Origin of the sequence: Psychroflexus gondwanensis ACAM 44, assembly GCF_000355905.1 — a bacterium.
GTDB lineage: Bacteria > Bacteroidota > Bacteroidia > Flavobacteriales > Flavobacteriaceae > Psychroflexus > Psychroflexus gondwanensis.
The window spans coordinates 57672-115342 of the sequence record NZ_APLF01000008.1 but is presented as its reverse complement, the minus strand read 5'-3'; the positions used below and the strand labels follow the sequence as shown (position 1 = coordinate 115342).

Genomic DNA, 57671 nt, shown 5'->3' with positions numbered 1-57671 from the left:
GTCGGGAGTGAATGGATTTGTTATTAAACCCTCTGCGGGGTATTTTATCACAGATAAAACCTCTGTAGACTTGAATTTTTCCTACGCCACCTTAAACGATTTAAGAGTTGGTAATGTAGACTCCTACTACACCTCCTATGCGTTTACGCCTACCCTAAGAAACAACTTCGTTAATAAAAGCAAATTGAGAGTGTTTGCAGAATTTGGTGTAGGTCTGGGAACAATACAATATGATGCTGATAATAGCAATTTGAGGACGTCTCAACATGAAGCCTTAAGTGGGGGAATCTCTATTTTGAATATAGGCTTTGGCGGGAATTACTTTTTTAATGATCATTTCGGAATAGAGCTAATCATCCCTTACTTAAACACTAGAAATATAACCTCCAAAGAAACCAACACCTTGTATTCTGGCATTGGACCCACTCTTGGCTTCACCTATATGATTAGGTAAATCTTGAAAAAAAATTAGACTGTACTTTCATCGTAAACATAAAATCAACGCTTTAGCTTTACCTTAAAACATACAGTAGAATAGCTTGTGAGTTAGCAACACATAAACTCTACCCAATAGCAGGTATTGCGTATATGAACTCAGGACTTTATTTTTAAACTTTTAAAAATGATTTATAAAATTTAGCTTAGGCTTTCATTAAGTAAAAATTTCAATCGAAAATCATTCAAAATTGATAGTGTCCCAAAAAATTAATCAAACCAATAAAACAATTATGAAAAAACCAATTAACCTCATTTGCACTTTTTTTACTTTAGCCCTAGTCTTTAGTTGTAGTGATGATTCTGTGAGTGATGAATTTACAGATGCAAACGGAAATGCTTCAAAAAAATTGATAAAAACAATATCCACGACCTCTGCTCAAGACCCTCAAGAAAATAAAAATATTATATTATCCTATACTTCAGATGGTAAATTAAATACTATTTCTGATGGTTTTGAAACAAGTATTTTTGTTTATGACGAAGGCGAATTATCTAATATAACAGGAGGCGGTGATAATCTAAACACTGAAGATCTATATGAGTCTCCTTATGATGCTTTTGAAACTGGCTATGTTCTTATTTATGACGAGAATGACAATCCCAAAGAAATCGAGTTTTATGAAGAAGAATACGTCTACGAAACGGGAAACTTTATTACGAAAGTATACACTGCAGAAGTTTTTTATGATGACGCTCCAAATCCCTACTTTTTCACCTTAGAGGCTGGGGGCATTATAGAAGTCATGGACGATGTCCAGTTGAACTTCAGCATGAATCCACAGGTTCCCGAAATTGTAAAAGCTAGGTCACTTTTCCCTATGAATAATCCCTCTCAAATCGTCTACAAAAACGAGGAAGGGGAATTGATTTATACTATTAATATAAGTTATGTGTATGACAGTGAAAATTATCCAACATCAGCTACTGTAACTAACGTATCGATAGAGGACTCTGAAGAGAGCACCTATTCCGCAGTATTCGAATACGTTAATTAATACCTCCATATAATCTTATAAAGGCAATTCTGGCTTGAGCTATTTTCGAATTCTCCAAGTCAGTTTTTTTTCGGTAAAAAGTTTTCTAAAATCAGTTTGAGTTGAAAGCTGATTTGATATTGGGACATTACCAAATCAACTTTTGCTTTTAGGTGACTATTTATGATACCTTCAGGACTTTAAATTCATTGTCATACTTTTTTACCATAACTCAGATATAAAATTTATAAACTCATAAAAATCGTCACATCAAAGGTAGACACACCAAACCAATCGAAAAGAATAGACTAGATTAGTCTTTTGACCATTGCGTTATTAAAAAAATGGAGACCAGACACCATATAAACGGGGCCTAACCGAAAAGCCAGATGAGTAGGACAAATTAACAGCAGTATATAATGGGACTATTTTCTTCACTACTCGGTAATGCCGGCGCCGTTGACAAAGAACAATTGGCGAAAGAATATGAACAACTTCTTACAGAACATGAAGATATTGAAATCGGTTTTAAACTGGTTCGAGACACTTTTATTTTTACCAATAAACGCCTTATCCTCGTAGACAAACAAGGAATGACCGGTCGAAAAACTGAATATCTATCCATTACTTATAAGAGTATTTCACGATTTAGCATTGAAACGGCAGGCACTTTCGACTTAGAAGCGGAATTGAAAATTTGGATCTCTAGTGAAACTAGTCCCAGTATTCAAAAGAAGTTTAATAAAAGCGTTAACGTCTATGATGTCCAAAAGGTGCTAGCTAAGTATGTTTTGCAATAAAAACCATAAGCTCTGACCCTTCAGCTATTAATACTGAGACATTATTTCCTTAGCCTGAGTGTAATAATGCCCCCCAAAAAGATTGAGGTGCGCCAAAATATAATAGAGTTGCCAGAGTTTGATTCGCTTTTCCCAATCTGGTTTGAGTTGAAAAGCCTCATCGTAGGCACTAAATAATCGGTCGTCGAAACCTCCAAAGAGCTTCATCATGGCCAAATCCATTTCGCGAGGAGCATAAGCGACGGCAGGATCTATTAAACAAGGCTTATTCTGTGAATTAACCAGATAATTGCCAGACCACAAGTCTCCGTGAATAAGTGCTGGAGGCTCATTAGGGATCAACTCTTTTACCCTTTGATAAAAGGAATCAAGATTCTTAAACACATACCCTTTATCGAATGCTATTTTAAACTGAGGCATCAAACGCTGGTGGATATAGAATTGAGAAGCGGTTTCGAAATTGTCATTATATTGTGGCAAACTACCCAAATAGTTGTCTTCTTTAAAACCAAAGGTTTCGTGAGTAGTTTGATGTAGAGCCGCCATTGCTTGCCCAAAAAGCTCCCAAAATTTATGGCTAACTTTTCCAGATTCCCTATAGTCTAGTATAAGATAGGTGTTGGTTTCAAAGTCACCATAACCTAAAACCTCAGGAACATCTATGGCTCCTGTCTTCCTTAAAGCGTTTAGACCACTTACTTCCTTTTTAAACATTCCTGGAAATAGGTGAGCCTCATTTATTTTAGCGACGTACTTTTTATTCTGATCTTCTATAAGATAAACCTCATTTATATCCCCACCGCTCAAGGCTCTGATAGACTTGATGTTTAAGGAAAATCTCTCCTGCAAATGTTTTCTGAGATGTACGGTAAGCATAGGCTTAGTTAAGTTTGAGTCTTCGAAAATACAATCTAAGTCTATTCATAAAAATATAAATGAAAATAATATTTAAGACAGCCAACAACAACACCTTAGAAGTTGAGAGCTTCAAACAGCGGTTTTCAAAAAACACGATATTTTAGGGTAGAGAGTATCATTTTTTAATAAATTTAGGAGGCAAAAAATTATATTTTTTTATATATAAGTCCAAGGCGATCAATAAACATAGGCCATCTAGGGTCTTCTTTTACTCTATCAAAAAGAGGTTCTACATTTAAGTCTGTAATTCCAAAATCTTGATATTCAATTGCCTTTTCTAGCCATTCAAAAGTAGCATCACGGTCACCTCTCTGGGCGTAGGTTATCGCAATAGTATAGCTGTAATCTTTACTATATGTTGTAATAAGCTTTTCCAGAAATTCTTGAGATTTTTCTACATTTCCTAGACTATAATACGCCAGTGCTAGTGCATGGTAGCGGAGTGGCTCGCTGCTTTCCATCTCAGCATGCTTTAAGGCTTCTTTAAACCTCCCTAGTTGTAATAAGGTACAAGTAAGGAGCAAATGCGTGATATCTGCCTCTGGCGTTATTTTTAAAGCTTTACGAAGGGTTGTCTCCGACTCTGGATACATCCTAGCATAATAATAATTTATACCTAGAGCATAATAAGAGTACTCCGATAAGGGGTCCAGTGCTAAAATTTTTTCATGATAGGCCACCGCTTTTTTAGTCTCATTAAAAAGTAGCGCAACTTGAGCAGCACGATTGAGAACTGCGGTATTATTAGGTTCTAAGCTCAAGCCTTTATTTACATACTCTTGGGCTTTATCATAATCGCGTTCATAAGAAATTGCTATGGTACCCAGTATTTCATAGATAGTGGCGTAGAGACTATCTTGCTCGACTGCTTTTAGGGCACTTCCCTTTACAAGCGGATAGCCTTCCTCTACCGTTAAAATACCGTGATCTGTTAAAAAATGATAGACGGTACTCAATAAATCCCAGGCGGGTGCAAATGTAGGGTCTATTTCGAGCGATTTTAATAGGAGATCTTTAGCCTTTTTATCACCGTCTATACTAAAGGTCTTATTCATTTCGTAATTTGCCTCTAGGTAAAGACGGTAGGCTGCAGGATCTACCTTTTTTGCCTTTGGTATATTGTTGTCAGTTATACTTATTTCTAAACGTTCCGCGATATTCGAGCTTATCTCATTTTGAACCTCCAGTATATTTTCTAGCTGCTTATCCCAAGTTTCAGACCAAGTAGATTTATCTTTTTTTGCATCTATAAGTTGCACATTTATTCTTACAATGCTATCATACATGCGCACACTCCCTTCTAAAATATATTTCACGTTAAGCTTCTTCGCAATTGTAGGTATATCGATTGTTTTTCCTCTAAAAGAGAAGGCAGAAGTGCGAGAGGTTACCCTAATCCCTACAATCTTCGATAGTGTGTTTATAAGTTCTTCTGCGAGACCGTCTGCAAAGTAGGCCTGATTTTTTAAAATAGACATATCGTTGAAGGGCAGGACTGCAATACTATTCTCTTGCTCGACTTGGCTTGTAATTTCTTTTGTTTCATACTGTGTTGTAATTCTAAAACGATCTACAAAAAGTAAGATTACAGCAAGCATAAGAAAAATAACAATAAAAGTGTTGAGCCGTTTGTTTACGGTTTCATTTCGTTCAGGAGTGTATTGACTTTTTTGGCTAGAAGTGAGTTTTACACCCTCTGAAGTAATATCGTAAAGCCAAGAAAAAACAACCCAAAAAGGAAACAAAATAAGCAAGGTTACAAGCACCGCTTTTCCCAGCCAAATAGGGAGTTCTACGAGTGACCCTAAAACCGAAATAACCTGAAGTAATACCCAAGAAAAAACAACGTAGGATATAATGCCTTTGTGAACATTTCTTCTTTTTAATTCCTTCAAAAAACGAAAAATACTTTCCATTTTAAAGCTAGAGTATTTTATTAGAACTAAATATACACAATTATTACTTTGAACATACCCACCTTCTTTTGTGGAGCTATAATTCTAATTATTAGCTAGATAGGAAAATAACACATATGTATTCCTAAGCGTTATAAATAAATAACCCCTTTCAAACCCTTTTGGAAATTTAGTATTTATTAAAAAACTTATTTTGAAAAAATTACAATTCAATTGTTAATAGTTAATTTTCTGAATTAAAGATAGTTAATATTGAAAAGCTGCCGATTACTACTATTGCTAATGGTTTAATGGATTTTTCAAAGAAAAAAACAGGATGATCTTATACGAATACAGTAAATTTCAATAAAATATATTTCTAAAATAAACACTCATTTTTGTAAATAAATAAACTTTATTGTAATAAGAAAAAAAATTGCATTCAAGATTAATTTTTTAATATCGCCTAATATACTATACAGCTAGAAGTTCTTACATTCATATATTATGGAAACAATATCACCTTCTATCCTGTTTTTATTTGTTTTTGGCTTTTCATCTTGTAACGGTCTTAAAATTTTAAGACAATAAAAAATTTGCTAAGTTTATGCTATAAATAAAATGGAGATAACACAACAAGTTTTGTTATCTCCATTTTAGCAAAAATTGGCGGAAACCACTCAAACTATTTCTATGTTGAAAATAAAAATATTAAGTTTATCAATGCTTAAAAGGAATGAAAAAAATTAATTAAAAAACAAAAAGAATGAAAAAATTACACTTGATTATTTTAATAAGTATATCCACTTTAATCTTAAGTTGCGCTGCTAATCCTGCAAGAAACATAGCAAAAACAATGGATAAAGTATACATTGGAATGTCTATAAGTGAATTTAAAGAGAAAATTGAAAAAGAAGAACTTGTTGAAATGAATGTAAAAGTTACAATTTTCAAAAAAGTCATACAATCATATAATCATTATGCTTACGGTTTGCCACTTCTTGAAAGAACCGATATCAGATTTTTTTATTTCGAAAATAATAAATTGGTGAAAGTTGATGAAGGAGAAAGAGCTGTGGATTATAGAGTTAAAATTGATTAAATACCTTAATAATAATTGAAAATGGCAAAACTTGAATTGAGAGGATATCTTCCTCATGAGGACAAACCTGAGAAGTTTGAAAAATTCAGAAAAATTGCATCTGAAATTTATAATGAAATAGATGGTCATATTATTTTCTCTTGGGAAGAAAAATTTGAACAGTTTGACATCATTGAAAACAATACTAAAATAGATTATATTGATTTGAAAAATATGTTAGGAAATGATTCAAAATATTTAATTTAAAAAACATTTTCTAGTCAAGTAGGTAAAGAGGAATTTCACCCCCTAGACCTTTCACAGAAACGTACGTGAACCTCTCGATTCATAAGGTTCTTGTTATACAGTCGATTAAGTCTAAATAAATTTAGACCAGTTTGCACACCAATTCTCAATGATAGAAGAAATTTAGATAAGACTTTGTAATAAACCTAAGCCATTTTACGGCTTTGATTTTGCTTCCTTTGAAGCGTTTATCGTTGTTCAATATCCACCTGATCCTACTATTATCTAGTTAATAAAACACAGACTTTAGGCTCTTTCGACTTACCTTTACATAATACTGAATCCAACCACGAATCTTAGGGTTCAGTAGATTTGCTAAATCATGTATCCCACGTTGGGTTTTGTTATGGAAAACAAGTTTACGGAGTTCTCACGTGATTCGAACTTGACTTTCTGCTCATTTTACAAATAAACTAAAGGAAGCTTCCGCCCTTTTTCGATTTGAACCTTATCGGTTGAAAGCTGAATCCTAAGAAATCGAATTGCACGCGATACCATTTAGACTTCCTTATAAAAAAAAATAACTTTACTCCACTGATTCTTTAAAATAGAAAGCTTAAATATTTCTATTTATCACTCAACCAAAGCCTATGACAGAGCCTTCTGAAGACCTGGACGATTATCTAGACCACCATTATATCCACAGGAGTAATTGGTTGCGAGCAGCTGTTCTAGGAGCGAACGATGGGATTTTATCTACGGCGAGTCTCGCTATTGGTGTGGCTGCTGCTAGTGATTTGAGGGAGCCTATTCTTATCGCTACTTTAGCAGGATTGGTGGCTGGCGCCTTATCTATGGCTGCTGGAGAATACGTTTCAGTAAGTTCACAAACAGATGTTGAAAACGCAGACATCGAACGAGAAAAAATAGAATTGAAGGAGATGCCGGAGCTTGAATTGCAAAGGCTTGCCGATATTTATGAACAACGCGGCCTCTCTAAAGCCACTGCCCTAATCGTGGCCAAAGAACTCACAAAGAAAGACGCTTTGGCAGCACACGTTAGAGATGAATTGGGGATTAACGAGATTAGTCAAGCCAAACCCATTCAGGCCGCGATGGCGTCTGGCGCTGCCTTTACTATTGGCGGAGCGCTTCCATTTTTAGTGACCCTCTCCTCCTCTGTGGACCTTGATGACATCGACCTCGCAAAATCAAATCCGCTTGTTTTGGATTTTATAGAAAAGCCGCTCAATAAAGCTAAGCTTGTTAAACTATTTGGCTGATGGGAAGCGAACTGCTCCTACTTTTTTTCCAAGCACCTCAAGCTTATCAACATTAACACATTCTAAAAACGTTAGATATGGCAGACTATTCGCCCTTGCTCCATAGCGCTGCTTACGCAAATCGCTTCAACAAATCTTTATGCTTATTTTCAAGAGCTCTGCTTAGAGCTAAGCGCTGAACTCATGCAGCTCCTGGTGGCTGAACATAATTACTGAATCTCAAAAAGACAAACATTAGACAACTATAAATTTATTAAAGGTGACCGGAATTAGGTTGCTTTAAATGCCGAATCGGACCTGCAATCCCAAAAACAAACGCGTTTTCATTTTATACAATAATAAATCATAGAAAACAAATTTATTCGTTTAAAAGCACATTTAATTGGTTAATATGCTTTTATTTACGAATTAATTCATAATAAAAGTGCATATTAGACTTATGTTGTAACTGAACTGGATGAACTTAAAAAAATAATATCGTGAAAAGTCTTTATCTTATGTGTCCTTCAGTTGCTATTTGCTTTACTTCTAAAGCCGAAGACTAAGGAAGAACCGACACCCTAAGTGCTGGCAATTTCGTTTAGGTTGCAGGACCAAAATGAACCTATCCCAGCAAAATAAATGTTAAGACGACTTATAAAACAGCTTAAAACATAAATCAAATACACTAACTTATGACACATAACTATTTTAAAAAAACAGGCATTTTCTTATTGATGTGTTTGCTAACAAGCAGCATCGCAATATCACAAGTAGGTATAGGAACTGAAACTCCAGATGATTCATCTATTCTGGATATGCAATCCACTTCAGCTGGACTGCTTATTCCTAGGATGACCGATACAGAAAGGGATGGCATCTTAGAGCCCGCAGAAGGATTACAGGTTTATAATACCACCAACAAAACCTTAGATATTTACATCGATGGGGTTTGGAACTCTTTTTTATCCCAAAAAAGTGCTAACGCTAACAGATCTAACCTTGTGACTGTTTACGCCGTTGACGACCTACCAACTCCTGCTGCTGGCGCTATCACATTAGACGCCACCAAAATGTATGTTTTTTCTGGTATGGTTGACATTGGTTCCAATCACATCATAATGAATGGCGCGGGCCTTAGGGGCACCGATCCACAAAAGGATGGTGTCATGTCATCGGCTAGTGGGGGTGTTCTTAGAAGTACAGCCACCAATATATTTATGCAGAATTTCACCGTAATTCCTACTGCTGGTTCAGCCTATGATTTTTCGGGTACTGCTGCAAACTTTTGTAATATTTTTTCTGGTTGTTCTGTAATTGGGGGTAGTGTTGGGCAGATTTCAGGATTTAATGCGATTACCATTATCCAAAACTATTGGAACGTCACAGATGGTGTAAAAGTCACTGGCAACGTGGGTAAATTCACGTCTTCTTATAATTTTATTGTGGGTATTAGCAGCGGTGCTGGTGTAGAATTTTTAGCAGGACTCACCGCTAATGATATTGATATGGCAAACAATTACTTTATTTATGCAGGACAAACAGGTATTAATGTCAATGCTAGCGCAACAATAGATAGGGGCATATTAACTTCAAATATGTTTAGAGATGTCACAACACCCTTATCTGGAATAGACTCTTACACTCCTGGATGGAGCATGAAACAAAACACAAACATCCCTGATTCCCGTGCTTACGGTTATATCTATATGAACGGGAATACGACGAGCACAGCTACTTCCCCAGATGATAGCTACGTAAAAGTCAATGGCACCACCTCTTCTACAAAGCTGTTAAAATTTACGTCTCCTGTGTCTAATCAACTTAAATATATAGGAAAGGAACCCATAGTTGCATCTGTTTATATTGTAGTTTCTGGCAAAGCCCCTGCCAATAGTGCTAATTTTACAATGACACTTTCAAAGGGAGGCAACACGTTTGCTGGTCCCATCATCAGTACGGGCGCATTGACTAATAATCAGGCGTTTACATTGATTTTAGAGCGGGAAGTTGATATGGTAACAAACGAGTATGTCGAAGCAGTTATCAAAACTACTACAGGTGACTCGCCACTGGTAATTAGCGAATTGCAATTTAGAGTTAGAGATTAAAGTAATGTAGCGGTTATAATGGAGCTCTATCGAACTGAAATGGATTTAGCACATCAAACCGATAATGTTTTGAATGTGGAACTATCCTTGGTTTTGTTTGCTCCTTCTCTGGCTTTTTGTGCGGCCGTTTCTAAATTGCCATCTTCACTGAGCACTTCAAACGCCGGTTGCATGGCGTCTACCATAGTGCGCTGGCCCTCACGTGCGCCACCAATCTCTTTCATTTTCTCCAAGCCATCGAGTAAAGCTTTACCCAGATGTTTCTCCTTTTTATAGGAGTTACCTGCTCGAGTAAACAAAATGGAAAGTAAAACACCACTAGAGCCCCCTATTTCTCGAGCTAAAATACGGCCAATCGTAATAAAGAGTTCACCGGTATCAGCCAAGGGCAATTTAGCCTTAAGCTTCTTGAGCTTTTTTGCAGCTGCAGCAAACGTAGAGCCGGCATCGCCATCTCCTACTTTTTCATCTATAGCATTGAGCTCTTTTTCTGCCGAAATTAACTCCTCGACAATGGCATCAAAGACTCGATCAAAGCGCTCGTTTGTTGACGCATCAAAGGGAAGCATATCAGGGAGTTTTGGGCTCTGTAGAGGTTCTTTCTTGCCATACTCTCTTATAAACCAAGCGGCTGGATCTGAGGTGGAGGTTAAGGCTTCTTCAATTTCCTTATCTAAAGTCACTACTGAAATAGAAAAACCTTTCATGTTGAGCGAGGTCATAAGTGATGCAGGACCAACTAGAAACTTTACTTTTTCAGCCAAATCAGACTTATGAAATGAGGCTAGGAGTATGTTCATTTCAATGGGTGTCACACTGCCCAGATTATTGAGTAGCAACGCGTATTCCTTTCCTTTTTTTGGCAAGTATTTTTTTAAAGTGTTTAGAGCTTTTTGCATCAATGCATCTGCCATTTTCATGTCAATAGTTTCTACTCCAGGTTCTCCGTGTATTCCCAATCCAAGTTCCGCTTCTGATTTACTCAATCGAGATTTCTCTGGGTTTTGAAACTTCTGGCCCTCTTCTAATGATAGGCCAATAGAGTAGGTTTGTCCAGCCACTTTACGAGCCAAAGCTGCAACTTCATCCAAGGTTTTTCCTTTTTCAGCTAGATGGCCGGCTGTTTTGTGTACAAATAAGGTACCTGCGAGGCCGCGTTGCTCGACGGCTTCACCTAAAGAAATGTCGTCACCAACGATGACCGTTTCTACTTGATATCCTATGTCTTGAGCCTGCTCTGCTGCAAGGCCGAAGTTGAGGCGGTCACCGGTGTAATTTTTGATAATGAGTAAACAACCTGCTTTACCTGTAGTTGCTACAATTGCTGAGAGCACCGCATCTACAGATGGGGAAGCAAAAATATCACCACAAACAGCCGCAGTAAGCATGCCTTTGCCCACGAAACCAGCGTGTGCCGGTTCATGACCAGAACCGCCACCAGATATTACGGAAACTTTATCCTTATTAATAGTACTACGTAACACCACCCGTATTTCGGGGAAATTATCCAGTCGGGTCAATTTGGGGTCTGTAAGCATTCCCTCTATCCCGTCATTTACTACATCTTTTGGATCGTTGATAAAAAATTTCATTCTTTGAATTTAGTATTGAAGCTACCTAAACGTCAAAGATTATCTTTAAACAAAACGTTAAAATTTGCCTTTAGACTTCGTGTTCAGGAGCTCAGCCTTTAAAATAAAATAGGAAACCCTTTCTAAGTATTGTTTTACCAATAACAGATGTCATACAGAAATTTTTATGTTGATTTAAACCGATAGACTTATTTCATTCACAAAAAGGGTCTTGCAGATTTTATCTTCATAAATTCCTTTAGGTTTGCTGCATTGGTTACATAACTTCATTGCGGGGAAATGTGGAGGTTATTCTTTGCGTTTAAGACGTTATAAAAGCCAATTCAAATCAATGTAGTGGCTTTTATATATAATTCTGAATTTGGATGACATCATACCTGGCATGCCGCCGCCCATTCCTCCAGGCATTTTTCAGCCCCACCTGAGTGTTCTTAAGGAAGGTCAAACAAGGCACATTCCGTAGTAGGACTTATTCCAGCAACAGAAGCCGCGTTTTTAAGTGCGATTCTAGTTACTTTTTTAGGATCATTTACCCCTGATTTATTACACAGACATGGCTATTGATAATACAAGTACTACAACCCCTTTACACTACACCGCTAGCAACAGAGAAGGAGAACCTACAAAATGGTGGTGTATCGACTATTGAAATTATAAACGCCGATGCAGTAAAGAGGAATGCGTGCGATGATATCATCATTGATTTCAATAAGTTTCCTCTTGGCACTGTAGATCTAATAAATGCAGGATCGCTTTCTCTTTCAATTCACAAAACTCCTATGTCATTTAACCCAACAAGCCTTGTATTAGTGGAAGACTCCTGTACAAGTTTATCGCTTCAAAGTCAAAAAGAGTCCGCTATTAAACTTTATCCTATTCCAGCTTCAACTTATATTTATATTGACCAAGCAGATAACTCAACCCTTACACTATTAGATATAACAGGAAAATTGGCACTAGTAACCAACAATTACCAAAATAATGAAGGAATTTTCATTGGAAATCTAGAAAACGAAATTTATTTTATAAACGTTGAAACCTCTGAAAAGGCTTTGAAAAATTTCAAACTCATCAAAAAATGATCTTTCAGTCTTTAGTTTTTTCAACCTATAAGATGAACTACCAATAGATTAACATCTAAAAATCATAGAGTGCTATATTAATTTAATTTTAAACACTAAATATTTCATAATTTTTTAATATATTCAATGATTATTAATATTTAAAATGTGAGATATGAAATTAAAACTACTCTTTATTTGTTATTTGCTATTCACCATTCCTGCACATAGCCAATTGTTTCAAAAAAACATCGAATCACCACAAGGCCATCTTATCAATGCTAATTTAGCTGAAGTTAACGATGGGACAAATGATATTGTTATCGCCAGTAACAGGCTTTCTACCGCTTCCCCAGAACCTTTATTAAAACGCTTACAAGAAGATGGGACTATGGTCTGGTCTAAGACGTATGAAGATCCTGGCTTAACAAATGCACGAATCTTTGATATCACAAATTATTTTGATCTAATTTTTGTAACTGGATCTGTTGAAGTAAATGGAGATAAGTATGTTTTGGTCGCGAAAATTGAAGCCTCAACCGGGAATTTACTAGCTTCTAACTATTATTCTATAATTTCTCCATCATTTAATGCTACTGGGTTTAAAGTCATTATATCTGAATCTGATGCCACAGGAGATACGAATCCAAATCCAGGTTTAGTAATCACTGGGTTTGTTAGTAATTGCCTCATTATTGACCCAAGTTGTAGTTTCAATATTGGTTTTGCTTTGCGTACAGATTTAAATCTGAATCCTATATGGGCTTCTGAAATTGGCTCTCCAGTTTCAGGTCCACTTAATTACGACTTTGCCAATGGTATAGTTGAGACTAGTGACGGTTTTGTAATAACAGGAAGCACGACTGGACAAGGCAACAGCAATATACAAGCTGGCGTTTTGATTCATAAGATAAATTTCCTTGGAGTCGAAGAATGGGATAGTAGTTACATCTTTGGAAATTCAAGAGATGTAAGTGTAGATGCATATTATGACTCTACTACCGATGAAGTTTTCGTTTTGAATAATTACTCATCCATGCATCACTTTGGGGTGACTGTGGTTGATAACGCACTAGGAACTATTGATCCTAATAAGTCATGGTTTGTCAATGAAGTAAATGTCCAGTTAGATTTCTACGGATTTTCTCTTTTGGAATCCTTATCAACTCCCGATAATTTAATCGTTTACGGTTATCGCAGAGAATATTTCAATGGAAATAACACCGATCAATCTAATGTTATTGTATACGAATTTGAGAAAGCAACCGGAAATCAGGTTGGAACAAGTTATCAATATCTGTCGCCTTATCAAGAACCCCAATCAGATGTATATAACTTTTGGAACGGTCAACTTCCTTTAATTTATTATCCAGACATGGCTATTGATAATACCACAACAACACCTTTACACTTCACCGTTGGCTACAGACAAGGTGAACCTGCAAATGGTGGTTTATCGAATATTGAAATTATAAATGTCGATGCACTAAAGAGAAATGCGTGTGATGATATCATCATTGATTTCAATAGGTTTCCTCTTGGCACTGTAGATCTAATAGGAGCATCATCGCTAGGATCTATTTCAATAAACGAAACTCTTATGTCATTTAACCCGACAAACCTTGTTTTAGTGGAAGACTCCTGTACAAGTTTATCGCTTCAAAGTCAAGAAGAGACCGCTATTAAACTTTATCCTAATCCAGCTTCAGCTTATATTTATATTGACCAAGCAGATAACGTAACCGTTAGACTATTGGATATAACAGGAAAATTAGTATTGGAAACCAATAATTACCAAAATAATGAAGAAATTTTCATTGGAAATCTAGAAAACGGAATTTATTTTATAAATGTTGAAACCTCTGAAAAAGCTTCGAAAAATTTCAAACTCATCAAAAAATGATCTTTCAGTCTGTAATTTTTTTCAATCTATAAGATTAACTCGTAATAGATTGACACCTAAAAATCATAGAGTGTTTATAACCACCTTCTTTACGAAGGTGGTTATTTGTGTTTTCAAATATACAGTCATACGCGTATTAAAACATCCTAGATCGTCTTTGTTTGATATCCCAAAATCGACTCTAGACAAGTCGCTAACTAATAATGTTAACCAGCACCTCTAATCTAACATATCAGCGAGGTCTCTACCCACTAAACTCCCAATAGCGACGCCCATACCACCAAGTCTCACTCCGCAAAACACGCGTATTTTTGACATCACAAATTATTTTGATCTAATTTTTGTAATTGGATCTGTTGAAGTAAATGGAATAAAGTATGTTTTAATCGCGAAAATTGAAGCCTTGGCCCGGAATTTACTAGCTTCTAATTATTATTCTGTAATTTCTCCATCATTTAATGCTACCGGGTTTAAAGTCATTACATCTGAATCTGATACCACAGGAAATCCGAATCCAGGTTTAGTGATCACTAGGTTTACTATTAGTTGCAACACTGTTTTTGATTAAAACCATCTGTTTTTAGAGCAAAACAGGTAGTTTTAATAATTTTAAAGAAATTTCTACGAGGTTTAAAATTTAGACTTGGATTGAGATTTATATCCTACGTTCGCATAAATCTTGTTTCAATTTATGGTACTATTTCGAAAGATTATGTTTTGCGAAAATTCAATTGGCTCCAAATCATTCGCTATGAATTATTATCTTAAGAAGCTGCGATTTTGAAATTTTACTTACACCAAATTAAATTTATAATGTCGTATAAATAAATTGAATTATACTACGACGTAACTTAGCACAGGTTTTTTGATTGATCGAAGTTAAAAATAATTAGCATAACCTTAGTTACGGTAATTATTTTTGATAAAAAGCAAGCGAAAAAGAAACGATTTATTGCGACATTATCGGTTTAAATTGGTATTGTAGGGTGGTCGAGATTATAAGGCTTTAACCACACGTTCAAAAACACGTGCCACTGCTTCTGCTCCAGGATCAAGAACACCTTTTAAGTCTTTTTCACTTAGATAAGAAGATCTACCAAAATCGGTTTGTGTAATATCCTTGGTTTTGTTTGCTCCTTCTCGGGCTTTTTGGGCGGCTGTTTCTAAATTGCCATCTTCACTGAGCACTTCAAACGCCGGTTGCATAGCGTCTACCATAGTACGCTGGCCCTCACGTGCACCACCAATCTCTTTCATTTTCTCCAAGCCCTCCAGTAAAGCTTTACCCAGATGTTTCTTCTTTTTATAGGAGTTACCTGCTCGGGTAAACAAAATGGAAAGTAAAACACCACTAGAGCCCCCTATTTCTCGAGCTAAAATACGGCCAATCGTAATAAAGAGTTCACCGGTATCAGCCAAGGGCAATTTAGCCTTAAGCTTCTTGAGCTTTTTTGCAGCTGCAGCAAACGTAGAGCCGGCATCGCCATCCCCTACTTTTTCATCTATAGCGTTGAGCTCTTTTTCTGCAGAAATCAACTCCTCGACAATAGCATCAAGGACTCGATCAAAGCGCTCGTTTGTTGATGCACCAAAGGGAAGCATATCAGGGAGTTTTGGGCTCTGTAGAGGTTCTTTCTTGCCATACTCTCTTATAAACCAAGCGGCTGGATCTGAGGTGGAGGTTAAGGCTTCTTCAATTTCCTTATCTAAAGTCACTACTGAAATAGAAAAACCTTTCATGTTGAGCGAGGTCATAAGTGATGCAGGACCAATTAGAAACTTTACTTTTTCAGCCAAATCAGACTTATGAAATGAGGCTAGGAGTATGTTCATTTCAATGGGTGTCACACTGCCCAGATTATTGAGTAGCAACGCGTATTCCTTTCCTTTTTTTGGCAAGTATTTTTTTAAAGTGTTTAGAGCTTTTTGCATCAATGCATCTGCCATTTTCATGTCAATAGTTTCTACTCCAGGTTCTCCGTGTATTCCCAATCCAAGTTCCGCTTCTGATTTACTCAATCGAGATTTCTCTGGGTTTTGAAACTTCTGGCCCTCTTCTAATGATAGGCCAATAGAGTAGGTTTGTCCAGCCACTTTACGAGCCAAAGCTGCAACTTCATCCAAGGTTTTTCCTTTTTCAGCTAGATGGCCGGCTGTTTTGTGTACAAATAAGGTCCCTGCGAGTCCGCGTTGCTCGACGGCTTCACCTAAAGAAATGTCGTCACCAACGATGACCGTTTCTACTTGATATCCTATGTCTTGGGCCTGCTCTGCTGCGAGGCCGAAGTTGAGGCGGTCACCGGTGTAATTTTTGATAATGAGTAAGCAACCGGCTTTACCTGTAGTTGCTACAATTGCTGAGAGCACAGCATCTACAGATGGGGAAGCAAAAATATCACCACAAATAGCCGCAGTAAGCATGCCTTTGCCCACGAAACCAGCGTGTGCCGGTTCATGACCAGAACCGCCACCAGATATTACGGAAACTTTATCCTTATTAATAGTACTGCGTAACACTACCCGTATTTCGGGGAAATTATCCAGTCGGGTCAATTTGGGGTCTGTAAGCATTCCCTCTATCCCGTCATTTACTACATCTTTTGGATCGTTGATAAAAAATTTCATTCTTTGAATTTAGTATTGAAGCTACCTAAACGTCAAAGATTATCTTTAAACAAAACGTTAAAATTTGCCTTTAGGCTTCGTGTTCAGGAGCTCAGCCTTTAAAATAAAATAGGAAACCCTTTCTAAGTATTGTTTTACTAATAACAGATGTCATACAGGATTTTTATGTTGATTTAAACCGATAGACTTATTTCATTCACAAGAAGGGTCTTGCAGATTTTATCTTCACAAATTCCTTTAGGCTTGCTGCATTGGATACATAACTTCATTACAGGGGAAATGTGGAGGTTATTCTTTGCGTTTAAGACGTTATAAAAGCCAATTCAAATCAATGTAGTGGCTTTTATATATAATTCTGAATTTGAATGACATCATACCTGGCATGCCCCCGCCCATTCCTCCAGGCATTTGGCAGCCCCACCTGCGTTTTCTTCAGGAAAGTCAAACAAGGCACATTCCGTAGTAGGACTTATTCCAGCAACAGAAGCCGCGTTTTGAAATGCGATTCTAGTTACTTTTTTAAGATCATTTACCCCTGATTAATTATACAGACATAGCTATTGATAATACAAGTACTACCACCCCCTCACACTACACCTTTAGCTACAGAGAAGGAGAACCAACAAAATGGTGGTGTATCGACTATTAAAATTATAAATACCGATGCAGTAAAGAGGAATGCGTGCGATGATATCATCATTGATTTCAATAAGTTTCCTCTTGGTACTGAAGCTCTAATAGGAGCCTCTTCGCTGGGATCTATTTCAATAACTGAAACTGCTATGTCATTTAACCCGACTAGCCTTGTTTTAGTGAAAGACTCCTTTAGTTCAAGTTTATCGCTTCAAAGTCAAAAAGAGTCTCCTATTAAACTTTATCCTATTCCAGCTTCAACTTATATTTATATTGACCAAGCAGATAACGCAACCCTTAGACTATTGGATATAACGAGGAAATTGGTATTGGAAACCAATAATTACCAAAATAATGAAGCAATTTTTATTGGAAATCTAGAAAACGGAATTTATTTTATAAACGTTGAAACCTCTGAAAAGGCTTTGAAAAATTTCAAACTCATCAAAAAATAATCTTTCAGTCTTTAGTTTTTTCAACCTATAAGATGAACTACCAATAGATTAACATCTAAAAATCATAGAGTGCTTATAACAAATTTCTTTACTAAGGTGGTTTTTTGTGTATTCAAATTTACAGTCACACACGTAGTAAAACATCCTAGATCCTCTTTGTTTAATATCTTAAAATTGACTCTAGACAAGTCGCTAATTAATAATGTTAACCAGCACTTCTAATCTATCATATCAGCGAGGTCTTTACCCACCAGACTTCCTATAGCGACTCCCATACCACCAAGTCTCACTCCACAAAACACACGAGGACCAAGTTGCTTAAGGATAGGTTTTTTCTGGGTGTGAACGCCAAGTATGCCACTCCAGCGGTATTCTATTTCAAAATTAACACCGGGGATTATGGTTTGCTTAAGCAGTGTTTCCAAAGCCTCTTGCACAAGAGGTGTAGAATTCAACTCAGTTGTCGTTTCTCCTTTAAGATCCAAGTGCCTACCTCCACCTAAAAGAATACGTTGGTCTATATTTCTGAAATAATAATAACCCTCTTCCAAATGAAACGTCCCTTTAATTTGAAGATCTTTAATGGGTTTAGTAACAAGCACCTGGTTCCTTGCAGGTTGAACGTTGGAAATTCCTAAGGCAGAAGCAAAGCCGTTCGTAGCTATGAGTAAGTTCGCAGACGAAAACGCGAAAGCATTAGTCTCAATTTTTACAGAATTTTGATCTTCAGAGTAGGTCTCAACGTCTACCTGATTCAAAATCTTGATGCCGAGGGTCTGAACTTTTTGAAGCAAAGCTTCCATCATCTTGCCCGTATCGATCTGCCCTTCAAACTGATTGAACCCACAACGGTCTCGAACCTTTTGAAATCCAAAATCATGGGTTTTAAAACTAAACACGTCGGCCTCAAAAATAGGCTTTAGCCATCTATTGATTTCAGGCATTTTCGACTGGCACTTCTCAAAGAGATTGCCTTCTTCAGGGAATAGCTCATAACCCCCTAGAGCTTGATAATCTAAACCAGAGTCACCTATAGTACTTCTCAAAAGGCATAGGCCATCTACGCGCTTTTTAACCAGATTAACCACTTCCTCTTCAGTATGAGAATTTAAATCGGACAGGAGCTCACTTAGACTTCCAAAACAGGCAAAGCCAGCATTTTTGGTACTCGCTCCTTGAGGGAGCATTCCTTTTTCTAAAATAAGAATCTTAGCTTTAGGAAATCGTCGCTTGAGTTGTAAAGCGCAGTTCAATCCTACAATACCACTTCCCACAACGGTGTAGTCTACATTGGTAAGCCAAGATTTATATTCCCAGTAAGATAAATTCATATCACAAATAAAACTCTTTTCAAGCAATCACTGCCTAAAAAGAGTTCTAATTGTATTGAAATCAAATTGTATTTACTCGATAATGATTTTTTTGGTCATGGATCTAGAGCCGTCACCCACTTCTAAGAGGTAAACTCCCGACGCAAGATTTTGCAAATCTAAGGTTTGATTAAACTGCCCAGAAGTCTCATAGTTTTTCTGAACAAGAGCACGTCCTCGAATATCAAATACCTTTAGCTGGACTGATGTACTCGTTGCAGTACCAAATTGAATAGTAAATTCTCCTTGACTTGGGTTGGGATAAACCGAAAAGTCTTCTAGAGCAAAAGAGTCCTGGTTCAAAGTGGTTTTTACGTTAATGGTATAATCTTCTACTTCAGCATCGTGCCCGTTTTCGCAAGGAAGTGGAAAGTCATTTGCTCCACCTGGGGTGTATTTTGTAGTGACCCGCATAGTTGTATTTCCTAAAACTGCATTGGAAGGAACGGAGAAAGGTAAAGGAGAGTCTGAAGTGGGTTGATTTAACAAATTGAAGGAAGTCCCTAAATCATATCGCTCGCCTGCATCATCAAAACTACAGTTTTGATTCCAGTCTATCCATACATAGGTAATGATTTGGACATTACCGTCACTATTAGCATTCACAGTAAGTTCATAGTCAGAATTTATATTCAAATCTGTAATAATATCTGTAAAATCGCTGTAGCCAGAAGGCTTACCCGTATTCAGATTGCTTAGAATATCCGTTTCTCCATCATTAATAATAACCCCCGTTGTACTGGTTTCGTATGCAGTATTGGCTACTGATACGCAAGCTCCATTAAGAATGTTAAGATTTACGCTCACAGAATTTGTAATAGAAGCTGATGTGGCTATAACGTCGATGGTATAATTTGCTGGATTAAGTTCTAAAAGGTTAGACACTTCTAATGTAAACGTTCCATCTGCATTCAAACTGCCTGGGGTAAAATTATAAATAGCTTGATTAGGTCCACTAGCCGTAAACGTAGTTGTTTCTGAAAATCCATTGGAAGTAATGAACTCAAACTCGAAACTAGCAAAATCAAAATTACAAATACTTTGATCTCCGTTTATAGCATTAATATTAAAATCTGCAGTAGTATCGACGTTAAAAGCATCTGATACTGAATAAAAAATATGATCTACAGCTTCTACCAGTATTCTAGCCTCAGTTGTATTTGCAATAGTTGGTAATGTGATTTCTGCAGATCCTGAATTAGGAACCTCCTCTGCTAAAAGAGTAGAGAAATCTATTCCATCTTCTGAAAAATAAATGGTAACGGTCTCGCAACTGATTGGAGCTATATTAGTTTCTCCAACCGTCCAATTAACAGTTTGGGTAGACCCTGGCGCCCATGTCGGCGGGGTCTGAACTTCGAATGGTGTTGTGTCTACTACACTAATAACCACCTCATCGGAACTTGTATTCCCCCCTAGTATAGAATTATCTCTTACTGTTAATAAGAAATCCATAGTCCTAGCGACCGAAGGTACAACCTCCCAAGTGGAAGATAGAGAACCCGATAGCACAGTACTAAAGTTTGGCATAAATCGATCTGGTGATGTTGTTGGTAATAAGGAACGGAAAGCGGGCCCTACCGTTGAAGTAGATTGAGGAGGCATTTGGGCTGGAGTAGCATCACTTTGTTCCCAGGTATAAGTCAAAACATCATCTGTATTCTCATCGGTTGCCAAGCCCTTCAAAATAAAGGCTGTAGATTTTGGAATAAAATAATTTGGACCAGCATCGGCGACGGGAGCTACATTTCCTGAGGGAGTTTTTTCACCACAATTACTTGAATTTCCTTGAGAAATATTTATCCACATTTCTTTAAGGTTATCACCGTTGAAATAGTCGTCACTATTGTTTTGAACATTAGGGGCACAAATACCAGCATATCCCATAATAGTGGAAGCACTTCCTGGTTCTACAGAAACAGAGGATCGATTGCAATTATTATTTTGAGTATGATTTCCACCATATTGATGTCCCATTTCATGGGCAACATAATCTACATCAAAAGTATCACCTACGGGCGACGATTGTCCTGTAACTCCACCAGCTTTATTATTTGTACAAGGTGAATTTAAAAATGCAACTCCACCCCCACCAGTGCCAAACACGTGACCAATATCATAATTCTCTGTTCCTATGTTATCATCACAAACTTGTTGGTTTTGACCAAGCATAGCAGAAACATTATTGTTGGTGTAAGGATCGGAATTAGGGTCTGGACCAAGAAAAATAATACTTTCATTTGGAACCATGACCATCGTTAAACCCAAATCTCGTTCATAAAGCCCATTCACACGAGTCATTGTTGTATTCATAGCTGCCATCACATCACTAAGAGTGCCACCGTGAAATAGAGAATATTCTACCGTACACGCTAAAGCCAATCTATAGGTTCTTAATTGACCATCATCTGAATTCTTTAACGTATTATACTCTTCATCCGACATAGTAGACTCAGACATTAGAGATTCTGTATGACATTTGAAATCATCTTCCACCGGATCTGAAGCTGAGTTGACATAACTGATGTAAGTCCCCAAATTTTTAGAGTAAGGCTCTATAAAAACAGTTTTTTTATCGGATAATACCATAGAACTTAACCCCTTTTCCTCAGATAAACTAAACCGAAGCATTGCCGAAGGATTATCAATTCCTTGGCCTACAAAAGATCTGGTCATAGGGAACTGAGATTGAAGCTCTGGTGTCATCACCGAAGCTTCCATAACCCGAAAATATTCTAATTCCCCTTCAGCATTTGGAAATCCAAGTATGGTGGTCGATTTTTTGGTAGATCCACGTTTGGGTATATTTTCTAAACTTACTTTAAGACCTTGAACGTCTAGTTTCAAAAAACTACTTATCTCAGGAATTGCTTTTGTAAAAATCACCTCTTGAGGACTAGGTGTTCCTTTTTCTGAAGAACTCCAAAAGGGCACCCCCTCTTGAGAAAATCCAAAATTTGAAATTAATGCCGCAAAAACGACAAATAGTATTTTTTTTAAGTTAAATTGTTTCATGATTTGTTTAGATTTTTCATTCGCATTATCAAAAAGAAGCAAGTAAACATAATAGATATTAAATTAATATTAATGAACGTAAGATATTTATTTTTAATAGCAATTGGTACTCTACTAGCCTGTCAATCTCAAAAAAACCTGAATACTCAGGATAAGAAGAAGGAGACCTTATCTAACTATTGCCCCGAGGACGGGAACTGTACTTTCGAAGTTTTAACCAACTCAAGCTTAAGCCTACTTACAGATGGTATTGGTCAACTCTATCCAGAGGTTAAAAAAGGAAACAAAACAGTACTGAAATTTGAATACAAGCGCAGTGTGGATCCTCGCATTGCAGATGGCGGATATACTGAAATTGTCTACGCCGAAATTGACCCTAAAACTGATAACCTAAGCTTAAGCGATGAGCAACTCACCTCCGCTAATGTTGTATTTGGACGTTTATGCTATTGCAAGGGTCAAGCTGGTTATTTTCGAATTGACCAAGGATCTTTGGTGATTTCGACCGCTAAGGATCGATCTAAAACCTATGCGTTTACCTTTACTACAGATAAAGTCCCTCAACGCCTCACTCATTTTTTTGTGACACAATAGTTGATTTATAAAACGGACCTGAATTATATATATAAGGTATACATGCTAATTTAATTAAAACAAAACCATATCATTTTTTCTTTGGAGTTGGGTTTCAAATTTAAACTCATTTTTAAATCACGATCAAATCCTTCAGTTATCATCCTTCTCCAGACGTCACATAAAACTAACTCAAACTTAAAGCTGAACATCTCAAAAGCATTGAGCCTTTACGAGTCAAAGTCAGAAGAAATTAAAGATTGTAACCTATAGAAAACAAAAGTATTCTTGGTAATATAAAAGTTCTTGAATCTGAGATAATATAGGAGGTGAAGGTATTTTGATTTTTGAATTGGACGTCAAACACATTTTGGGCTTCTACTTTAAAACTCCAAGCACTGCTTTCTTTTTGATAAAGTAATGAGGCATTAGCGATTTCGTAGGAGTTGCGTTGATCTAAAGTTTGATTTTGATAAGTGTATGACGTAAAATCTGCCGAAACAATAAATCCCGATAAAAAGTCGTAATCAAAATTAATAAAGGGCTCGGTGGTGACAAAATTTGTGGTATTATCACTAAGGGTAAAGTTCCCAAAACTTTGTCTCCACCCTATTTCTATAACAGGAAAATCATCGTAAAGTGTCTTTGCAGATAGGGTGTAAGAGGTGTTTTGGTTTCGATTTTCAAAAGGAATGTCGTTGACGAATTGTAAGAACGTTGTATTGGTATAACGCAAGCCTGTTCTGAAATTAATTTGACTAATCTTTTTGCTCACATTCCCACTTAAGCCCCAAGTTTCTGACGAATTATCCACAAGAAAAGGAGTGACAACTTGATTGATACCCTCGTAGTTGACGTTATTCACAATACCTTCTATTTGTTTGGAATAGTTTGCAGAGGCGTAAATTCCAAAACCTCGATAACCTCTGGATTTTGTGAAACGCAAATTTAAATCGTGCCTTAGCGTGTTCTCTAAAGTCGTATTCCCGCTAAACACGCTGTTATAACTTTGTAAATAAAACCGACTTGCAAATTGAGAAGCGTCCGAAAAAGAGGATTTTAACTCGTAATTGAATTGTAAACTCTTACTCCTAGTCATTTCTGCTTTGGCGGTTATATTTGGCAAAACCACCACTCTGTCTTTAACCGACGTATTTTCCTGATTGGGATTCCAGCTGTAATAATGGATAAATGCTCCTTGATCGAACGTAAAAATCCCCGTTCTAAATTTATAGAATACCCCAGCAAAGGCGTCATTCAATCTAAATTGGAAATCATTATTGAATCCTGCTTCCCCAAAATTATTTTGAGTACCATCATCGAGTTCTTGAGCATCATCAGTGAAAAAAGTCTGATTTAAATTGACATTTCCGATGGTAGAATAGATATGATTATTTCTGTTAAGTACCCAATAGTGTTTAAAAATAGACTTGATCTGGTTTTTCTCGGTTTGTTTGAACTGGTTGATTCTTATACTTGGCTCATCCATAATAGGAATGAGTCCTGCCAAGATATCATCGTTGGTTTGCCACAGGGTTCTGGGCGTTAACTTATCGTAGGTATAATCTACAACTCCAGAAAAAGAATGTTCTCTAGATAGTTTTCTATGCCATTCCACCGTTTGATTAAAAAAGGTCTGCTCACCAAACCGATCGTTTAAAAAAGCATTGGAAACCGTGTCTACTCGAGAATTGATGGTATTGGTATAACTATCATCTGCACTTTTAAATTGAGACTTAAAATGCCACTGGTCGGTATAATTGGGGATATAGACCGCGCTGATGCTTCCCATGGCCAGTTCGTTATTGGTAGCTGTAGCTATAGATCTATCTTCTGTAAACAAATTGTACTCGTTGGTAGACTCTACCAGTGTACTTTCTTTGGTTTTTGAAAAGATTCCATAACCCGTAATGTTCAATTTATTATTCACTTCTTGAGTGAAATTGATAGCACCAAATCTTCGATCGCTTTCGATGACGTCTTCTTTCTCCAAAAAATCTGAAAAATCGTCGTAAGAATCTTCAAAGGTGGTCGTTCCCTTATCGAATATAGAATTCATCCCTTCTTGAAATCTAAAGTATTGGTCGTAGGTAAATACCCGTTCTCGGACATTATTAAGATTCCCTATGGCATTCAACGTGGTTTTGGGACTGTAATAAAACAGATTACTATGGGCATTATAAAACTCATCGTTACCCAAACCGGCTTCTATATCTCCAAAGACAAAGTCTTTTTTATCGTCTTCCAGTTTGATATTTATGGCCATGTCTTCGCTTTCTTGGAAGTCTTTGAGCATGGCAATTTCATTGTAATTATCCAGCACCACCACTTGTTTCACGGCATCGGCGGGAATGTTATCTACTGCCAACTTGGTGCCTCCACCAAAGAATTTTTTGTTTTCTACCAGCATGTGGGTCACTTTTTTCCCGTTAACGGTAATACCACCGTTCTTATCCACTTCCATCCCTGGTAGCTTCTTAAGAATGTCTTTGAGCTTACGCTCTTCGCCAGTGGTAAGTTGGTTTACGTTATACAAAATCGTGTCTTTTTTAACAACCATCGGCATGTCTAGCACCACTTCCTCAAGGCCTTCTGCACTTTCTTTTAATATAATATTTTGGGTCTTATCCCTGTCTAGTTGTATATCAAAACTTTTTTTGGCAAAGCCCAAATAATTCGCCGTCACTGTATAGGGTATAGATTTTAGATCTAAGCGATACCGACCTTTGTCATCGGTAATGGCGAACTTTATTTGTTGCAGAGAATCTTTGGGCTCGGCAAGAATATTAGCATTGGCCAGAGGCTTATTAAGACTGTCTGTTACCTTACCTGTTAAGGAGTTTTGGGTAAAACCAACCGTTTGGAATAACACTAAAAAAGAAAATAATACGTATAATCTAAAAGACATAAATTGAAATAAAGGTGAAATTACCAGTTAGTTTTTATACATTTTCTCCCTATCAGACATTATCTCCTCAATACGCTTATGAGACTCCTTCTCTGAGACTAATTTATCAATATCATCCACTCTCTTAATTTCTAAATCTTTCTCCTTTATATTTAAGTTGATCTTTATCGCCGTTAAGGTGAATTCTTTATAATCAATCTGAAGGATTAATCCAGGAAGCCCATTGTAATTCTTTGGACCAAAACTTATTGGGATGTCTGGCGCAAACCAAGCAATAATCTTGTTATAAAGAAAGTACCCATTCCTGCTGTAAATCTTTTCTGTAGTTTTAGCCTGTCGGCAAGTGTACTTACCAATTTTTTTAGTTTTGTTTGTAATTTCCCATTCTAGGGGTATTTTATCAATATTACCTAGAACGCTACTCACCTGTATCGTTTTATTAAGGGTTTTATTAACATAGTAAGGCGAACTACCTGCCCTACTCCCCATTAAATCTATGTTTTTCTCGAGAGTTGGTTCCTTGTAGTAATAAGATTCATCTTTTTTAAAACTGAGCACAAATTCATCTGGGTGTGCATTTTCCATGGCATAAATGATATCTTTTTTATAAGACATACTGATTTTTTCTTTTTTGATAGCTGCTACAGCACTATCCACGAACGTCTGTTTCACTACCCCTTTATAGGTTATTTTACCGTTAATATCTTGTGATTGGCTATTAAAACCAATGAATAGGAGAACTAAAAGAATGCTGGAATTTATTGTGTGTTTAGTCATGAGCTTTATTTTTTTAAGATTTCTGTTCATTATTACCTCTTATCGTAATCTTTCATTTTAATATTAATTAAAATAATCTTTGCTGTCATTCTAAGTAATTATTTTGAGAATGTTCATAGATAAGAGCAAAGATTAAAGGTTTTTAATTATAAGCTTTGGATTGGCTGTTCTCCAGCACATCCTCCCCTAACCATACATCTATCAAATCCACCAAAATCTCCTGGAGGATAGTCTATTGCATGTGGCATGAGTCTGTGAACATGAAAACATTAAAGCATTATCCACTTCATCTATTGCATTTGTAGTACCAGCAGTAGATGCCGTTCCTAATGCAAATAAAAATACAGTTCCTAAAAGGAACTTTTTAATAATTTCATAATTTTAAATTTTTTGAACCCAACCTAGAGTTCGATTAAACATTTGTTTTAAAATGAATACGTACAAATCCAATTTGTTTTATACGTATCCAAAACAGTACTGCTAGAGTTGCAACTCTATGTCATTAATAAATCAAAATTGGAAGAATTATTAATTACACAACGAACGTAAAAAAAAACGCAACAGCTGAGTGTAAGATGTTAAAAATTTACGTTTAACTTTTGTTTATGTTGTTTATACTTCACTAATATTGCTTATTTACTTATCCTCATAAAAAATTTATCTTTTACTATAATCTTTCATCATTTCCTCAATACGCCTATAAGACTCCTTCTCTGATATAACCTTATCCTTTTTATCTATTCTTTTAATTTTTACATCATCAGATGGATTCAAATTTATCTTTATCGCCGTTAAGGTGTATTCTCTATCCTCAATCTGAAGGATTAATCCAGGAAGTCCGTTATAATTCTTTGGACCAAAACTTATTGGGATGTCTGGTGTAAACCAAGCAACAACGTCTTTATAAAAAAAATACCCCTGCCTACTGTAGAGTTTTTCAGTTGTTTTGGCTTGGCGGCAAGTATAGTTACCTATTTTTTTAGTTTTGCCAGTTATTTCCCACTCCACGGGCTTAAAGTTAATGTTCCCTAAGGGTCTACTCATTTGAATGATCATATCCTTCGAGCTGTTGGTATAATAAGGTGTAGTACCTGCACGACTTCCCATTAAGTAATTTTGATCTTCAAGATTTGGTTTTTTATAATAATAGGATTCGTCGTTTTTAAAGTTTAGTAAAAATTCTTCAACCTTTGCATTTTCCATAGCTTTGATTACATCTTGTTTGACAGACATTGGTCTATCTTTTTTCTTATAAGCAACTAAAAAGCTATCCACGAATTTTTCATTTACTATTCCTTTATAAGTGATACTGCCACTCTGGTCTTGAGATTGACTATTAGAGCTAATTAATATTAGAACTAAAAGAATGCTGAAATGTATTGTATGTTTAGTCATGGCCTTTGTTTTTAAGATTTTTTTGTACATTACTAACTCTTATCGTAATCTTTCATCATATCTGCAATCCTTTCATTCATTTCTTTTTGTGAAATCACTTTTTCATCTTTATCGACTCGTTTTATTTTTAATTTCTTTTCATCTGGATTAAGATTGATTTTGGTGGCTGTAATCGTAAATTCTTTTCTTTTAACCTCGAGCACCAATCCTGGAAGACCACTATAATTTTTAGGACCAAATCTTACCGGAATTTCTGGAGCAAACCAGGCGATGACATCTCTATCGTAAAAATGCCCTTGTCGGCTATATAGTGTTTCTGTGGTGGTTGCTTTATAACACTTAAAATCCCCTATCATTTTACTATTATTGGTAATCATCCAGTCTAAAGGCTGGTGAGCAACAAAATTGAATATTCGACTATCTTCGATAATTAAACTAGAATTAGTATTTTGGTAATAAGAGTCAAGTCCTGCTTTACTTCCTATGTTGTAACTGGCATCCTGACGAAGCGAAGGATCGTGAAAGTAGTAAGATTCATCCTCATTGAAATGCAACTCATAATAATCTGATTCTGCATTCTTATAATGATTTATTACCTGTTGCTTAATATTCATAGCAAGGTCTTCTTTTTCCTTGATCCCTTCAATAAATTCTTTTTTATGCTTTAAGTTCATTTCAGCGGTGTAATTGATAATTCCAGATTGAACTTGAGAGAATGATACAGCGCTAAACATAAGCACTACTCCTAAAATAGTCTTCATACCTATAGGTTTTTAATGTAGATTATCAAACCTAGTTAAAAAGAACGACAATTAACTATAACGTTAGTTAATATAAAAAATGCAGTGGATTTAAAATCCTAGATAAAGCCTTTAGATTTTATCTCACTCTGGACGACAGCTTAAGTTTGCCGAAAGTTTAAACTGGATATCTCAACTGGTCTAAACATGCAGTGTCAAAATCAGAAGAAATTATAACAGCTATTACTTCGAAAAACCCAATTGCTTAGCAAAAGCATTGAAAATGAAATCCCAAGTCAATAAAACTTTAGGCTGTTGCTCTTAAAACAAAAACTTCACGCTAACTAAAATCTGAGAAGGCCTTAAAAGGTAGGTGCTTTGCACGTAGGAAAAATCTGTGTTGGAAACCCGCACAAATTCATCGGTATTGAGGACGTTGTTCCAACTGGCATTTAGGTCTATTCCTACTTCTTCGAAGGTATATTGATAGTTGAAATTCAGAAAATAATTATTGCGGTTTTCCTCAGAAATATTATTAAAATAGTATTCTGTATCCAAATTGAAATATTGATTATCTGCTACATAAAAAAATAGGTCTAACTCGTGCTGCTGAGTTCTTATTTCATCGAAATCCCTATCTTCAAAACGCGTTTGTAAAAAACTGAAATTACCTGAGTAACTCGCACTTAACCAGTCGGTCACTTCGGACTCTAGATCTAGATTAAAACTTAAATTTTGATTTTCTACATCGGCTAAATTACCATTTAGTATTTGCTCACGATTGGAAATCGTAAAATTACTTCCTAGACTTAAAGTCGTCTTTAATTCTCTAAAATATTTACTGGTTTTGACGTTGATTCTATGAGAGTTTGAAAAATTATCCTGCCCTATCGCTTCGAAAATCGTGGCGGCATTGAGTCCGATTTGATTGCTGTACAGCAAATTGCGCTTTGTCTGATTAAAAGAATAGGAAAGATTCGCAAAAATGGATTTTAATGGATTCCTAAACCGAAGTCGCCAGAAGTAATTCTGACTGAAGTTTTCTGGTAAAGGCGAATTATAACGCTGAAGATTTCGATAATTGTTAAAAATAAATCCAAAATACAATTGTTGCATGTCGCCAAAATCATTGCTGAGATTGGCAGAAATACTGGTTTCCCAAAAGGCTGAAATTTTGTTTCTCACGTACAAATTGGGTTCAAACGTGACGCGACTGAGGTTTTGATTTTCTTGTAATGAAGTATCCTGAATATCAAAACTTCTTAGATTAATGGGCGTGGTCAACCTCACATTCCAATCTCCTTTTTTGTAAACAAATTTGCTGGTGGCATAAAAGCGAGTGCTTAAAAAATCAAGCTTGTTTTGAAAATCACCTCCCAAGGTTTCTGTTCTATCCGCATCAAGAATAGTTAACTGACTACCTAAAGACTGATTCTTGACAGAAACACCTACTTCTGGCGACACTGTTATGCCTTTAATTCGCTTTGTAAATCCCGCCGTATTATCACTAAAAAAAGTATTGGTTTCTACGGTTTGTTGCAGTTCCTGGTATGCTTCGCCGTCATTTAATGAGGCTTCAAACTGGCCAGGGCTCACATTCAGGCTTTGGTTGGCTTCGGTATACCCCGTGTTGGACCTAAAGGTGACCACCTGCTTTCCTACAGGCTGCAAAAACCTCAATTTGTTACGAATCACAGAAAACGGATTGGAGAGCTGTTGCTGCACCTGAGTGTTCCCTGTGTTGATCGCTCCGCGTTGAGAATCCCAAAACCCATTTATCTCTAATTCGTTTTTTAAATAATTGTCACTTGTGTTTCGCTCCAAAATAAACTTGGATTGCAGTGTACTCCTAAATAAATCGTTGTTGGTGTTTTCCGTCAAATCGATAGTATCGGTAGGAGTGAAAAAACGGGTTTGGGTATTTCCGATTTGTTGTTGGGCGTCATTAAGGTAAGAAATGTTGGTTTTTAGATCCACATCTTTTTTAAGCCGAATCAAATAATTAGCCGAACCCAAATGCACATTATTATCCAACCAGCGTTCTTGTGAAAAAGGCGGTTCTGCAAGTTGCCTGATGGAGAGCCAATCGGTTTTGGAGGTGTTGAACTCTTCTCGACCAAAATCAGCGATAGAAAAATCCCTGATTTCTCTGGACACATCGCTCCCAGTGTTATTAGCTTGGTAAGTCACAATCGCTTGATTCTTTTTGGTAAACAGCATAGGTGTGATTTTAGCTTTCCACAGCAAAGGCGAAAATCCAGAACCGAGTTCGGCATTGCCGCTTACAGTCACTTCCTTTTTAAGTTTGATATTGAGCGAAGCGCGCTCAGAAAATTCCAGACTGTCCAACATTTTGATGGGTTGGTGATTTTCCAGAATTTGGACTTGCGACACATCTTTGGCAGCAATATTATTATTGGCCAAATTGTAGCGGCCTTCCAATAAATCCAAACCTTCTATATAGTATTTTTCAATCGGCTCACCTTGATACTTAATCTGGCCGCCTGGCATGACTTCTATGCCTGGCATTTTCTTGAGCACATCGGCAATAACTCTGTCTTTCTGGTCTGAAAATGCTGAGACCGAATAATTGAGGGTGTCGCCTCTTTGTTCTATTTCTTTAGACTTTACCAGGACTTCCTTGAGTTCTTCTGAAGATGGCGACAGCTGGATATCGAGCTGTTGGTCTTTATTCTGAATGTGTTGCTGCCAGGTTGTATAACTTATATACGACACCTTCAGAAAAAGGGAATCTAACTCTGAATCCAGTTGGACTTTAAACTCACCACTACCACTACTAATGCTATAAGCCAAAATAGTTCCTGTAGAATCTTTACTGACCATCACCGTTGCCCCACTTAGAACTTGATCATTTTCATCAAGCACTTTTCCTGTAAGATGGGATTGGGCATAGCCTGAAAAGGCAACTAAAGCTAACGCATAAAGACAGACTTTACTCAAATTATTCTAGTTCTATAGGGTTATTCCTTTTTCTAAATTTCTGTCTTACTTTAGCTTTATATTTATCATCAATGATAAAACCTGATTGAGCGATTCTTTCTATGACATTATTTTTAAAATCTTCACGCTTATCAAAAAAAACTGCTTTAGTTGTAAAAAATAGATTTTTTTTAGGCTCAAGTTTTGAGTAGGTTAGATCAATTTTTGATTTAGCTATGAGTTCAAAAACATAATGATTTTTTGAATCTGAAATTTTAATTATAAGACCAGGAAGGCCGCTAAATTTATAGGGGCCGTCAGAAATAGGTATTTCATTGGAGAACCAAGCTTCATAATCTCTACCTCCATAAGAGGTAGTTGCTTTTTGGCATTTTAAACCATTTATAGTCTGAGTATCGGAAGTTATTTTCCATTTAATATTCCCTTTATCTTCAAGGTATTTAAAATTATCTGTTATAATTTTATCGTATACTATAATGCTGTCTTTGGAGTTTTTCTTTAATATTTTAGAATGAAATTGTGTTTTGGGAAATCTTGAGATATCCGCCATACTTAATTCGTCAGTCGGATCATTTTCAATTGCGAGTAACAATGAATCTTTTAAATATCCATTTTTACTCTGAAAAATAGAGACATTCTCATTTGTTAACAAATACATTTCTTCGCTTTGCTTATTATATGTAATTGTAGAATCTGATTGATATGTAAGTAAATAGGTAAACTTATGGTTTAATTCATACTTTGTCTGAGCTTCAATATTAATTGAAATTATTAGTACAAATACTAAAATAAATTTTTTAGACATAATAAGAAATATTTATTAAAAAGGAAAAACCTGCCTGTTAGGCAGGTTTAATTTAAATTAATTTATAGGACAAATTTCTTCGTCAGCTTCTATAATTTTTGCAATGATTTCTTCAGTAGTATCTCCACAAGTTAAAGCTGTTACTCCAAAAGAAAAAGTTGTACGAACACAGGCACGTTTTTCAACTTCTAAGTCTTTGTTTTCATTATTTGCAGTAACTATAGATACAGAACCTAAAGCCAATAAAAATACAGTTCCTAAAAAGGAATTTTTTAATAATTTCATAATTTTAAATTTTTTGAACTCAACCTAGAGTTCGATTAAACATTTGTTTTAAAAATGAATACGTACAAATCCAATTTGTTTTATACGTATCCAAAACAGTACTGCTAGAGTTGCAAGTCTATGTCATTAATAAATCAAAATTGGAAAGATTATTAAATTACAAAACGAACTTAAAAAAAAAACGCAACAGTAGAGTGTAAGATGTTAAAAATTTAAGTTTAACTTTTGTTTATAGTGTTATTAGTTCATTATTATTGCTAATAAAATGTCGATTTTATTTTTGATCTAATTCTATGGGGTTGTTTTGTTTTTTATATTTCTCTTTTATTCTTCGTTTATCTTGAGGAGTTAAGTCGAATGGTATGCGCGATATAGGATCATCAAAAAAATCCTGTTTAGTTTGGTGTAATTGTTTCTTTGTAGTTTTTATATAATTTTTGTTATTGTCAAAATTAATAATTTCTTTCTCTCCTTTTAATTCCATAAAAGAAATCAATTGAAAGTTATAATGATTTTCCAAGTCACTTATTTGTACAATTAAACCTGGCAAACCTTCAAATTTGTAAGGCCCTTGTGGAATAGGTATTTCTTCGGTAAACCAAGCCACATATTTACGTCCTGCAAATTCAGTAACTGCTTTTTGGACTTTAAAATCATTTATAACTTTTTTATCTTTATTAACCTGCCAAATATATGGTGAAATATTTTCAGAATATAAAAATACATCACCACCTATCCTGTCTGAAACCTTGATTTGATTGTTCTCATAATCTTTAAAAATAATTTCATAGAATTTAGTCTTTGGAGTTTTTCTCTTTGACATATTTATATGCGAACCATTAAAATTTTTTGCCATTTTTACTATCATGGAGTCTCTAACCCATTTATTGACACTTATAAATTTTGATTTCTCATCTCCTATAAACAGATAAAAATCTTCAGTAGATTTATCTTTAATATCTGTAGAGTCTGGGCTATACTCTAGCCTGTAGGTGACTTCATAATTAGCTGTAAAAGTGTTGTTGTTTTGACTCTCTGCTTGGAAATTTGCAAAACTGAGTACTAATAAAATAATAAGCTTTTTCATTGGTCCGAATTTTATTTTAATTCTATGGGGTTGTTTTGTTTATCAAACTTTTCCTGAATTTTTCGTTTTTTTTGAGGACTCAAACCTAAGGATATACCTTTTTCATTTAATCTTACGAAATAATTAGCATAATAATCACGTTTGGCCTTATAAAACTCTTGTTTTGATGTTTTAATATAGTTTATGTTTATATCTAAATCTTCAATTTGTTTATCGCCATTAACTTCCTTAAAAGAAATCAATTGATAGTTATAATGGTTTTCGGTATCACTTATTTGAACAATCAAGCCAGGTAAACCTTCAAATTTATAAGGGCCCTGTGGTATAGCTATCTCTTCTGTAAACCAAGCTATAAATTCTCGACCTCCAAATTTGGTAACTGCTTTCTGTACTTTAAAATCATTAATGACTTTTTTATCTTGTTTTATCTCCCAAGTGTAAGGTTGAATAACTTCAGAATATAAGAATTCATCACTACCTATTCGATCCACAATCTTAAGTTTATTATTTTTATAATCTTTAAAAATAATTTCATTAAACTTAGTCTTAGGCATATTTTTATTTGCAAAGTTTATGGAACCATTAAAATTTTCTTCCATTTTAGTTACTATAGAATCTCTAATTCGTTGATTCTTGCTTATAAATTTTGATTTATTATCTCCTATAAACAAATGAAAATCTTCAGTAGATTTATCTTTAATATCTGTAGAGTCTGGGCTATACTCTAGCCTGTAGGTGACTTCATAATTAGCTGTAAAAGTGTTGTTGTTTTGACTCTCTGCTTGGAAATTTGCAAAACTGAGTACTAATAAAATAATAAGCTTTTTCATTGGTCCGAATTTTATTTTAATTCTATGGGGTTGTTTTGTTTTTTTAACTCCTTACGGTGTTCTTTCATCATCTTCTCTTTTTGTCCCAACCCCGATTTAAAGCTAATGGTCATTCCTGATCGTCCCAGTGCTGCAATGGGATCAACATTATATTCTTCTTTGATTTCCCTGAACTTGTTTTTATCGACTTCTAGGTAGTCTTCGTCGCTTTCAGTATCAAAAATCGGCTCCTTTAAACTTTTAAATCCGGTTAACTTGAATACATAATATTCTTTTTCATCAGCTATTTTTATAATTAATCCCGGCAGGCCGTTAAATTTGTAGGGTCCGTCGGGAATTGGGATTTCCGAAGTAAACCAGGCCGTATAATTCCTACCTGCATAGCTTGTTTTTGCTTTTTGTACCGCAAAACCAGATATGTCTTTTGTTTCGGGCAAAATATTCCATTCTATGCTCGATAGATCCTCAGAATATTCATAATAATCTTTTACTATTTCTTCCTGAAAATTTATTTCTCTATCAGCTAATTTTTTATTTATGTAATATTTGAATTTTGTTTCAGAAATTTTGGATCTCATCTCACTAAAACTTTGTGGAGTTCGTTCGCGTTCTTTATAAACCCTTTGTATTGAATCTTCTATATGATGCCCTTGGCTGGAAAATCTGGAATATCCCGCTCCGGTAAAAAGTAGCATTGTTTCATTTTGAATAGATTCCGCATTAGTTGAATCTATTTGCCAAGTCAATTCGTAAGTGGCTTTGTATTTAAATTTATCTGTTAACTCCTGAGCAGTTGAGATTGAAAAAGAAAAAATAAATAAACAGAAAAAAGCTGTGGACAAGCTAGGGAATATCTTCATACCTATAGGTTTTGATGTATATTTTCAAACTTAATTAAAAAGAACGAAAATCAACTATAACGTTAGTTAATATTAAAAATGTAGTGGATTTACAATCCTAGATAAAGCCTTTAGATTTTATCTCACTCTGGACGACACCTCAAGTTTGCCGAAAGTTTAAACTGGATTTCTCAAATGCTCTAAACATACAGTGTCAAAATCAGAAGAAATTATAACAACTATTAACTCAAAAAAGCCAATTGCTTAGCAAAAGCAGTGAAAATGAAATCCCAAGTCAATAAAAAAACTATTTTTGTGTTTTTAAATTATAGCTATGTCCTTAAAGAAAGCCTCTCTTCTTATCCTACTCATTTTATTGGTAGATCAAGTATCCAAAATATATATAAAGACCCACTTTATGCTGGGGCAAGAAATTGATGTTTTAGGCTGGTTTCGTATCCTTTTTGTCGAAAATGAAGGGATGGCTTGGGGAGCTAAAATCCCTGGCTCTTACGGTAAAGTCATCCTTACTTCGTTTAGAATTGTAGCAGTTGGCTTGATTAGCTATTGGTTGTGGGATTCTATAAGAAAAAAATCGCCGAGAATTTTAATTATTTCAGTTTCTTTAATCCTTGCTGGTGCGTTTGGAAATATCATCGATTCTGTGTTTTATGGTGTAATTTTCGATAGTAGCTTAGGACAAATCGCCACCCTTTTTGCTGATGAACCTTACGGCGAATTGCTAAAAGGTAAAGTGGTCGATATGCTTTACTTCCCTATGTATAGCGACATATTGCCCAGCTGGGTTCCCCTTTGGGGAGGTGAGCATTTTGTCTTCTTTGCGCCAGTCTTCAATATCGCCGATACGGCCATTAGCACTGGATTTGGACTTTTGGTGGTGTTCAACAAAAAAGCTTTCCCAAAAGACAAGTAGTCTATAGATTTTGAGATTCTATTTTCAATAATAGTTTGTAGGCTTCTAGCTTCTCATCTGGCTTAATTGGATAGGGTTCTATATTTTTAAGATACACCTTATGAGATTCTGTAGAAAGGATTTCCCTGTGGAAACCCAGTGCAGGAATGCTTATTCGATGCTGCTCGGTTTCTGTCCCATCGTTAATTTCTATGACAATATTGGCTTCACCAGGCCAGACACAGGTCACTTGTTTTGGACAACGCCCATCGCTTTCTACTGCGGCAAACGTTAAGGTATAAGCACCCACCTCGACATGATCCAGAAGTTTAACCTTGGTCAAAATCTCTGGTACTTCTATTTTTTTTTCAGTTTCTGTGGTATTTTTTTCTGAATTTTGAGCGTTTAGACTGCAGGTTATAGACAGAACACCTAGAAGGAACAGATACAATTTCATAAGTCGTGTGGGGTTAGCGTTTCTAAAACCTAAATATAAGTCAAAAAATTTAGCCTAAACCTACATCTAAAGTCATCATAACTACAAATCCTCCTATAAACCCGAGGGTGGCCAAATCTATATTCCGAGCTTGTTGGGACTCGGGGACGACTTCTTCTATCACCACAAAAATCATAGCTCCAGCTGCAAAACAGAGCGCATAAGGCAAAATAGGTTCAAAAGTCAAAACTGCCCAAGCCCCAATGACCGCGGCCACAGGCTCTACGATGGCAGATAAATGACCGTAATTAAAACTTTTCCAACGCGATAACCCAAGTCCGCGCAATGGCATAGCCACCGCAAAGCCTTCAGGAAAGTTTTGCAAACCAATACCAATGGCCAAAGCCACAGCGCCACCAATACTGGCACCTTCTATTCCTGCTGCAGCACCTCCAAACAAGACACCAACAGCAAGCCCTTCTGGGATATTGTGTAAGGTAATCGCAAGAGTCAATAAAACGGATTTATGCCATTTGGTTTTTACGCCCTCTTTTCTGTCTTCCTTAAAATTTATGTGTAAGTGCGGCAATACTTTATCCAATCCAAAAATAAAAAGAGCACCAAGTACAAAGCCTACCACCGCGGGAATCACTTTTACAAATCCCTCGCCATCGCTCATTTCTATACCTGGCGCTAAAAGACTCCAGAAACTCGCAGCGACCATAACTCCCCCAGTAAATCCCAACATAGTATCGAATAACTTACGATTCATAGACTTAAAGAAAAATACCAAGGAAGCCCCCAATCCGGTCACCAACCACGTAAAAGTGGTGGCAATTAAGGCAGCAGTAACAGGGTCTATGGATTCAAAATAAGCAATGAGTTCTTTCATACTATTGTTTTATAAAAATGTTGACAGTCACCATAGGTGAAATTCTTAAGGTTTTTCCCCCTGTCTGGATTAACATGGATTCATCAAATTCTTCTTTATCTAAAACCTCAATGGTTTTCCCTAAAGCAATATTGTTTTTATCTAGATATTTCAAAAATTCGGTGGAGGTATCTTTTACACCTACCAAAGTGCCACGTTCCCCTTTAGATAGGTTGGAGAGTAAAGTTTTATTGGCCACGTGAAAATTGCCTTTAGCATCTGGTATGGGATCGCCGTGTGGATCTCTTTTGGGAAACTCTAGGAACTTATCGAGTTCGGTAATCAGTTTATCCGATTTGATGTGCTCTAGCTGTTCTGCGACTTCATGGACCTCATCCCAAGAAAAACTGAGCTTATCGACTAGAAACACTTCCCACAGTCTGTGCTTCCTTACAATCTGTAAAGCGGTTTTTCGTCCAGTATCCGACAAATACACTCCTTGGTATTTTTTGTAAATAACCAGATCTTTTTCGGAGAGTTTCTTCACCATATCGGTCACCGAAGAGGCTTTGGTTTGCATTTCTTCAGCAATCGCATTCGTACTTACTCCAGACTTGGAGGTCTTTTGTAAATGCAGAATGGCCTTCAGGTAATTTTCTTCGGATAAGGAAAACATAATTTGATTTTAAGCTAGACAAAAGTATGATTTTTATTTTATTCTATAAAATATTTAGTTTAATAAACTTTTTATTTTTAGTTTTGTCTAAAAATAAATTACATAGACATGAAATTTAAACTTTTAGCACTAATATCTTTTATCTCTTCGGCTTTGTTTTCACAATCGGGATCTATAGAAGGTCAAATTATTTTTGAAGACAAGGCCGGGCTCTCAGCAACGGTAATCCTACAGGAACTGCAGAAGAATACCATTACTGATAAGGAGAATTCATTTACTTTTAAAAATATTGAAGAGGGTGTCTATACCTTAATGGTGAATTCATTGGGATATACTTCCCTTACCCAGCAAATAAAAGTCACCGCCAATCAAACTAAAAGACTTACTATCCGGTTGAGTCCAGAAAATATGCAATTGGAGGAGGTCGTCATCATAGATCGCCAAACGGGATTAAATTCAAAAACACCCTACAACTTTACCGCTGTCCGCATGGATAGGATTGATAGTAAAAGTAGCCCCGCAGGAGTAATGGGAGTTCTCCGAGAAGTTCCTGGAGTCTATGGAGCAGAATTTGGCCACGGTATTGTAAAACCCTTTATCCGAGGTTTAGGATTTAGCCGTGTAGCAACGATTTATCAAGGTAACAAATTGGAAAACCAACAGTGGGGAGCAGATCACGGCCTCGGTGTGAACGACTTGGGGGTAGAAAGCATTGATGTGATAAAAGGTCCAGCTTCGGTACTTTACGGTTCAGGGGCTTTAGGAGGAGTGATCCTCTTAAAAGAAGATGAGTTTTATAAAGATTCCAAAACCCTCTCGGGAAATGTTGGCTCCACTTTCAACTCGGTGTCCAATGGATTTAGGAGTTATGCTTCTGTAGGAAAAAGCTTCAATAATAACCTCTTTTTTGGAACTGATTTAGCCTATGAAAACCATGCCGACTACAAGTCTGGTGATGGCGACATTATTGGTAACAGCAGATTCAATATGAGTACCGCCAGATTTCATATAGGTATTGATAAAGAGAAGTTCGACAATAAACTATCGGTCACTTATAACAAACAAAACTTGGGAATTATTGGAGATGACGAGCTTATAAACTCAAATGCTACTACTCGTAATGATCGCGACATGCAATTGCCCTTCCAAGAAGTGACTGATGTCTTGGTGTCCTATAACCAGCGGATAGATCATGGCAAAATAGAGTCGGTTCTACACGTGTCTCATCATATAAACGATAGAAAAGAAATTGAAACAGATGTCGATTTAGTTGATTTGGGTCTCAACCAAAACAATACGTTTTATAACGCAAGAATCAACTTCGATACGGGTAATGTTACCCATAATCTAGGTTTACAGGGGAATTTCCTTCAAAATGAAAATCAGGAGAATGTCTTAGAAATTCTTATTCCCAATGCCAATTATGCTGAAAATGGAGCTTATTACATGATGAACTGGGATTATAAAAGTTACTTTGTACAAGCGGCCTTGAGGTACGATTATAGACAAGTTAAAGCAGATGCCAGCAATGATCAGTTTATAGACGCGGGATTTGTGCTTCCTGGCAATCCTGAAAGCAGAACTTTAAAATCAAATTTTAGTGGTTTAACAGGATCTCTAGGGGTAACTAAAACCTTGAGCTCCACACAAAAATTAAAGGCGAATTTCTCCTCTGGTTTTCGATCTCCAGATTTGGCCGAGCTTTACTCTTTTGGGCAACACCCAGGCACCAATCGCTTCGAAATTGGGAATGCCAACTTTGAGCGTGAACAGAGTTTTCAGGTCGATTTTAATTATGCCTTGGTCTTGGATAGATTTCGGTTGGACTGGTCGGTGTTTGGAAGTCGGGTAGATAACTATATTTTCTTTTCAGATACGGGAGACGTCCGTCAAGATTCTGGATTGCAAATTTGGGAATACCAGCAAGTAGGAGCGGAACTCTATGGAAGTGAGCTCAATTTGCAATACATAGCTTTAAAAAACAGACAGCTTAAATTCAATTTAGGAGCAGCTTTTGTTCGCGGAAACAACAAAGATTTCGATGAGCCACTAACCTTTATCCCTCCAGATAATATCAATTTTGAGGCGGAATATAGTTTTGGCCAACTTCAACACACCTCTCTTTTTTCTAAACTAAGAGGAATTGCAACCCAAGACCGACCTGGTTTTAATGAAGAGGAAACTCCAGGATATTCGCTAGTGGATATTGGAGTGAGGAGAACGTTTAACCTTGGTGAGGCGAATAAATTGGAAGCTTCTGTAGCTTTTCAGAATCTATTCAACGAGACTTATGTCGATCATTTATCGATCTTGAGAGCTTTTAATATTCCAAGTCCAGGTCGAAATCTCATGCTGAACCTAAGGTATAACTTTTAAAACTGCTTTTTTTATTTTGTTAGGCAAGACGCTTATCTATTATTTAGAAATAAGTTTCGTGACAGAAGGACAAAACCTCGTTTATTTGTCAGCCTGAACCTGCCTGAGATCATTCCTCAGGCAGGTTTATTTCAGAGTTTGTCTAAGGTTAACAAAAGACCTTGAGTTTCCTCTGTAGCAATATTCTAAACAATCCCGAGACTTCGGGGCGGCAACACAAAACATCCAGCTAAAAAAACCAGAAAAAGATTAAATATCGTCGTAATCTACCACCACTTTCGCCGAGGTAGGTTGAGACTGGCAAGTAAGCACAAGGCCTTCTTCTATCTCTTCATCGGTTAAGATTTGATTTTTTCTCATCTCCACAGTCCCTTCTTTGATTTTGGCCACACAAGAACTACAAATTCCACCTTGGCAAGAATACGGTGCATCGATATTCTGTGCTAATACCGCATCCAGAATCAAATCACTTTGATCCATAGATAGCTCAAATTCTTCATCGTCTACGATAACGGTAATTACGCTTTTACCATCGGTAGCAGCCTCCACATTTCCTTCGGATTTTGAGAAGAACAGTTCGTGCTTGATCTGTTCCCCTTTTACACCAGTAGCTTTTAAAGTCTCTTCTATAGTTTCAATCATAGCTTCTGGACCACAGAGGTAAAATTCTGAAAACTCGAAACCATCGTATTTATTTTTGATGACATAATTGACGGTGGATTTTTCTATTCTACCAAACTGAGCCTTATCTTCCTGAGTTTTACTATAAATAAATTCAGTAAAAAAGCGCTTTGGAAATTCTTTCTGAAGACTAAGGAGTTCTTGTATAAAAATGGTCTGCTCTGGAGATTTGTTTCCGTACACCAGTACGAATCTTGCAGAATCCGACTTAGATAGTACCGTTTGAATCATAGACATAACGGGCGTAATCCCACTTCCTGCCGCAAAAGCTGCAAACGTCTTGTGATCTAGCTGTTGAGGCAGTAGAAATTTTCCTTCAGCAGGGTGAACCTGTATGGGATCTCCAACCTTTAGTTGAGAATTCGCATAATTGGAAAATTTACCATCCGGAATGGCTTTCACTACAATCCCTAAATCCTTTCCCTCTTCAGAAGAAATTGAATACGATCGTCTTATTTCTTCTCCGTTAATATTGGTTTCTAAGGTGAGATATTGTCCTGCTTTAAATTGAAATTCTGAAGTTAATTCAGAAGGAACGTCAAACAGAATATGTACCGCTTTATCGGTTTGTCTACTGATTTCTTTTATAGATAGTTGGTTAAAATGTGTCATTAATTTTTATTTTGGGGTTAAAAATACAACCTCATAGAAATTAGGTCTAACAATGAACAATATTTTAATGTGGATTTAAGTTTTATGATAGAAATCCAGTTTTTAAAATTAAATTTGAAATACATAATACATATACTTTTATGACCCACAAATCTTTGATTCCCCTGTTTGCCATTCTTTTATCTTGTCTTCTCTCTTCAGCACAAGGTGCTAAAGAGAAGGTCACCAAAAAATGGACTACTGAAAAGGTTGAATTCCACAAAATTACGGGAGATTCTCTAGAACTCATTCTTGAGGATTATCAAAGAAATATGGAATTGGATTCGCTTTGGAGAACTCATTTGGTAAACCAGAGTTACTCTAAGCGAATGGAAATGGTCATTAAGGATAGTCTAGCATCCAATGAAGTTATAAAAGAACTTCCCACAGAACTTCTTAAAGAAAGACTAGCCGCTTTGAATGCTAAAACACCATTCAACATAGAATACAATGAAAGCTTAGAAAGTGTTATCGGTTATTTTTTAAAACGAGAAAAGGAAGGCACAGAGCGACTAATGGGATTGAGCAAATTTTACTTTCCTATGTTCGAGGCCACTTTAGATAAGTACGATGTGCCTTTGGAAATGAAGTATTTGGCGCTGGTAGAATCTGCCTTAAATCCTAGAGCAAAATCGAGAGTAGGAGCTACTGGGTTATGGCAGTTTATGTACAGTACAGGCAAAATGTATGATCTAGATGTAAGTAGTTACGTCGATGAGCGAATGGATCCTGTGGCTTCTACCGAGGCTGCTGCACAATACCTTAAACGCTTATATCTGATGTTTAACGATTGGGACTTGGCGCTAGCGGCTTACAATTCTGGTCCTGGAAATGTGTCTAAAGCGATACGACGCAGTGGCGGCGAAACCAACTATTGGAAATTGAGACGTTATTTGCCCAGAGAAACCGCTGGTTATGTTCCTTCTTTCCAGGCAATGCTCTACATGTATGAATATGCGGAGGAACATGGCTTCAAACCTGAGCGACCTAAAACCACCTATTACGGAACAGATACGATTAGGGTTAAAAAAATGATCACTCTAGACCAAATTGCTGAAGTAACTCAAACAGAAAAGGAGTTTATAGAATTTCTTAACCCTAGCTACAAGTTAGGAATTGTTCCTTTTGAAGAAGATAAATCCTACTACATTAGACTTCCTTATGCTAAGTCTGGGTTGTTTGTTGCCAACGAGGATAAAATTTATGGGTATGCAGAGGAGCAATTAGCCAAAGCTGAAAAAACTCAATCTGAACCTGATAAAACAGAAGATAAGGTCAACTACTACGTTAAATCCGGTGATTTCTTAGGTCGCATTGCTTCAAAATTTGATGTAAGAATAAGCCAAATTAAATCTTGGAATAACTTAAGAAGTAACACACTCAATATTGGTCAACGTTTGGTGATTTACTCAGCAGATACGAAAGCGAAAACTGAAACTTCCTCCTCGACAGATTCTAAAATTTATAAAGTAAAGTCAGGGGATTCTCTATGGATTATTTCTAGAAAGTACCCAAATTTGAGTGTAGAAGATTTGAAAAGCCTGAATCAACTTAAAGGCAACACCCTTAAACCAGGCATGACCCTTAAAGTCTCCAAGGGCTAGAAATAAGCTCTCAACTGAACACTTCCGGTATGAATGGCATTGGCAGTTTCGCTTTTTCTCCCAAAGTAAGTTAAATTTAGGTCTAAGAAGTCTGTGATTTTCTTCTGCAAAAATAGCGACCAAGTAAAATTGTCGTTGGGCTGCAACCCCTCCAACAGCTGATAGGCAACAGGTGAAAATGCACTGCCTTCAAATTTATTTTGAATATAGTTCACCTCCCCATTAATACTGTATTTCTGAGCATTATTAAGCGTAAAAGATAAGCCGAAAGTTTGCTGGTCTAAGGATTCCATTTCGCCGAGCTGATTTTTCTTTTCAGATAATTCATAGAAGACATCAAAGCGTTTATCGCCTAACAGATAGGACACTTTGGGATTAAGGTTAAAACCCTCAATTTTAAAATTCCTATTTTCAAAGCGATCCGAAAAACTTTCAGAAGAGTTGACATTCTGAGTTAAAGTGAGCAACCAGCTTTCTTTAAAATTATGAATAAATTTGAGCTCATGTAAGGTATTCGAGTTTTCCTGGAGCCCTAAGAGGCTTAAATTTTTGGTCGTATTCTGAGAGAAATTATACGAGGTCGTAAATTTTTGAAGGCCTCTATTAAAGAAAATAATATTTCTAAAAGTCGTGTTATCGCCTAGCACCTCTTGACCATCATCACCAAATGGATTTAAACTCAACGCATTGCCGTCTTTTCTCAATTTTTTATCCAAAAGCAAAGAGGTTTGGTTATAAAATTTGGAAGCTAACTTCTTGAACCCCTCTTCGTTTTGCCACTTAAGGAAGTTGAGAGTAACCTGCTGGCTTAAACGAGTTTGATTGGTTCTCACAAATACTTGATTGGGCAAAAGAATTCTCACGTACCTCCCCTCATCTTGGAATTGGGCAATTTCAAACTCGTTGAGTTCTTGGATGCCATTTTCATTATAATCTATCCACGTATATTGCCCTTGACCAGGTTCCACCTCAACGTAAGAGAATTCTTGCTGAGCAATGCTTCCGCTATTGGTTTCGTAAGTGGTATTGAGATTGACAAGTCGATCCCATAAATTTTGAGAAAAGGTGACTCTCGAGTTAAGACTTTGTTCATCGTCTCGACCTTCTTCCGCAAATTTTAGGTTTCTTAGATTAGCAAAAACTCTAAGTGTTGTGGACTTGGAGTTGACCAATTGCGAACGTGTAAAATAATTGCTGGACGTGTTTACACTTTGTAAAACATTGGCACGTAAACTGTCGTTTTGTCGATATCTATACCCTAATTCTACATACACATCGGTAGAATCTCCAACCCCAGAATAGACCTCGTAGCTAGAAAATCGCTGAGTATTGGCGGTAAATTCATTACTATCCGCCCTCACTTCTTCATTATCTTCTAGGTCATACCGCAATCCGGACCAAAATTTACCAAAATCATAAATCCCAGACAGAGTAGCCCTCGCAAACTTGGAGGTAAGTCGGGAAGATTCACTATCCAGGTAACTTGCATTGGCATTTATCCTGAGCTTATCGAGAACTTGCCTGGTCATTAAAGCATGTTTTAAACCTTCAAAATCAGTTGTATATTCTAAACGTTGAAAATTATATTGAGTGTGGCTTGAAGCATTGTTTTGAAAATCGAACCCCGTATCCACAAAAAGCTGATCTCCTGTAGGATCGAATAAATTCCAATCCCTAGTAAATTCAACATTATAAAGTCTTTCCAAACTAGAATAGGAATCTTCAATAAAATTCAAATTACCAAACACATCAAGCTTTTTGTTGGCCTCCGATTTATATAAGGTTTGCTTAACCGAAACTTGTGCAGCTAAGCCTCGATTATCCTCTTGGTCTAGGTCCGAGAATAAATTATCGTCAGTATTGCTCGCCGCCACTTCAAACTGAATATTGGTAGTCTCAGAAGGAGAATACTTGCCGTTCACCATCGCAATTTGGAGCTTAGTGGGAGCAAATAGCCTTACAACAGGTTCAAAATTTCCTTGAGGAATTCCATCGACTGGAGGTATATATTCGTAAATATTGGCAATAGCATTCTGACTGGAAAGCACATAGTTTCCTTGATTAGGCCCTAGGTTGGTAAACCGAACATTAAACAATTCGGCTTCAGGATCATTGGAAAAGACAAAAATCTCTTCTCCGTTTTGAATTTCCTTGACGTATAAAATCCTGTTTTCTGAGTATTCTGAAAGAACTGCACTAGGAGCAAACATTTCATTTTGATTATCTCCTGCATCTACTAGAGCGTTCACCTGCTCGTCTGTAAGACTTTGCTGTAAGGGCTGATTTTTAAGATCATTTTCGTTATAAAGAAACCCATTCAGTTGAAGAGATTCGGACCTAAATCTAGAGCCAGTTGTGGCCACTATTCTAGAGAAATTTCGATCGGAAACTTGGTATTCTACAACGATTCTCATTTCTGAAGTTATAGGAAACGTAGAATTAAAAATTATTTCACCAGCATTATAATCAATGAGATAGTCTTCATTTTCTCCTCGAGCGAGTTGTCTGCCATTCACAAATACCGCTTCGCTACCAGAGATTATCAATACAAATAATTCTCCACTTTCACCGATCAGTTTATAAGGACCTTGGTTTCCCTCCTGAGCGGTCAATTCGCTTCTTGTAAATACGCCTCTCACCAAAGCGCCAGCAGCGTAAACTTCGGTCTGTCGTTTGTCATTGCCTACATCGGCAGATAGCAATAGGCCTTGTACTCGTTTGGTGTAAGATGCAAAAAAAGATTCGTTTTCTATTAAATCAATATCTCCAGCCCGTATTCTCCATTTGTCTGACTCCAATTCTATAAATATTTGATCGAACTCATCCAGCTGTTGCGTATATCCTCCAGATTGTGTGGGGGCATTGTCATCCTGAATGGAGGCTCGGAGAGTCACATTTTCAGAAATTTTACCAGAAATCTGCAAATCAAGCTCCGACCTTACTACTGCATTTTGGTTGTTCCCCACGCTAATCGCCCTCGAAATACTACCACTTGTATTGAGCCCCGCAAAAGGAACAAAATTACTAGGTTGCCTTTCTTGCTGCAATTCATATAAATTATCGACAGGATTACCGATGTCTACAATGAGCTTTTCATCCAAGCCTTTATAGGTTTTGGTGAGAAACTCAGGGTATTTAAAATAAGTCACTAATAAGCTGTCCTGTTCCATTTTCAATTTGGAAGATGGAATTAATTGGGAGCCCGGAAAATCGATTGTATAAAAAGAAGGGGGAATGGCTAGGCTATCTGTAGACTGAACTTTAAATTGGAATGGGCTTATACTTACCTCTTCTAGCTGTATGGTATCTTTTATGGGAAAAATTTTTACGACTAGTCCCGACTGTCCAAATAGGGAAGAGAATCCAATACATAAAAACACACCTAAAAGATATCGCCTCATGTGTGTAAAACTAAAGCTTTGCTAAAATATTTTAAAGTCTTGTGAAAAAGAAATCGGAAAGTGGGAAAAATAAGGTTTCTAAAAACACAAAACCCCGGTTTTATAAAAATCCGAGGCTCTGCTAATTAACCAATCTATTATGAAAAACTTCATCCTGATTCAAATATAAGATTTAAGTCCAATTATCAAAACAATAAGAAAGCTAAAGTTTTATTAAAATCAAAATTAACTCTCAAAACTCTGATTTACAGGGGGCTGCCAAAAATAATTTTTAAAATTTTTTATTTGATCGTTCTCTATCTCCAAGCCTTCTTCTTCCAAAAGCTTTTGCATAACGCCTTGACCTGGAAAATGATGCTTACCAGTTAATACCCCATTTCTATTCACAACTCTATGCGCTGGTAGATCTCGATCTAATTTTACGCAAGCATTCATCGCATATCCAACTGTACGAGAACTTTTGGCAGCTCCTATCGCTTTGGCTATAGCTCCATAACTAGTTACTTTTCCTTCCGGAATCAAAGCCACAACTTCATAAACCTTTTCAAAAAAATCTGAGTTTGCCATTTATATATTAGATAAGCGAATCCAAGATACAATGACAAGGATCAACATTAATACCGCCATGAAATAGTTGGAGTACCTCTTAAATAACTCTGTCTTCCCATCTATTTTCATGATAAAAATGACGTACAGGTAAAGCGTGGTTAACGTCCCTAGGGCTGCACTTATCGCAAAGAAAATATCGTTCATAATACTGAACTTTATCTCGAAATTATTGCTTAATAAAGTAGAAATAAGAACAAAGTAAGGTATGGGGAAGATATTAAGAGAGGACACTAAAATCCCAGTAAAAAAGCTTTTGGTCCCTGTTCTTTTTTTAATGTTTTGCTGATTTTTCTTTCGATTGGCTGAAAGCAGAAAATAAATAAACATCAAGATCAATATCGCAATTCCAGTTTTAAGGAACACACTTTTCACATAAGGATGTGAAAAAATATATTTTGAAATTAGAACAGCTAATAAAGCCTGAAATAACACTACTGAAGAAGCCCCTAAAGCCATCAAACTTCCATTTCTACGCCCTCTTTCCAAACAGGTTTTAGCTACACTCATGTTGACTAAACCCGGCGGAACCACACCGATGAATGCGGCAAGGTAGGTTAATACATAGATTTGAAAATATTCCAAGATTAAGGTTTAAGTCTAAATTTCAAGTAAGTTATCGATTTATTCTTATCCAGGTACTGCTGCTCGTAAAAAGTCTGAATCCCTACAACCTCTTCTGGAGCTTCATGATTTACGTAAATATTATGGTGAGCATATAAAATATCGTGTCCTAAACCTTCTAAAATTCCTAATGTATAGCCATGCATAAATTCGCTATCCGTCTTTAGATGAATAATCCCTTCCTTAGTCAAAATATGCTTGTATTTGTTTAAAAACTCAGGATTGGTCATCCTATGCTTGGTGCGTTTCCATTTGATTTGTGGATCGGGAAAAGTAATCCAGATTTCATCCACTTCGCCTTCAGCAAAGACCTGATCGACTAACTCGATTTGAGTTCTCAAAAACCCTACATTGGGCATTTCGTTTTCCAAAGCTGTTTTGGCACCTCTCCAAAATCTAGCCCCTTTTATATCTATTCCTAGATAATTACAGTCTTTATTTCTTTCAGCAAGCCCCAAGGTATATTCTCCTTTCCCACAGCCTAATTCTAAGATTAAAGGCTTATCATTTTTGAAAAAATCACGTTTCCATTTCCCTTTAAATTGGAACTCCTCTTCTACAATTTCAGATCTTAAAGGTTGAATGACATTCGCAAATACCTCATTATCTTGAAATCGCTTTAGTTTATTTTTACTCCCCACGTTTTTGCTAAGATTTTCAGGTAAAATTAATTAAATTTACCAATACACAAAATTAAAACCCTTGGCCTTTCCTACTCATGTTCTTGTTGCTCCTCTCAATTGGGGATTGGGCCACGCCTCAAGATGCATCCCTATTATAAATTACTTTTTGGAGCAGGGCGCTATTGTAAGTATAGCTTCCGATGGGGCGGCCTTAGAGCTGTTAAAAGAAGAATTTCCAGACCTCAACAGCTTAGAGTTAAATTCGAGTGAAGTCGTTTATTCCAGCTCTGGTTTTTTCTTTTATCTGAAATTGATTCTACAAGGTCATGGTTTAAAAGAACGAGCCAAAAAAGATGAGATACTGATTGAAAGTTATGCTGAAAAAAATCATGTTGATTTGATTATTTCAGATCACAGATTTGGAGCAATATCTAAAACGATAAAATCGGTGATTATTTCTCATCAATTGAAATTTAAAGCTGGACTATTCTCCAGAGCCTCTTCTTCTTTAAATGCAAAATTCCACAATCGTTATGATGAAGTCTGGATTCCAGATGCTATAGTCCCTTTCGACTTGAGTGGTGTCTTAAGCCATTCGAAACAAGTGAAGGTCCCAACCCGAAGAATTGGGGTTTTAAGTCGGTTTTCTAAAATAGAACTGCCAGTAGAGATTGATTACCTAGCTGTGATCTCTGGACCAGAGCCTTTGCGAACCTCTTTGGAGAAATGTTTGATTGCAGCTTTCCAAGTTCTCTCTAGTAAAAAAACAGTTATAGTACGTGGAGTCTATAACACAGAGTCTTTAAACGACTTGCCCAATATTAGCTTTTACAATCATTTGAAATCTGAAGAACTCAACGCATTGATTTGCAGAAGCAAACTAGTCGTATGCAGATCTGGATATTCTTCGGTTATGGATCTCGCTTGTTTAGGGAAGAAAGCCTTTTTTATCCCTACACCTCATCAGGGAGAACAAGAATATCTGGCCAAGCGGCTTGAAAAACTAGGCATTGCTCCTTTTTCAAATCAGGAAGATTTTAAGGTTTCAGACCTCGAGAGGATACGTCAGTATTCTGGTTTTAAAACTGACCAGCGTCTTCGATTTCCTCTTCAGACATTTCGTCGGACATTGGAAGGGTAAAGGAAAACTCGCTACCGATACCATAGACGCTTTCTACAAAGATTTGTTCATTGTGAGCCTCAATAATATGTTTCACAATAGATAAGCCTAAGCCAGAACCTCCTTCTCGTCTTGATCCTGTTTTATCTACCCTGAAAAAACGCTCAAAAAGGCGTGGAATATTTTCCTTTTCTATGCCCTCTCCATTATCGGTCACTCTAAACATGACTTTGTCCCCTTTCAGTTTTTCTAAACTGATTTCGGAAGTGCCCCCTTTTTTTCCATATTTAATTGAATTCACAATGAGGTTGGTAATCACTTGTTGAATTCGTTCTTTATCTGCTTTAACAAAGATTGGCGGGTAGTCTTTATCGAATGTAAGACTGATTTCTCTTTTGGTAGATTTCATTTCTAACAAATCAAAGACATTCTGGATCAGCTCAACAATATCGAAAGTCTCAAGATAAAGATTGAGGTCACCAGTTTCTAATTTGGTGATCATATCCAAATCTTTCACGATATAAATTAATCGATCTACCCCTTTACTAGCTCTACTAAGGTATTTTTTTCTTACTTTCTTATCTTTTAACGCTCCGTCAAGAAGCGTTAGAATATAGCCTTGAACGGTAAATAAGGGAGTTTTGAGCTCGTGAGAAACATTTCCTATAAATTCTTTTCTGTAGTTTTCTCTTACTTTAAGGGTTTCAATCTCCAGTTTTTTTCCTTTGGCAAATCGCTCTACTTCCTCGGTAAGAGTTTTGATATCTGATGTCACTCTTCGGTTACCAACTGCCGTTTGGTCTAGTATAGAGACACTATCGTAAATGGATTTTACCCGTTTGTAGATAAAATACTCTATTCTTAATTGGATAATTAAAAAGGAAAATAAAAAACAGACTAGAGCAAAAATAAAAATAGAAGTCAAGTCGATTTCTAATTGGATATGCTCATATAACGCAATGAGGCCGGTTAAGAAAATGGTGATATACGTAGAGGTATTTAGCGCAAACTTATAAGACCTTTTGAATTTTTTACTCATTCATGTACAAACTTATAGCCAACGCCTTTCACTGTTTTGAATTTATCGTCGCCCAATTTTTCTCTCAATTTTCTAATGTGGACATCGATGGTTCTTCCACCAACCACCACTTCATTTCCCCAAACGGTGTTCAAAATATCATCTCTTTTAAATACTTTATTAGGTTCTGAAGTGAGTAAAGATAGCAATTCAAATTCTTTTCTTGGTAAAGTCATTTCTACACCATCACTGGAAATTTTATACTCATCGCGGTTGATCACGATACCCCCGATTTTATAGATGTTTTCCTCAGAAGCATTGGACTTAAACCGTCTAAGCAAAGCTTTTACTTTACTCATCAACACTTTAGGCTTTACAGGTTTGGTTATATAATCGTCTGCACCCGCATCGAAGCCTGCCATTTGAGAATAATCTTCTCCTCTAGCCGTTAAAAAGGTAATGACGGTGTTTTCTAGGCCTTTGGTCTCTCTAATTTGTTCGCAGGCCTCTATACCATCCATCTCTGGCATCATCACATCCAAAATTACCAAATGAGGCTTTTTCTTTTTAGCTTTTTTTACAGCCTGGACGCCATCTTCCGCAGTAATCACTTTGTAGCCTTCAGCATTGAGATTGTAACTCAATATTTCCAAAATATCCGGATCGTCGTCTACAACAAGGATAGTGATGTCAGATTTCTTCATGTAGTTTAAGTTTTAATATTGACAAATTTAGCAAATCGAATATTAGCATAAAGTTAAGGTTAATACCAATTTAAAACTGTGATGCCCTAATAAATCGTTTTACCAAAACGAATTCGGCACTGGCTTTTTTCGTTTTATTTTTTAAAATATAAGTACTGAAGCTAAGGCTATGCTAATTATTTTAACTTCAATCACCTAAAAAGCAATTCAATTTATTTATGCGACATTATAAATTTAAATTGGAATTAGGAACAAAAAAAACTGCTCCAAATGGAGCAGCTTTCGGCTAATTGGTAGTAAAAGAATAATTAGTTAGTTGCCCAACTGAAATCTGATTCCACAACTGTTGCTGTGTCATAAACAACACTTGGATCTCCTGTAGCACCATCAATTACAACATTTTCTAATGGCCCATCATCTCTCATATCAATAATTGTTTGATATCCTGTAAGAGACAAACCAGTAATTGTTGCTCCTGAATTAGCTTTAAATTGTAATGCTGTTCCCGTATTTGTTTCTGAAACTGCTGCAAAGTTAATAATGGTTGGGTTTCCATTTATACCGTCAGCTTCTACTGCTGTAGAAAAGTTCTCTAGCGTATGTTTTACAAATGTATTGGTTAAAACTCCGTTCCAACCTTCAGTCCAGTCTACTGCATCATCTTCAGTATCTACAGCATAAAAATTGGTAAGATTAGCAGATCCTCCAAAGAACTCTACACCATCATCTTGTCCACCAATCACTGCAATATTTTCTAAGGTAGTCATACTGCCTACCGCATAAAGCGTTAAACCATTGAACTGAGATTCAGCGTTGATTTGAGAACCTGTTTGTCTTAGGATTAAGTAAGTGATAGTTCCTGAATTATCTTCAACATCAGTACCACCATATACTATCCCTCCTACTTCTGCGATTGCATCAATTCCTTCAGTAGTTTCAGCTTTTCCAGCAATCACCAAACCTCCCCAAGCTCCTTCTCCACTTGGAGCCATAACTACTGGGCTAGTTTCAGTACCATTAATATTGATTGTTCCTCCTTTTTGAACTACCATATAGACATCTGTTCCAGTACCTGTTGTAATTGTTGTTCCTGCTGGGATAGTTAATGTAGCACCAGATTCAACACTTAGGACACCTGGTAAGCTATAGCTTATACTTGAGTCTAAAGTAACGTTACCAGTAATCTCACCACTCAACACGTTATTGACGTTGCTATTGGCTTCAGTTGCCCAATCAAAATCACTAACATTTACAGTTGCTGGACCAGTGTAAGGTAAGTTAGGATCAGCATTTTCGCCTTCAATTTGCACGTTAGAAAGTGCACCATTGTCTCTCATATCAACGGAAGTTCCGTAACCTGATAAAGAAAGTCCTGTAATAGTTGCTCCAGATTCTACTTTAAATTGTAAGGCTGTTCCTCCGACTGTAGATATTGCAGTAAAATTGGTCAAAGTTGGATTTCCATTTATACCGTCAGCTTCTACTGCAGTAGAAAAGTTTTCATCGGTATGAAGCACGTAGGCATTTGTTAGGACTCCGTTCCAACCTTCAGTCCAGTCTACAGCATCATCTTGTAGGTTTTCAGCATAAAAGTTAGTAAGATTTGCAGATCCTCCAAAAAATTCTACACCATCATCTTGTCCATTAAAAATGGCGATATTATTTAATGTGGTTCCGCTTCCAACAGCATAAAGCGTAAGACCATTAAATTGGGATTCTGCATTAATTTGTGCTCCCGTTTGTCTTAAAATCAAATACTCAACGCTACCAGAATTATCCTCCGCATTGGTGCCTCCGTAAAGAATTCCACCTACTTCTGCTATAGCATCTATACCTTCAGTAGTTTCTGCGTTTCCGGCGATTACTAACCCCCCCCAAGATCCTGAACTCGCTGGGCTCATAATCACTGGATTAGATGGTGTCCCCGCAATATCAATAGTCGCACCTTTTTGAACGATAATATAAACATCTGTCCCTGTTCCTGTAGCAATATTTGTTCCTGCAGGTATGGTTAAGCTAGCTCCCGCTTCTACACTTAAAGTTCCATTTAAAGTATACTCGAGGCTAGAATCTAAAGCTACATCGGAGGAAATACTCCCTTCCAATTCAAGTTCAGAACCTGGTTCAGGACCAACAGGAACATCATCGTCACTACTGCAGCTTGATGCTACTAAAGTAAAGCAAGCCAATGCGAAAAAATAAGTTAAAGATTTCATTGTTGTTTTCATGTGTCTAAGTTTAAGTGTTATTTTTATATTAAGTTTAAGTTCAAAAATTATAATTAAACCCTATAGATAGTTGCGCCCCTCTAGTATAAGATCTAACTACTTCTTCTCTTGAAACACCCGTACTAAGGGGTTTTATGGTTTGAGTCCTTTCAATTTGAGGATTCAAAAGATTTTTACCTATAAGTTGTACACTTAGGTTTTCATTGATGTCTTTTCTCAATACTGCATTTAAAACGACAAAGCCTTGCTCCCGTATTTCTTCATTAAAAAACTCGTCGGGATTCACTTGGTTGTCTGGATTTCCTAAAGCAAATATTTTCTCAGAAGCATAATTAGCTGAAATATTGGCTACAAATGGATTCTCTCCAGTGGTCTCAAAAGTAGTATTGGCATTAAAAATCCAATCTGAAGCTCCTTGTAGATCTGTTTTGGTTTTACCGTTGTATCTAAACGTTCTAGTCAATCTATTTTCTCCATTTATAATTTCAAAAACTTCTTTGAGATCTTGTTCATGCCACATTCTAGTTGCATTAAAGTTGACGTTAACCATATAACCTAAATCTTTATCTCGTGCTATCACATCCAGTTTTGTGTCTAGTTCAAGACCGTAAATTTCTGCTTGTTCACCAGAGTTGAAGTAAGAGAAAATACCTGCAGCACCTCTCGTTAAAACTCTGTTGATAGGGTCATTGATTTGCTTGTAGAAACCAGCGACAGATATAAGCTCCCCATTGGAAGGGAACATTTCCCACTTTAAGTCTAAGTTGTAATTCTCACTGGCCTCCAGGTTAGGATTCCCTCTAGTCACTTGTCCGTTTGGTGAAACATATTCGAAAGGAGAGATTTCTTTGAATTCTGGTAACGTAATGGTTTTACTTGCAGAAAGTCTTAAGTTGTTATTATCATTAAGCTCATATTTTAAATTCAAACTAGGGAGGAAGTTTTCGTATTCCTTTACAGCAGCTCCTATTCTTCCAGGAAAATTATTAACATTCCAATTTACATTTATAGTATTGGATTCAAAACGTCCACCGAAATTGAAATTCCATTTTTCCATTTTGTAGTTAAAAAGTGCATAAGCCCCTAAGCTTTCAAGTTCGCCTAAATAGGAATCTGGCTGTTGCGATACGTAAGCCAACAATCCATTTTCTACATTATCCAAAGTAAATACGGATGATAAATCATCTATGCTTGGTGGGTTAACGTTATTTAAATTGGTTTCTTGGATCCCAGTAAACTGTGAAGCGAAATCTCTTTCTTTGAATCTGAAGTTACCACCAACATCCACTTTCAATCCAAAATCGTTTTCCTCTTCTTTTAAATTTGTGACTTTAAAGGAGTCATTGATTCTTGCATTCACTTCGTAATCGTCTATGATTTGATTACTTTTACGTTGCTGAAAACCACCCGTTCTCCCTAACTCTACTCTGGTGTCGGTAAAGTTTATCTCATTTCTGATTCGGTTAGGTTCATCGGCATTGACGGTGTTTAAACCAACAGCCCAATCAATATTGTGAACTCCCATTTCACTTTCGCCAATAAGTTGATTCACCCACAGCTGGGTTTTCTTGATATTTTGATCTCTTATAAATTGATTCAATTCTGATTGAGGATCCACTTCGTCGAAGACAACGCCCTCTCCATTTCTTCCAGCTTCAAAAACCTGCCCAGATAATTTATTAACAAATAAGCTAGTAAATTTGACTTTGTTTTTATCGTTAAATCTGTAACTCAAATCCAACAAAGCAGAAGTTGTTACCTCTTTTCTGTACTCTTCTACATCGGTAAAACCATCTCTAAAGTTATTGTTATCGTATTCCTGAAAAGTTCCTGATCTAAACTCGAAGTTAGATTTTTGAGAAGCCGTCACTAAAGTTCTAAACTTATCTCCGAACTTTTTACCTGCAGTAAAGTTGAAATTTTGATTGACAGGAGCCTCTACAGATTCTGTATTCCAGCTTTGCTGAGTTAACGCATCAAAATTGTTGGGATAATTATTATAAAATCCTAGGTTAACATCACTTTGATAAGCTCCTAGTTTAAAATCATTTGCTCCAACGGCTTCTGTATTGATCCCCGTAGAAAAACCTAGTGAATACTCTTCATTACCAACTAATTCTCTAGAAGTGATATCTACATTTCCCGAAGCCTGGTCACCATACATATTGACAGAATACGCCTTACTGATGGAAATATTCTGAACCAGTCTAGTAGGAAATAAACTTAAATCGATATTCTTCTTTTCTACATCATCCGATGGAATTGGCAATCCATTTAGGGTGGTTAGTAAGTACCGATCTCCCAAACCTCTTACATAAATATCGCCTGAGCCTTCACTATTGGAGACCCCAGAAATTTTAGTGGTAGCCACTGCTGCATCGGAAACTCCCAATTTAGCTAACTGCTGAGACCCTATACTTTCCTTAATACTTATAGCTCCTTTTTGCTCTAACAGAAGAGCAACTTCAGAATCTTTTCTAGATACAGTAGTAATGACCACTTCTTGAAGAGAGGCAGCACTGGATGTCAAAGTCGTATTCACTTCTGTGACTTTATCAGCAACAATTTCTACATCGGGAACTTCCACAGAAGTATACCCAACAAAACTAAAAACGACCGTATAGGTTCCAGGATCTAAGTTTTCAATTTTATATAAACCATCAAAATCCGTTGTAGCCCCTTTTAAGGTTCCTTTTATTTGAACATTAGCAAATGGTAAAGATTGATTCCCTAAATCTTTATCAAGTAATTTTCCGACGAGAGTCCCTTTATTAGAATTTTGAGAAAAACCTATAGCAGATATTAAGCTTAAAATTATAACTAATCGTTTGTGCATTCCTGTTTTAATTTTGACGCAAATCTAAGTTTCAAGCCTCCTGTCGATGTTATCTCGATGTTAACAAAAGATTTCATTAAGATTAATAGATTCTCGGTTTATTAATACTGTCTTAACCTTGTCTATTTTGAATTTTGAAAGCTCCTTCTCTTACTGGATTTCAAGTTTACCAAAGCGTTAATTCATTGATATTGTGATAAGAAGACTTTTATTTTTATAAAAAATGTATTATTTTTAAGTAAGCTTTAAAGAAACTATTATGAAAAAAATTACTTTTTTACTTATTTTATTACTCTCCTCTTTTGCTTTTGCGCAGAATCCTATTATAACAGGTTATATAGATTCTACCTGCCCTGGTGCCGATGGTAGAACTCTGGAAATATATGTAGAGGGTAGTGTCGATTTTGCAGGTTGGAACATCGTAAGACAGTCTAATGGAGGTGGATTTACCACCAATATTGATATTTCAGCTTTAGGAACTGTAAATGATGATTTTGTTTACATTACAAATGACGAGACTATTCTCCTACAAGAATTTGGTATCACAGCTAATGTTCTTGTCAATGGTTCTATAAACAGTAATGGCAATGATGGTTTCCAAATTAGCAACCCAGATAATGTAGTCATCGATAGGTTTGGAGAAGATGGAATTGACGGGTCCAAT

Annotated in this window: 45 protein-coding genes and 1 pseudogene (2 of these 46 cut by a window edge); 16 read left to right on the top strand and 30 right to left on the bottom strand. The window is 36.4% G+C overall.

Annotation, left to right across the window (positions count from 1 at the left end; all coding sequences use genetic code 11):
• The 3 genes from PGOND44_RS08720 to PGOND44_RS08710 all read left to right on the top strand — a co-directional run.
• Nucleotides 1-454, top strand: partial view of a porin family protein gene (locus tag PGOND44_RS08720; RefSeq protein ID WP_003440243.1) — the 3' portion only. It extends 131 nt beyond the left edge of the window; only the last 454 of its 585 coding nucleotides appear in the window; its start codon lies beyond the left edge, outside the window; its stop codon occupies nt 452-454.
• 274 nt (nt 455-728) lie between these two features.
• On the top strand, nt 729-1493 hold the full coding sequence (locus tag PGOND44_RS08715) for a hypothetical protein (RefSeq protein ID WP_003440241.1): 765 nt from the start codon (nt 729-731) through the stop codon (nt 1491-1493).
• 398 nt (nt 1494-1891) lie between these two features.
• Complete coding sequence (locus PGOND44_RS08710) at nt 1892-2272, top strand: PH domain-containing protein (protein ID WP_003440239.1); 381 nt, start codon at nt 1892-1894, stop codon at nt 2270-2272.
• Nucleotides 2273-2299: 27 nt separating this feature from the next.
• Here PGOND44_RS08710 and PGOND44_RS08705 read toward each other — a convergent pair whose 3' ends face one another.
• Together PGOND44_RS08705 and PGOND44_RS08700 are read right to left on the bottom strand one after the other, a co-directional pair.
• Entirely contained in the window at nt 2300-3148 is an 849-nt protein-coding gene (locus PGOND44_RS08705; protein ID WP_040555951.1) for a fructosamine kinase family protein, read from the bottom strand.
• 188 nt (nt 3149-3336) lie between these two features.
• Nucleotides 3337-5106 (bottom strand): hypothetical protein, encoded by a 1770-nt coding sequence (locus PGOND44_RS08700; protein ID WP_003440235.1) that lies wholly within the window; start codon nt 5104-5106, stop codon nt 3337-3339.
• 745 nt (nt 5107-5851) lie between these two features.
• Here PGOND44_RS08700 and PGOND44_RS08695 point away from each other — a divergent pair.
• Both PGOND44_RS08695 and PGOND44_RS08690 read left to right on the top strand, forming a co-directional pair.
• The gene (locus PGOND44_RS08695) at nt 5852-6187 is read left to right on the top strand and encodes a hypothetical protein (RefSeq protein ID WP_003440232.1); all 336 of its coding nucleotides are present in this window, start codon (nt 5852-5854) and stop codon (nt 6185-6187) included.
• Between the two features lie 21 nt (nt 6188-6208).
• The gene (locus tag PGOND44_RS08690; RefSeq protein WP_003440229.1) at nt 6209-6433 is read left to right on the top strand and encodes a hypothetical protein; all 225 of its coding nucleotides are present in this window, start codon (nt 6209-6211) and stop codon (nt 6431-6433) included.
• Between the two features lie 268 nt (nt 6434-6701).
• Here PGOND44_RS08690 and PGOND44_RS15865 read toward each other — a convergent pair whose 3' ends face one another.
• On the bottom strand, nt 6702-6779 hold the full coding sequence (locus PGOND44_RS15865) for a group II intron maturase-specific domain-containing protein (RefSeq protein WP_236611978.1): 78 nt from the start codon (nt 6777-6779) through the stop codon (nt 6702-6704).
• 283 nt (nt 6780-7062) lie between these two features.
• On the opposite strand from PGOND44_RS15865, the gene PGOND44_RS08685 reads away from it, so the two are divergent.
• Nucleotides 7063-7695, top strand: coding sequence for a VIT1/CCC1 transporter family protein (locus PGOND44_RS08685; protein ID WP_003440225.1), 633 nt, complete (start codon nt 7063-7065; stop codon nt 7693-7695).
• 674 nt (nt 7696-8369) lie between these two features.
• On the top strand, nt 8370-9785 hold the full coding sequence (locus PGOND44_RS08680; RefSeq protein ID WP_003440223.1) for a hypothetical protein: 1416 nt from the start codon (nt 8370-8372) through the stop codon (nt 9783-9785).
• A gap of 53 nt (nt 9786-9838) precedes the next feature.
• On the opposite strand, the gene PGOND44_RS08675 is transcribed toward PGOND44_RS08680, so the two are convergent.
• On the bottom strand, nt 9839-11323 hold the full coding sequence (locus PGOND44_RS08675) for a dihydroxyacetone kinase subunit DhaK (protein WP_262500718.1): 1485 nt from the start codon (nt 11321-11323) through the stop codon (nt 9839-9841).
• Nucleotides 11324-11746: 423 nt separating this feature from the next.
• A pseudogene (gene groEL / locus PGOND44_RS15860) lies at nt 11747-11919 on the bottom strand (chaperonin GroEL); the annotation flags it as partial.
• 18 nt (nt 11920-11937) lie between these two features.
• Here groEL and PGOND44_RS08670 point away from each other — a divergent pair.
• Both PGOND44_RS08670 and PGOND44_RS15855 read left to right on the top strand, forming a co-directional pair.
• On the top strand, nt 11938-12459 hold the full coding sequence (locus tag PGOND44_RS08670; protein WP_003440219.1) for a T9SS type A sorting domain-containing protein: 522 nt from the start codon (nt 11938-11940) through the stop codon (nt 12457-12459).
• A 154-nt stretch (nt 12460-12613) separates the two neighbouring features.
• On the top strand, nt 12614-14341 hold the full coding sequence (locus tag PGOND44_RS15855) for a T9SS type A sorting domain-containing protein (RefSeq protein WP_003440218.1): 1728 nt from the start codon (nt 12614-12616) through the stop codon (nt 14339-14341).
• 996 nt (nt 14342-15337) lie between these two features.
• Here the strand turns inward: PGOND44_RS15855 and PGOND44_RS08660 are convergent.
• Entirely contained in the window at nt 15338-16966 is a 1629-nt protein-coding gene (locus PGOND44_RS08660; RefSeq protein WP_003440208.1) for a dihydroxyacetone kinase subunit DhaK, read from the bottom strand.
• A gap of 560 nt (nt 16967-17526) precedes the next feature.
• On the opposite strand from PGOND44_RS08660, the gene PGOND44_RS08655 reads away from it, so the two are divergent.
• Nucleotides 17527-18054: a T9SS type A sorting domain-containing protein gene (locus PGOND44_RS08655; RefSeq protein WP_003440207.1), complete on the top strand. Its 528-nt coding sequence runs from the start codon at nt 17527-17529 to the stop codon at nt 18052-18054.
• Between the two features lie 218 nt (nt 18055-18272).
• On the opposite strand, the gene PGOND44_RS08650 is transcribed toward PGOND44_RS08655, so the two are convergent.
• Entirely contained in the window at nt 18273-19385 is a 1113-nt protein-coding gene (locus PGOND44_RS08650) for an NAD(P)/FAD-dependent oxidoreductase (protein WP_003440206.1), read from the bottom strand.
• Between the two features lie 72 nt (nt 19386-19457).
• Nucleotides 19458-22439: a zinc-dependent metalloprotease gene (locus tag PGOND44_RS08645; protein WP_003440203.1), complete on the bottom strand. Its 2982-nt coding sequence runs from the start codon at nt 22437-22439 to the stop codon at nt 19458-19460.
• Nucleotides 22440-22511: 72 nt separating this feature from the next.
• Here PGOND44_RS08645 and PGOND44_RS08640 point away from each other — a divergent pair, with 72 nt between their 5' ends.
• The gene (locus tag PGOND44_RS08640) at nt 22512-23033 is read left to right on the top strand and encodes a hypothetical protein (RefSeq protein ID WP_003440202.1); all 522 of its coding nucleotides are present in this window, start codon (nt 22512-22514) and stop codon (nt 23031-23033) included.
• A 232-nt stretch (nt 23034-23265) separates the two neighbouring features.
• Here the strand turns inward: PGOND44_RS08640 and PGOND44_RS08635 are convergent, their stop codons facing one another.
• The 10 genes from PGOND44_RS08635 to PGOND44_RS08590 form a co-directional block, all read right to left on the bottom strand.
• Complete coding sequence (locus PGOND44_RS08635) at nt 23266-25920, bottom strand: carboxypeptidase regulatory-like domain-containing protein (protein WP_003440200.1); 2655 nt, start codon at nt 25918-25920, stop codon at nt 23266-23268.
• 27 nt (nt 25921-25947) lie between these two features.
• Nucleotides 25948-26697, bottom strand: a complete 750-nt coding sequence (locus PGOND44_RS15000; protein WP_003440199.1) for a GLPGLI family protein — start codon at nt 26695-26697, stop codon at nt 25948-25950.
• 657 nt (nt 26698-27354) lie between these two features.
• Nucleotides 27355-28092 (bottom strand): GLPGLI family protein, encoded by a 738-nt coding sequence (locus tag PGOND44_RS14995; RefSeq protein ID WP_147228289.1) that lies wholly within the window; start codon nt 28090-28092, stop codon nt 27355-27357.
• 32 nt (nt 28093-28124) lie between these two features.
• Nucleotides 28125-28853 (bottom strand): GLPGLI family protein, encoded by a 729-nt coding sequence (locus PGOND44_RS08620; protein WP_003440196.1) that lies wholly within the window; start codon nt 28851-28853, stop codon nt 28125-28127.
• Between the two features lie 300 nt (nt 28854-29153).
• Entirely contained in the window at nt 29154-31793 is a 2640-nt protein-coding gene (locus PGOND44_RS08615; protein ID WP_003440195.1) for a carboxypeptidase-like regulatory domain-containing protein, read from the bottom strand.
• A 1-nt stretch (nt 31794) separates the two neighbouring features.
• Nucleotides 31795-32598, bottom strand: a complete 804-nt coding sequence (locus PGOND44_RS08610) for a GLPGLI family protein (RefSeq protein WP_003440194.1) — start codon at nt 32596-32598, stop codon at nt 31795-31797.
• A gap of 57 nt (nt 32599-32655) precedes the next feature.
• Nucleotides 32656-32883 (bottom strand): hypothetical protein, encoded by a 228-nt coding sequence (locus PGOND44_RS08605; protein ID WP_003440193.1) that lies wholly within the window; start codon nt 32881-32883, stop codon nt 32656-32658.
• Nucleotides 32884-33157: 274 nt separating this feature from the next.
• Nucleotides 33158-33970, bottom strand: a complete 813-nt coding sequence (locus PGOND44_RS08600; RefSeq protein ID WP_003440192.1) for a GLPGLI family protein — start codon at nt 33968-33970, stop codon at nt 33158-33160.
• A gap of 11 nt (nt 33971-33981) precedes the next feature.
• The gene (locus tag PGOND44_RS08595; protein ID WP_003440191.1) at nt 33982-34800 is read right to left on the bottom strand and encodes a GLPGLI family protein; all 819 of its coding nucleotides are present in this window, start codon (nt 34798-34800) and stop codon (nt 33982-33984) included.
• 11 nt (nt 34801-34811) lie between these two features.
• Entirely contained in the window at nt 34812-35660 is an 849-nt protein-coding gene (locus PGOND44_RS08590) for a GLPGLI family protein (protein ID WP_003440190.1), read from the bottom strand.
• 313 nt (nt 35661-35973) lie between these two features.
• Here PGOND44_RS08590 and PGOND44_RS08585 point away from each other — a divergent pair, with 313 nt between their 5' ends.
• A complete protein-coding gene (locus tag PGOND44_RS08585) occupies nt 35974-36573 on the top strand; it encodes a lipoprotein signal peptidase (protein WP_003440189.1) in 600 nt (199 codons plus the stop codon).
• Between the two features lies 1 nt (nt 36574).
• On the opposite strand, the gene PGOND44_RS08580 is transcribed toward PGOND44_RS08585, so the two are convergent.
• Genes PGOND44_RS08580 through PGOND44_RS08570 form a run of 3 tightly spaced genes read right to left on the bottom strand, consistent with a single transcriptional unit; the run spans nt 36575 to nt 38535 of the window.
• Nucleotides 36575-37009 carry a hypothetical protein gene (locus PGOND44_RS08580; RefSeq protein ID WP_003440187.1) on the bottom strand — a complete coding sequence of 145 codons (435 nt, stop codon included), beginning with the start codon at nt 37007-37009 and terminating at the stop codon, nt 36575-36577.
• A gap of 49 nt (nt 37010-37058) precedes the next feature.
• Nucleotides 37059-37880, bottom strand: coding sequence for a ZIP family metal transporter (locus PGOND44_RS08575; RefSeq protein WP_003440186.1), 822 nt, complete (start codon nt 37878-37880; stop codon nt 37059-37061).
• 1 nt (nt 37881) lies between these two features.
• Complete coding sequence (locus tag PGOND44_RS08570; protein ID WP_003440184.1) at nt 37882-38535, bottom strand: metal-dependent transcriptional regulator; 654 nt, start codon at nt 38533-38535, stop codon at nt 37882-37884.
• 108 nt (nt 38536-38643) lie between these two features.
• On the opposite strand from PGOND44_RS08570, the gene PGOND44_RS08565 reads away from it, so the two are divergent.
• Nucleotides 38644-40911, top strand: a complete 2268-nt coding sequence (locus tag PGOND44_RS08565) for a TonB-dependent receptor (protein ID WP_003440182.1) — start codon at nt 38644-38646, stop codon at nt 40909-40911.
• A 249-nt stretch (nt 40912-41160) separates the two neighbouring features.
• Here PGOND44_RS08565 and PGOND44_RS08560 read toward each other — a convergent pair whose 3' ends face one another.
• On the bottom strand, nt 41161-42204 hold the full coding sequence (locus PGOND44_RS08560) for a ferredoxin--NADP reductase (RefSeq protein WP_003440180.1): 1044 nt from the start codon (nt 42202-42204) through the stop codon (nt 41161-41163).
• Nucleotides 42205-42344: 140 nt separating this feature from the next.
• Between PGOND44_RS08560 and PGOND44_RS08555 the strand changes: the two genes are divergently transcribed.
• A complete protein-coding gene (locus PGOND44_RS08555) occupies nt 42345-43847 on the top strand; it encodes a lytic transglycosylase domain-containing protein (RefSeq protein ID WP_003440179.1) in 1503 nt (500 codons plus the stop codon).
• On the opposite strand, the gene PGOND44_RS08550 is transcribed toward PGOND44_RS08555, so the two are convergent.
• The 4 genes from PGOND44_RS08550 to trmB form a co-directional block, all read right to left on the bottom strand.
• Nucleotides 43844-47248 carry a hypothetical protein gene (locus PGOND44_RS08550; protein ID WP_003440176.1) on the bottom strand — a complete coding sequence of 1135 codons (3405 nt, stop codon included), beginning with the start codon at nt 47246-47248 and terminating at the stop codon, nt 43844-43846. The genes PGOND44_RS08555 and PGOND44_RS08550 overlap by 4 nt on opposite strands.
• 225 nt (nt 47249-47473) lie before the next feature.
• Nucleotides 47474-47815: an MGMT family protein gene (locus tag PGOND44_RS08545; protein ID WP_003440173.1), complete on the bottom strand. Its 342-nt coding sequence runs from the start codon at nt 47813-47815 to the stop codon at nt 47474-47476.
• On the bottom strand, nt 47816-48439 hold the full coding sequence (locus tag PGOND44_RS08540; protein WP_003440171.1) for a LysE family translocator: 624 nt from the start codon (nt 48437-48439) through the stop codon (nt 47816-47818). It lies immediately after the preceding gene.
• A gap of 2 nt (nt 48440-48441) precedes the next feature.
• Nucleotides 48442-49119 (bottom strand): tRNA (guanosine(46)-N7)-methyltransferase TrmB, encoded by a 678-nt coding sequence (gene trmB / locus PGOND44_RS08535; protein ID WP_003440169.1) that lies wholly within the window; start codon nt 49117-49119, stop codon nt 48442-48444.
• Nucleotides 49120-49180: 61 nt separating this feature from the next.
• On the opposite strand from trmB, the gene PGOND44_RS08530 reads away from it, so the two are divergent.
• Nucleotides 49181-50242: a glycosyltransferase gene (locus PGOND44_RS08530; RefSeq protein ID WP_003440168.1), complete on the top strand. Its 1062-nt coding sequence runs from the start codon at nt 49181-49183 to the stop codon at nt 50240-50242.
• On the opposite strand, the gene PGOND44_RS08525 is transcribed toward PGOND44_RS08530, so the two are convergent.
• The 4 genes from PGOND44_RS08525 to PGOND44_RS08510 all read right to left on the bottom strand — a co-directional run bounded on the left by PGOND44_RS08525 (nt 50181) and on the right by PGOND44_RS08510 (nt 57007).
• Nucleotides 50181-51260, bottom strand: coding sequence for a sensor histidine kinase (locus PGOND44_RS08525; protein WP_003440166.1), 1080 nt, complete (start codon nt 51258-51260; stop codon nt 50181-50183). The genes PGOND44_RS08530 and PGOND44_RS08525 overlap by 62 nt on opposite strands.
• Nucleotides 51257-51943: a response regulator transcription factor gene (locus PGOND44_RS08520; protein ID WP_003440163.1), complete on the bottom strand. Its 687-nt coding sequence runs from the start codon at nt 51941-51943 to the stop codon at nt 51257-51259. Before PGOND44_RS08520 ends, PGOND44_RS08525 begins: the two co-directional genes overlap by 4 nt.
• A 308-nt stretch (nt 51944-52251) precedes the next feature.
• Nucleotides 52252-54171: a hypothetical protein gene (locus PGOND44_RS08515; RefSeq protein ID WP_003440160.1), complete on the bottom strand. Its 1920-nt coding sequence runs from the start codon at nt 54169-54171 to the stop codon at nt 52252-52254.
• Nucleotides 54172-54211: 40 nt separating this feature from the next.
• A complete protein-coding gene (locus tag PGOND44_RS08510) occupies nt 54212-57007 on the bottom strand; it encodes a TonB-dependent receptor (RefSeq protein WP_003440157.1) in 2796 nt (931 codons plus the stop codon).
• A 259-nt stretch (nt 57008-57266) separates the two neighbouring features.
• Between PGOND44_RS08510 and PGOND44_RS08505 the strand changes: the two genes are divergently transcribed.
• Nucleotides 57267-57671 carry the start of a T9SS type A sorting domain-containing protein gene (locus PGOND44_RS08505; protein WP_003440154.1) on the top strand. The gene runs 1641 nt beyond the window's last position, so 405 of the gene's 2046 nt are visible here — the first part of the coding sequence; the start codon lies at nt 57267-57269; its stop codon lies beyond the right edge, outside the window.

Excerpts from the sequence above, each read along its gene's own strand:
- PGOND44_RS08715 (WP_003440241.1), top strand. The coding sequence starts at position 729 with ATGAAAAAACCAATTAACCTCATTTGCACTTTTTTTACTTTAGCCCTA.
- PGOND44_RS08710 (WP_003440239.1), top strand. The coding sequence starts at position 1,892 with ATGGGACTATTTTCTTCACTACTCGGTAATGCCGGCGCCGTTGACAAA.
- PGOND44_RS08705 (WP_040555951.1), bottom strand. The coding sequence starts at position 3,148 with ATGCTTACCGTACATCTCAGAAAACATTTGCAGGAGAGATTTTCCTTA.
- PGOND44_RS08700 (WP_003440235.1), bottom strand. The coding sequence starts at position 5,106 with ATGGAAAGTATTTTTCGTTTTTTGAAGGAATTAAAAAGAAGAAATGTT.
- PGOND44_RS08695 (WP_003440232.1), top strand. The coding sequence starts at position 5,852 with ATGAAAAAATTACACTTGATTATTTTAATAAGTATATCCACTTTAATC.
- PGOND44_RS08690 (WP_003440229.1), top strand. The coding sequence starts at position 6,209 with ATGGCAAAACTTGAATTGAGAGGATATCTTCCTCATGAGGACAAACCT.
- PGOND44_RS08685 (WP_003440225.1), top strand. The coding sequence starts at position 7,063 with ATGACAGAGCCTTCTGAAGACCTGGACGATTATCTAGACCACCATTAT.
- PGOND44_RS08680 (WP_003440223.1), top strand. The coding sequence starts at position 8,370 with ATGACACATAACTATTTTAAAAAAACAGGCATTTTCTTATTGATGTGT.
- PGOND44_RS08675 (WP_262500718.1), bottom strand. The coding sequence starts at position 11,323 with ATGCTTACAGACCCCAAATTGACCCGACTGGATAATTTCCCCGAAATA.
- PGOND44_RS15855 (WP_003440218.1), top strand. The coding sequence starts at position 12,614 with ATGAAATTAAAACTACTCTTTATTTGTTATTTGCTATTCACCATTCCT.
- PGOND44_RS08660 (WP_003440208.1), bottom strand. The coding sequence starts at position 16,966 with ATGAAATTTTTTATCAACGATCCAAAAGATGTAGTAAATGACGGGATA.
- PGOND44_RS08650 (WP_003440206.1), bottom strand. The coding sequence starts at position 19,385 with ATGAATTTATCTTACTGGGAATATAAATCTTGGCTTACCAATGTAGAC.
- PGOND44_RS08645 (WP_003440203.1), bottom strand. The coding sequence starts at position 22,439 with ATGAAACAATTTAACTTAAAAAAAATACTATTTGTCGTTTTTGCGGCA.
- PGOND44_RS08640 (WP_003440202.1), top strand. The coding sequence starts at position 22,512 with ATGAACGTAAGATATTTATTTTTAATAGCAATTGGTACTCTACTAGCC.
- PGOND44_RS08635 (WP_003440200.1), bottom strand. The coding sequence starts at position 25,920 with ATGTCTTTTAGATTATACGTATTATTTTCTTTTTTAGTGTTATTCCAA.
- PGOND44_RS15000 (WP_003440199.1), bottom strand. The coding sequence starts at position 26,697 with ATGACTAAACACACAATAAATTCCAGCATTCTTTTAGTTCTCCTATTC.
- PGOND44_RS14995 (WP_147228289.1), bottom strand. The coding sequence starts at position 28,092 with ATGACTAAACATACAATACATTTCAGCATTCTTTTAGTTCTAATATTA.
- PGOND44_RS08620 (WP_003440196.1), bottom strand. The coding sequence starts at position 28,853 with ATGAAGACTATTTTAGGAGTAGTGCTTATGTTTAGCGCTGTATCATTC.
- PGOND44_RS08610 (WP_003440194.1), bottom strand. The coding sequence starts at position 32,598 with ATGTCTAAAAAATTTATTTTAGTATTTGTACTAATAATTTCAATTAAT.
- PGOND44_RS08605 (WP_003440193.1), bottom strand. The coding sequence starts at position 32,883 with ATGAAATTATTAAAAAATTCCTTTTTAGGAACTGTATTTTTATTGGCT.
- PGOND44_RS08600 (WP_003440192.1), bottom strand. The coding sequence starts at position 33,970 with ATGAAAAAGCTTATTATTTTATTAGTACTCAGTTTTGCAAATTTCCAA.
- PGOND44_RS08595 (WP_003440191.1), bottom strand. The coding sequence starts at position 34,800 with ATGAAAAAGCTTATTATTTTATTAGTACTCAGTTTTGCAAATTTCCAA.
- PGOND44_RS08590 (WP_003440190.1), bottom strand. The coding sequence starts at position 35,660 with ATGAAGATATTCCCTAGCTTGTCCACAGCTTTTTTCTGTTTATTTATT.
- PGOND44_RS08585 (WP_003440189.1), top strand. The coding sequence starts at position 35,974 with ATGTCCTTAAAGAAAGCCTCTCTTCTTATCCTACTCATTTTATTGGTA.
- PGOND44_RS08580 (WP_003440187.1), bottom strand. The coding sequence starts at position 37,009 with ATGAAATTGTATCTGTTCCTTCTAGGTGTTCTGTCTATAACCTGCAGT.
- PGOND44_RS08575 (WP_003440186.1), bottom strand. The coding sequence starts at position 37,880 with ATGAAAGAACTCATTGCTTATTTTGAATCCATAGACCCTGTTACTGCT.
- PGOND44_RS08570 (WP_003440184.1), bottom strand. The coding sequence starts at position 38,535 with ATGTTTTCCTTATCCGAAGAAAATTACCTGAAGGCCATTCTGCATTTA.
- PGOND44_RS08565 (WP_003440182.1), top strand. The coding sequence starts at position 38,644 with ATGAAATTTAAACTTTTAGCACTAATATCTTTTATCTCTTCGGCTTTG.
- PGOND44_RS08560 (WP_003440180.1), bottom strand. The coding sequence starts at position 42,204 with ATGACACATTTTAACCAACTATCTATAAAAGAAATCAGTAGACAAACC.
- PGOND44_RS08555 (WP_003440179.1), top strand. The coding sequence starts at position 42,345 with ATGACCCACAAATCTTTGATTCCCCTGTTTGCCATTCTTTTATCTTGT.
- PGOND44_RS08550 (WP_003440176.1), bottom strand. The coding sequence starts at position 47,248 with ATGAGGCGATATCTTTTAGGTGTGTTTTTATGTATTGGATTCTCTTCC.
- PGOND44_RS08545 (WP_003440173.1), bottom strand. The coding sequence starts at position 47,815 with ATGGCAAACTCAGATTTTTTTGAAAAGGTTTATGAAGTTGTGGCTTTG.
- PGOND44_RS08525 (WP_003440166.1), bottom strand. The coding sequence starts at position 51,260 with ATGAGTAAAAAATTCAAAAGGTCTTATAAGTTTGCGCTAAATACCTCT.
- PGOND44_RS08520 (WP_003440163.1), bottom strand. The coding sequence starts at position 51,943 with ATGAAGAAATCTGACATCACTATCCTTGTTGTAGACGACGATCCGGAT.
- PGOND44_RS08515 (WP_003440160.1), bottom strand. The coding sequence starts at position 54,171 with ATGAAAACAACAATGAAATCTTTAACTTATTTTTTCGCATTGGCTTGC.
- PGOND44_RS08510 (WP_003440157.1), bottom strand. The coding sequence starts at position 57,007 with ATGCACAAACGATTAGTTATAATTTTAAGCTTAATATCTGCTATAGGT.